At 63.4% G+C, this 56321-nt stretch carries 48 protein-coding genes (1 of these 48 running past the window's edge); 23 read left to right on the top strand and 25 right to left on the bottom strand.

What is annotated here, in order from left to right; genetic code table 11:
• On the top strand, positions 1-385 hold the 3' portion of the coding sequence (locus tag ACIP02_RS06060) for an acetyl-CoA C-acetyltransferase (protein WP_400614254.1). The gene continues 794 nt to the left of window position 1, outside the view; the window shows 385 of its 1179 coding nt (coding positions 795-1179); its start codon lies off the left edge, out of view; the stop codon is at positions 383-385.
• 135 nt (positions 386-520) lie between these two features.
• On the opposite strand, the gene ACIP02_RS06055 is transcribed toward ACIP02_RS06060, so the two are convergent.
• Complete coding sequence (locus ACIP02_RS06055) at positions 521-1240, bottom strand: SDR family NAD(P)-dependent oxidoreductase (RefSeq protein ID WP_400614251.1); 720 nt, start codon at positions 1238-1240, stop codon at positions 521-523.
• Between the two features lie 177 nt (positions 1241-1417).
• On the bottom strand, positions 1418-2242 hold the full coding sequence (locus ACIP02_RS06050) for a 5-methyltetrahydropteroyltriglutamate--homocysteine methyltransferase (protein ID WP_400614249.1): 825 nt from the start codon (positions 2240-2242) through the stop codon (positions 1418-1420).
• Positions 2243-2467: 225 nt separating this feature from the next.
• Here ACIP02_RS06050 and ACIP02_RS06045 point away from each other — a divergent pair, with 225 nt between their 5' ends.
• Positions 2468-3955: a methylenetetrahydrofolate reductase C-terminal domain-containing protein gene (locus ACIP02_RS06045; protein ID WP_400614247.1), complete on the top strand. Its 1488-nt coding sequence runs from the start codon at positions 2468-2470 to the stop codon at positions 3953-3955.
• On the opposite strand, the gene yjiA is transcribed toward ACIP02_RS06045, so the two are convergent.
• The 3 genes from yjiA to ACIP02_RS06030 form a co-directional block, all read right to left on the bottom strand.
• Entirely contained in the window at positions 3915-4892 is a 978-nt protein-coding gene (gene yjiA, locus ACIP02_RS06040; RefSeq protein ID WP_400614245.1) for a GTPase, read from the bottom strand. The genes ACIP02_RS06045 and yjiA overlap by 41 nt on opposite strands.
• A gap of 182 nt (positions 4893-5074) precedes the next feature.
• The gene (locus ACIP02_RS06035; protein ID WP_085626863.1) at positions 5075-5272 is read right to left on the bottom strand and encodes a YbdD/YjiX family protein; all 198 of its coding nucleotides are present in this window, start codon (positions 5270-5272) and stop codon (positions 5075-5077) included.
• Positions 5273-5285: 13 nt separating this feature from the next.
• Positions 5286-7352, bottom strand: coding sequence for a carbon starvation CstA family protein (locus ACIP02_RS06030; protein WP_400614243.1), 2067 nt, complete (start codon positions 7350-7352; stop codon positions 5286-5288).
• Between the two features lie 164 nt (positions 7353-7516).
• Here ACIP02_RS06030 and ACIP02_RS06025 point away from each other — a divergent pair, with 164 nt between their 5' ends.
• Positions 7517-7882 carry a PilZ domain-containing protein gene (locus ACIP02_RS06025; protein ID WP_400614240.1) on the top strand — a complete coding sequence of 122 codons (366 nt, stop codon included), beginning with the start codon at positions 7517-7519 and terminating at the stop codon, positions 7880-7882.
• Positions 7883-8142: 260 nt separating this feature from the next.
• Positions 8143-9660, top strand: coding sequence for a nucleobase:cation symporter-2 family protein (locus tag ACIP02_RS06020; RefSeq protein ID WP_400614238.1), 1518 nt, complete (start codon positions 8143-8145; stop codon positions 9658-9660).
• 139 nt (positions 9661-9799) lie between these two features.
• Here the strand turns inward: ACIP02_RS06020 and radA are convergent, their stop codons facing one another.
• Entirely contained in the window at positions 9800-11170 is a 1371-nt protein-coding gene (gene radA / locus ACIP02_RS06015) for a DNA repair protein RadA (protein ID WP_019472669.1), read from the bottom strand.
• Between the two features lie 176 nt (positions 11171-11346).
• Between radA and mscL the strand changes: the two genes are divergently transcribed.
• Positions 11347-11766: a large-conductance mechanosensitive channel protein MscL gene (mscL, locus tag ACIP02_RS06010; protein ID WP_400614235.1), complete on the top strand. Its 420-nt coding sequence runs from the start codon at positions 11347-11349 to the stop codon at positions 11764-11766.
• A 97-nt stretch (positions 11767-11863) separates the two neighbouring features.
• Here the strand turns inward: mscL and ACIP02_RS06005 are convergent, their stop codons facing one another.
• Complete coding sequence (locus ACIP02_RS06005) at positions 11864-12640, bottom strand: ferredoxin--NADP reductase (protein WP_400614233.1); 777 nt, start codon at positions 12638-12640, stop codon at positions 11864-11866.
• A 214-nt stretch (positions 12641-12854) separates the two neighbouring features.
• Between ACIP02_RS06005 and ACIP02_RS06000 the strand changes: the two genes are divergently transcribed.
• Positions 12855-13562 (top strand): autoinducer binding domain-containing protein, encoded by a 708-nt coding sequence (locus tag ACIP02_RS06000; protein WP_400614231.1) that lies wholly within the window; start codon positions 12855-12857, stop codon positions 13560-13562.
• Positions 13563-13658: 96 nt separating this feature from the next.
• The gene (locus tag ACIP02_RS05995) at positions 13659-14783 is read left to right on the top strand and encodes a methyltransferase (protein WP_400614229.1); all 1125 of its coding nucleotides are present in this window, start codon (positions 13659-13661) and stop codon (positions 14781-14783) included.
• A 133-nt stretch (positions 14784-14916) separates the two neighbouring features.
• Here ACIP02_RS05995 and ACIP02_RS05990 read toward each other — a convergent pair whose 3' ends face one another.
• From ACIP02_RS05990 to ACIP02_RS05980, 3 genes are read right to left on the bottom strand one after another with little or no spacing between them, the layout of a single operon-like run.
• On the bottom strand, positions 14917-15072 hold the full coding sequence (locus ACIP02_RS05990; protein ID WP_400614227.1) for a DUF2474 domain-containing protein: 156 nt from the start codon (positions 15070-15072) through the stop codon (positions 14917-14919).
• Between the two features lie 8 nt (positions 15073-15080).
• Positions 15081-16088, bottom strand: a complete 1008-nt coding sequence (gene cydB / locus ACIP02_RS05985; protein WP_400614225.1) for a cytochrome d ubiquinol oxidase subunit II — start codon at positions 16086-16088, stop codon at positions 15081-15083.
• A 3-nt stretch (positions 16089-16091) separates the two neighbouring features.
• Positions 16092-17528: a cytochrome ubiquinol oxidase subunit I gene (locus ACIP02_RS05980; protein WP_400614223.1), complete on the bottom strand. Its 1437-nt coding sequence runs from the start codon at positions 17526-17528 to the stop codon at positions 16092-16094.
• Between the two features lie 355 nt (positions 17529-17883).
• Here ACIP02_RS05980 and ACIP02_RS05975 point away from each other — a divergent pair, with 355 nt between their 5' ends.
• The 3 genes from ACIP02_RS05975 (at position 17884) to trmA (ending at position 21762) form a co-directional block, all read left to right on the top strand.
• On the top strand, positions 17884-19104 hold the full coding sequence (locus ACIP02_RS05975; RefSeq protein WP_400614221.1) for an MFS transporter: 1221 nt from the start codon (positions 17884-17886) through the stop codon (positions 19102-19104).
• Positions 19105-19384: 280 nt separating this feature from the next.
• Positions 19385-20680, top strand: coding sequence for an NCS2 family permease (locus tag ACIP02_RS05970; RefSeq protein ID WP_400614219.1), 1296 nt, complete (start codon positions 19385-19387; stop codon positions 20678-20680).
• The gene (trmA, locus tag ACIP02_RS05965; RefSeq protein WP_400614217.1) at positions 20677-21762 is read left to right on the top strand and encodes a tRNA (uridine(54)-C5)-methyltransferase TrmA; all 1086 of its coding nucleotides are present in this window, start codon (positions 20677-20679) and stop codon (positions 21760-21762) included. The genes ACIP02_RS05970 and trmA overlap by 4 nt, the downstream gene beginning before the upstream one ends.
• A gap of 97 nt (positions 21763-21859) precedes the next feature.
• Here trmA and pcaG read toward each other — a convergent pair whose 3' ends face one another.
• Positions 21860-22465, bottom strand: a complete 606-nt coding sequence (pcaG, locus tag ACIP02_RS05960) for a protocatechuate 3,4-dioxygenase subunit alpha (protein WP_003251601.1) — start codon at positions 22463-22465, stop codon at positions 21860-21862.
• Between the two features lie 10 nt (positions 22466-22475).
• Positions 22476-23195 (bottom strand): protocatechuate 3,4-dioxygenase subunit beta, encoded by a 720-nt coding sequence (gene pcaH, locus ACIP02_RS05955; protein WP_400614215.1) that lies wholly within the window; start codon positions 23193-23195, stop codon positions 22476-22478.
• A 200-nt stretch (positions 23196-23395) separates the two neighbouring features.
• Between pcaH and ACIP02_RS05950 the strand changes: the two genes are divergently transcribed.
• Positions 23396-24286, top strand: coding sequence for a neutral zinc metallopeptidase (locus tag ACIP02_RS05950; RefSeq protein WP_400614213.1), 891 nt, complete (start codon positions 23396-23398; stop codon positions 24284-24286).
• Positions 24287-24578: 292 nt separating this feature from the next.
• Positions 24579-26498 (top strand): methyl-accepting chemotaxis protein, encoded by a 1920-nt coding sequence (locus ACIP02_RS05945; protein WP_400614210.1) that lies wholly within the window; start codon positions 24579-24581, stop codon positions 26496-26498.
• A 131-nt stretch (positions 26499-26629) separates the two neighbouring features.
• Here ACIP02_RS05945 and ggt read toward each other — a convergent pair whose 3' ends face one another.
• From ggt to ACIP02_RS05930, 3 genes are all read right to left on the bottom strand, one after another.
• A complete protein-coding gene (gene ggt / locus ACIP02_RS05940; protein ID WP_400614207.1) occupies positions 26630-28297 on the bottom strand; it encodes a gamma-glutamyltransferase in 1668 nt (555 codons plus the stop codon).
• Between the two features lie 117 nt (positions 28298-28414).
• Positions 28415-29311, bottom strand: coding sequence for a LysR family transcriptional regulator (locus tag ACIP02_RS05935; RefSeq protein ID WP_400614205.1), 897 nt, complete (start codon positions 29309-29311; stop codon positions 28415-28417).
• 172 nt (positions 29312-29483) lie between these two features.
• A complete protein-coding gene (locus ACIP02_RS05930) occupies positions 29484-30074 on the bottom strand; it encodes an NAD(P)H-dependent oxidoreductase (RefSeq protein ID WP_400614203.1) in 591 nt (196 codons plus the stop codon).
• A 155-nt stretch (positions 30075-30229) separates the two neighbouring features.
• On the opposite strand from ACIP02_RS05930, the gene ACIP02_RS05925 reads away from it, so the two are divergent.
• Positions 30230-30544, top strand: coding sequence for a putative quinol monooxygenase (locus tag ACIP02_RS05925; RefSeq protein ID WP_400614201.1), 315 nt, complete (start codon positions 30230-30232; stop codon positions 30542-30544).
• Here the strand turns inward: ACIP02_RS05925 and ACIP02_RS05920 are convergent.
• Positions 30534-31298, bottom strand: a complete 765-nt coding sequence (locus ACIP02_RS05920; RefSeq protein WP_400614199.1) for a sulfite exporter TauE/SafE family protein — start codon at positions 31296-31298, stop codon at positions 30534-30536. The two genes, ACIP02_RS05925 and ACIP02_RS05920, sit on opposite strands and share 11 nt — an antisense overlap.
• A 77-nt stretch (positions 31299-31375) precedes the next feature.
• Here ACIP02_RS05920 and ACIP02_RS05915 point away from each other — a divergent pair, with 77 nt between their 5' ends.
• From ACIP02_RS05915 to ACIP02_RS05885, 7 genes are all read left to right on the top strand, one after another.
• The gene (locus ACIP02_RS05915; RefSeq protein ID WP_400614196.1) at positions 31376-32260 is read left to right on the top strand and encodes a LysR family transcriptional regulator; all 885 of its coding nucleotides are present in this window, start codon (positions 31376-31378) and stop codon (positions 32258-32260) included.
• A 159-nt stretch (positions 32261-32419) separates the two neighbouring features.
• Entirely contained in the window at positions 32420-33025 is a 606-nt protein-coding gene (locus ACIP02_RS05910; RefSeq protein WP_400614194.1) for a CDP-alcohol phosphatidyltransferase family protein, read from the top strand.
• 30 nt (positions 33026-33055) lie between these two features.
• Positions 33056-34810 (top strand): bifunctional alpha/beta hydrolase/class I SAM-dependent methyltransferase, encoded by a 1755-nt coding sequence (locus ACIP02_RS05905; protein ID WP_400614192.1) that lies wholly within the window; start codon positions 33056-33058, stop codon positions 34808-34810.
• On the top strand, positions 34811-36265 hold the full coding sequence (locus ACIP02_RS05900) for a phosphatase PAP2/dual specificity phosphatase family protein (protein ID WP_400614190.1): 1455 nt from the start codon (positions 34811-34813) through the stop codon (positions 36263-36265).
• Positions 36262-36693 (top strand): hypothetical protein, encoded by a 432-nt coding sequence (locus ACIP02_RS05895; RefSeq protein ID WP_400614188.1) that lies wholly within the window; start codon positions 36262-36264, stop codon positions 36691-36693. The genes ACIP02_RS05900 and ACIP02_RS05895 overlap by 4 nt, the downstream gene beginning before the upstream one ends.
• A gap of 10 nt (positions 36694-36703) precedes the next feature.
• Complete coding sequence (locus ACIP02_RS05890) at positions 36704-37327, top strand: lysophospholipid acyltransferase family protein (RefSeq protein WP_400614186.1); 624 nt, start codon at positions 36704-36706, stop codon at positions 37325-37327.
• Position 37328: 1 nt separating this feature from the next.
• On the top strand, positions 37329-38261 hold the full coding sequence (locus tag ACIP02_RS05885) for a phosphatidate cytidylyltransferase (protein WP_400614185.1): 933 nt from the start codon (positions 37329-37331) through the stop codon (positions 38259-38261).
• Positions 38262-38517: 256 nt separating this feature from the next.
• On the opposite strand, the gene ACIP02_RS05880 is transcribed toward ACIP02_RS05885, so the two are convergent.
• Positions 38518-38793: a metal/formaldehyde-sensitive transcriptional repressor gene (locus ACIP02_RS05880; protein WP_400614182.1), complete on the bottom strand. Its 276-nt coding sequence runs from the start codon at positions 38791-38793 to the stop codon at positions 38518-38520.
• Positions 38794-38863: 70 nt separating this feature from the next.
• Between ACIP02_RS05880 and dmeF the strand changes: the two genes are divergently transcribed.
• Together dmeF and ACIP02_RS05870 are read left to right on the top strand one after the other, a co-directional pair.
• Positions 38864-39772: a CDF family Co(II)/Ni(II) efflux transporter DmeF gene (dmeF, locus tag ACIP02_RS05875; protein WP_400614180.1), complete on the top strand. Its 909-nt coding sequence runs from the start codon at positions 38864-38866 to the stop codon at positions 39770-39772.
• 96 nt (positions 39773-39868) lie between these two features.
• Positions 39869-40213, top strand: coding sequence for a cupin domain-containing protein (locus ACIP02_RS05870; RefSeq protein WP_400614178.1), 345 nt, complete (start codon positions 39869-39871; stop codon positions 40211-40213).
• A 212-nt stretch (positions 40214-40425) separates the two neighbouring features.
• Here the strand turns inward: ACIP02_RS05870 and mmsB are convergent, their stop codons facing one another.
• Positions 40426-41313 (bottom strand): 3-hydroxyisobutyrate dehydrogenase, encoded by an 888-nt coding sequence (gene mmsB / locus ACIP02_RS05865; RefSeq protein WP_400614176.1) that lies wholly within the window; start codon positions 41311-41313, stop codon positions 40426-40428.
• A gap of 10 nt (positions 41314-41323) precedes the next feature.
• Positions 41324-42850, bottom strand: coding sequence for a CoA-acylating methylmalonate-semialdehyde dehydrogenase (locus ACIP02_RS05860; protein WP_400614174.1), 1527 nt, complete (start codon positions 42848-42850; stop codon positions 41324-41326).
• 132 nt (positions 42851-42982) lie between these two features.
• Here ACIP02_RS05860 and ACIP02_RS05855 point away from each other — a divergent pair, with 132 nt between their 5' ends.
• On the top strand, positions 42983-43933 hold the full coding sequence (locus ACIP02_RS05855) for a LysR family transcriptional regulator (protein WP_400614171.1): 951 nt from the start codon (positions 42983-42985) through the stop codon (positions 43931-43933).
• A gap of 244 nt (positions 43934-44177) precedes the next feature.
• Here ACIP02_RS05855 and ACIP02_RS05850 read toward each other — a convergent pair whose 3' ends face one another.
• The 6 genes from ACIP02_RS05850 to recC all read right to left on the bottom strand — a co-directional run bounded on the left by ACIP02_RS05850 (position 44178) and on the right by recC (position 55965).
• Positions 44178-44669: an OmpA family protein gene (locus ACIP02_RS05850; RefSeq protein ID WP_400614170.1), complete on the bottom strand. Its 492-nt coding sequence runs from the start codon at positions 44667-44669 to the stop codon at positions 44178-44180.
• Positions 44670-44673: 4 nt separating this feature from the next.
• A complete protein-coding gene (locus ACIP02_RS05845; protein ID WP_400614168.1) occupies positions 44674-45945 on the bottom strand; it encodes a diguanylate cyclase domain-containing protein in 1272 nt (423 codons plus the stop codon).
• Positions 45942-46508, bottom strand: a complete 567-nt coding sequence (locus ACIP02_RS05840) for a YfiR family protein (protein ID WP_400614167.1) — start codon at positions 46506-46508, stop codon at positions 45942-45944. Before ACIP02_RS05840 ends, ACIP02_RS05845 begins: the two co-directional genes overlap by 4 nt.
• Before the next feature lie 231 nt (positions 46509-46739).
• Positions 46740-48815 carry an exodeoxyribonuclease V subunit alpha gene (gene recD / locus ACIP02_RS05835; RefSeq protein ID WP_400614165.1) on the bottom strand — a complete coding sequence of 692 codons (2076 nt, stop codon included), beginning with the start codon at positions 48813-48815 and terminating at the stop codon, positions 46740-46742.
• Entirely contained in the window at positions 48812-52486 is a 3675-nt protein-coding gene (gene recB, locus ACIP02_RS05830; RefSeq protein WP_400614163.1) for an exodeoxyribonuclease V subunit beta, read from the bottom strand. The genes recD and recB overlap by 4 nt, the downstream gene beginning before the upstream one ends.
• Entirely contained in the window at positions 52483-55965 is a 3483-nt protein-coding gene (gene recC, locus ACIP02_RS05825; RefSeq protein ID WP_400614161.1) for an exodeoxyribonuclease V subunit gamma, read from the bottom strand. The genes recB and recC overlap by 4 nt, the downstream gene beginning before the upstream one ends.
• Between the last annotated feature and the right edge of the window lie 356 nt (positions 55966-56321).

Here is a 56321-nt window from a genome sequence, read left to right as displayed (position 1 = left end):
TAAGGCCCTGGGCCTGCCGGTGCTGGCGAAGATCGCCGCTTATGCCAGTGCCGGGGTAGACCCGGCGATCATGGGTATTGGCCCGGTTTCGGCAACCCAGCGTTGCCTGGACAAGGCCGGCTGGCAATTGAATGATCTGGACCTGATCGAAGCCAATGAAGCCTTTGCCGCACAGGCACTGGCGGTGGGCAAGGCGCTGGAGTGGGATGCTGCGCGGGTCAATGTGAACGGTGGGGCGATTGCCTTGGGGCACCCGATTGGCGCGTCCGGATGCCGGGTGCTGGTGACCTTGTTGCACGAGATGATCAAGCGTGATGCCAAGAAAGGGCTTGCTACCCTGTGCATTGGGGGTGGGCAAGGCGTGGCGCTGGCCATTGAGCGTTGATCGGCGATTGAGTTGAGCAGGCCCGGCCTCTTCGCGGGTAAACCCGCTCCTACAAGTACGGCGCAAACGTTGAATGTGCGCGGTCCCTGTAGGAGCGGGTTCACCCGCGAAAAGGCCGGGCCTGCTTATAAACCTTTAGAACCGCTCATCAGCAATAGCCGGCAAGGTCAGCTCACGCACATAGCTCGCCGCCGACAGTTCCAGCAAGCTACGCACCATCAGCACCACATCATGCAGCGGTATCAGCCCCCCTTCCCCACGCGCCGCCGCCTCGGCCAGCGGCACATCGAGACTGTCCTCGGTATTCAAATACCCCAGATTCAGGCAAGTCACCCCCAGACCCTGTTCTCGATAGCCTTCACGCAACGCCTCGGCAATGCCGCGCAGGGCGAACTTGGATGCGGCGAAGGTCACTTCCGGGCGCCCACTCTGCGGCAGGCCCGAGGTAGAGCCGGTAAGAATGATGCGTGGTTTCTCGCTTTTCAGCAGCAGCGGCAGCAGGCGCTTGATCAGCAGGATGGTCGCGGTGATGTTGCAGTCGACCATGCGCTGCAATTCCACATCGCGGTCTTCGAGAAAGCTGTAGTGCGCTTCGAAGGCGTCGGCCTCCCACAGGCCGAGGTTGTAGATCAGCGTATCCACGCCACCTTCGCCAAGCGCTTGGGCAATGGCCTCGACGGCAGCAGCCGGCTGGCCGAGATCGGCCTCGACCCACTGGGCGTGGATATCCTCGCTGATGTTCACGGCCGCTGGTTTGGCGCGTGACACGCCGATCAATGTATCGTCGGGTTTGCCCAGCCCTTCCATGAATGCCTTGCCTAAGCCCTTGCTGGCGCCGACTACCAGAATGCGCATCGCATCACTTCCCTGTGGATTTCATTGGAATCGGCATTCTAGGGGTTTTGTATGGGCTGTGCGGGCCTATTCGCGGGTGAACCCGCTCCTACAAGGACCGCGCAAATTTCACTGTTTGCGCTGTACCTGTGTAGGAGCGGGTTCACCCGCGAATGGGCCGGTACAGGCAACAGATGATCAGGCAGCGACGCGGTACTGCTCCAGCGAAGCGGCCAGCGTAGCCACTTCGCGGCACTTCTGCACAGCCACTTCCACCGAGCTATGCGCCAACGAACAGGCCGGTGCGAGCCACAGCCGGTCACCCAGACGCTCATGGGCCTCCTGCAGCAGCCCCAGGGCTTTGTCCAGGTCGCAAGGCGCGGCGTCGCCGCCATCAACCAGGCCCAGCGACAGTACCTTGTAGGCCGGCAGGCGGTCGAGGATGGCCTGGTACTGCTCAGGCGCCTGTACCAGATCGATATGCAGGCCATCGACCGGCAGGTTGGCGGCCAGGCCGAGGTTGCCATCGAGGCCACCGGAGTAGGTGGCGATCAGCTTCTTCAGCGGCGCACGCTGAAGGATGTTGTAGACGCGTTCGTAGGCGTTTTTCCAATCCTGCGGCAACGCCTGGGCAAGGATCGGTTCGTCGATTTGCACCCACTCAACGCCCAAGGCGGCCAAGCGGTTAAGAACTTGGTCATACAGGGGCAACAGGCGGTCGAGCAGTTCCAGCTTGTCGAAGTCGACGTTCCGGGCCTGTCCCTGCCACAGGTAGGTCAATGGGCCGACCACCACCGGCTTGACGGGATGGCCCAACGCTTTGGCTTGCTCGACTTCTTCGAACAGGGGTTCCCAGTTGAGTACAAACGGCTGGTCATCGGTGCTCAGGGCGTAGTCATGCTGGGCGAAGTCGCCGACTGGCAGCAGTTCGACTCCGGCGTCCTTCTGCACTTGCCAGTGGCGTGCCCGCAGTTCGCGGTCCCCGCCAATGTGTGGAAAGCCCAGGTTATGTGCCAGTGCCATGTCTTGTCCCTTCAGCATGCTCAAATTGATGAAGGGATTTTCCGGCGGATGGGTGTATTGAGACAAACTCATAAAATTTGAGATGAACCCAAGAAATTCTCATGTTCATGGTTTTGCATGGGCTGACCCATGTCTCATTCAGAGCACCACCCTGCGCATCCGGACATGACCTCGCCCGCCTTCTGCCGCACAATGCCACCCTGACTACACCAGGTGCCCGGCCTCATGAGCCTGTTGAAAACCGCGCTGCGTGAACAGAACTTTGTCTGTGTGATGGAGTTCGTCCCCAAAGCCTCCGCAGAACGCTTCGCTGCCATGCAGGCGATCATGGACCGTGCGCACCTGTGCGGCTGGCCAATGACCGTGGCCATCGGCGACCGCGTTGGCAGCCCGTTGGACATGTCGCCGCTGGACGCCCTTGCCTCGTTCAGCAGCCCGGTACCCGCCCTGCCCCACTTCTCCGGCAAGGACCGAGAACGCCACCACCTGCTTGCCCAATTGCAACGCATGGACGCCGCCGGCCTCGACCAGCTGTTGCTGCTGACCGGTGACCGCTTGCCCGGGCATGAACCTGGCCAGCGTCCGGTGCGCTACCTGGAGTCGGTGGCCGCGCTGCAGATTGCCCGGCAGGCCTGCCCGCACTGGTTGCTGGGCGCGGCGCTGAACCCGTTCAAGTACCACGAGGAAGAAGGCGGCGCGCAGTACTTCAAGGCCGAGAAAAAGCTGGCAGCTGGGGCCGACTTCCTTACCCTGCAACTGGGTTTCGATGCCGCCAAGCACCAGGAAGCCATGCACTGGATGCGTCGCCAGGCCACGCCAAAACCTATGCTGGCCTGCCTGATGAGCCTTACCCACGGCCGTGCAGCAATGCTCGACCACGTGGCCGGCGTTACCGTCACACCGTCCATGCGTGACATGCTCGAAGCAGAAACGGCGCAGTCCAAGGCCTTTGCCCAGGCACGCAGCGTTGACCGCCTGGCCTTGCAGATCGTGGGTACCAAACTGATGGGCTACGCCGGCGTGCACCTGTCGGGGGTTCACGAGCTTAAGCAGTTGCTTGCCCTGGAAGCGCGGTTGGAGCACTGGCAAGCGCAGGTTCACACGCTGGAACAATGGGCGCCTGCCTGGCAGGCCAGCTGGCAAATGCCCGGACTGCCGGCAGTGACGTTCCATCCGCCCCAGGCGGGCTGGCGCCAGGGCGAGTCACGGGTCGATGCCTCGTTCAAGGAAAAAGCCCGCTATCACCTGATGCATGGCATGCATTCGCTGCTATTCAGCCGCCGCAACAGCCTGAGCAAGGCGTTTGGCTGGGCGGTGCGCCAACCCCTGTGGGCAACCCCCGTTGGTGTACACGTGCTGCACAGCCTGGAACGCACTGTGAAGCGCCCGCTGGTGGGTTGCGATACCTGCGGCCGCTGCCGCCTGGAAGACACCTTGTACATCTGCCCGGAAACCTGCCCCAAGGGCCTGGCCAACGGCCCCTGCGGCGGTACTGCGCTGAACCGCTGCGAGTTCGGCGACCGCGAGTGCATCCACAGCATCAAGTACCGCACCGCCAAGGCCGTGGGGCAAACTGCCGTGCTGACCGAACGGCTGATTCCGTGCATCGAGGTAGAAACGCGCCACCGCAGCTCATGGCCGCAGTGGTTCGCCCCGCAAGCCCCACACCGGCTCAGTCCGCAGCCAGCGCCTCGAACCCAGCCCGAATCGTAGCCTCGGGCAGGTCATCGGCAATAAACACCATCACGCTTTCGCGGGTTTCACCTTCGGCCCACTCGGCGTCCCAGTCAAAGCCATACAGCTTGAGCACGCCTTGGAACACCAGTTTGCGCTCCTCGCCGGCAATGTTCAGTACGCCCTTGTAGCGCAGCAATTGCTTGCCGTGGGTTTCCAGCAGCTCGTTCATGAAGCCGCTGAGGCGGTCGATATCCAGCGCGGTTTCCGTGCGCAGCACCATCGTGCCGATGCGGTCTGGTGTGGCGGGTTTGAGTACCGGGCGCAGCGAGGGTTTCAAGTGTGCGCCCAGGTCGGGGTTGAGGTTGAAACCGCGCACATCCAGTAGCGCTGCCAGGTCGATGCGACCGTGCTCAACGACACGGATCGCCGCCCGGCCATTGATGCGGGCCAGGCGTTCGCGCAAGGCTTCGACCGCGGCCGGCTCGACCAGGTCGGTCTTGCTCAGCAGCAGGCGATCGGCAAAGCCGACCTGGGCCTGGGCGATGGTCTGAGTCAGGTGCAAGTCGGCATGCATGGCATCGACCAGGGTGATGATGCCGTCGAGGAGATAGCGCTCGCGCAGTTCCTCGTCGATGAAGAAGGTTTGCGCCACCGGCGCCGGGTCGGCCAGGCCGGTGCATTCGATCACCAGGCGGTCGAAGGCGATTTCACCGGCATCCAGGCGCTCGAGCAACAGGTACAAGGCGCGGGTCAGGTCGCCGTGGATGCTGCAGCACACGCAGCCATTGGCCAGGGTCATCACCTGCACCGGCTGGTCGCCCAGCAGCTGGCTGTCGATGCCGGCTTCGCTGAATTCGTTTTCGATCACAGCCAGCTTCAGGCCGTGCTCGGCCTTGAGCATGTGCTTGAGCAAGGTGGTCTTACCGGCGCCGAGGAAGCCGGTGAGGATGGTTACGGGAATGGGCGTCTGCACGCAGAACATCTCCTGTGCAGTGGGATTCTGGAGGGTAGGCGCAATCCTTGTAGGAGCGGCCTTGTGTCGCGATGGGCCGCAGAGCGGCCCCAGATTTTCAGCTTCGCAACAGATTTTGCCGGGGCCGCTGCGCGGCCCATCGCGACACAAGGCCGCTCCTACAGGATCGCGCTAGCCCCGGTTTAGCAGCACTTCGGCCCGGACTTGCCGCCGTAACGCGCTTCCTGACGTTCGCGGAAGAACTGCTCGTACGTCATGACCGGCTTGTCCGGGTGTGTCTTCTGCATGTGCTCGACATAGTTGTCGTAGTCGGGCATGCCGACCATCAGGCGGGCTGCCTGCCCCAGGTATTTACCCAGTCGACCCAGGTCGTTGAACATGGCTGCAGTCCTCTCAAGCGTCAGGCAGGGCCTGGAACGGGGTTTCCTTGTCGCTGCGCTCCTTGCGGCCGAGGGCGGCGTAGCCGACCTTGAGGGCAAAGAACAGCACGCTGAACACCACCAGCAGGAACAGGATGGTCAGGCCGGCGTTGGTGTAGGCGTTGAAGATCACGTGCTGCATCTGCCCGATGTCCTTGGCCGGGGCCAATACCTGGCCGGCGTCCAGTGCGGTGCTGTACTTCTTGGCCAGTGCCAGGAAACCAACCGCCGGGTTCGGGTCGAACAGCTTGATCAGGCCTGCCGCGGTGGTGCAGATCAGCAGCCAGGTAGCGGGCAGCAGGGTGACCCAGATGTAGCGCTCGCGCTTCATCTTGATCAGCACCACGGTGCCGAGCATCAGGGCAATACCGGCCAGCATCTGGTTGGAGATACCGAACAGCGGCCACAGGGTGTTGATGCCACCCAGCGGGTCGATCACACCCTGGTACAGCAGGTAACCCCACAGCGCCACGCAACCGCCGGTGGCGAGCAGGTTGGCCCCCCACGACTCGGTGCGTTTCAGGGCTGGCACGAAGCTGCCCAGCAGGTCCTGCAGCATGAAGCGCCCGGCACGGGTACCGGCATCTACTGCGGTAAGAATGAACAGCGCCTCGAACAGGATCGCGAAGTGGTACCAGAAGGCCATGGTGTTTTCACCCGGCAGTACATGGTGCAGGATCTGCGCGATACCGACTGCCAGGGTCGGTGCCCCCCCGGCGCGGGCCAGGATGGTGTGCTCGCCGATGTCGCGGGCGACCGCCTCCAGTTGCTCCGGTGTGATCAGGAAGCCCCAGCTGCTGACCGTCTGCGCCACCGATGCAACGTCGGCGCCAACCACGGCGGCCGGGCTGTTCATGGCGAAGTACACGCCTGGCTCAATCACCGACGCAGCCACCATGGCCATGATGGCGACGAACGACTCCATCAGCATGCCGCCGTAGCCGATGTAGCGGGCGTTGGTTTCGTTATCCAGCAGCTTGGGCGTGGTGCCCGAGGAAATCAGCGCGTGGAAGCCCGACACCGCACCACAGGCAATGGTGATGAACAGGAACGGGAACAGGGTGCCCTTCCACACCGGGCCGGTGCCGTCGGTGAACTGGGTCAGCGCTGGCATCTTCAACTCGGGCATGGTGATCAGGATGCCGATGGCCAGGGCGATGATGGTGCCGATCTTGAGGAAGGTCGACAGGTAGTCGCGCGGCGCCAGTACCAGCCACACCGGCAACACGGCCGCGACAAAGCCATAGCCCACCAGCATCCAGGTAATCTGTACCCCAGTGAAGGTAAACGCCGGGCCCCAAACCGGATCAGCCGCAATCTGGCCCCCCAGCCAGATCGAACCCAGCAACAGCACCACGCCGATGATCGAGATTTCACCGATGTGGCCCGGGCGGATGTAGCGCATGTAGATGCCCATGAACATCGCGATCGGGATGGTCGCCATCACCGTGAACATGCCCCATGGGCTTTCAGCCAGGGCCTTGACCACGATCAGCGCCAGCACGGCGAGGATGATGATCATGATCAGGAAGCAGCCGAACAAGGCAATGGTGCCCGGAATGCGGCCCATCTCCTCGCGCACCATGTCGCCCAGCGAGCGGCCATTGCGGCGGGTAGACAGGAACAGGACCATGAAGTCCTGCACCGCACCGGCCAGCACCACGCCGGCGATCAGCCACAGCGTGCCGGGCAGGTAGCCCATTTGCGCGGCGAGAACCGGACCCACCAGTGGACCTGCACCGGCGATGGCGGCGAAGTGGTGACCGAAAAGAATGTGTTTGTTGGTTGGGACGTAGTCCAGGCCGTCGTTGTTGAGCACCGCCGGTGTGGCACGGCGCGGGTCGAGTTGCATCACCTTGGTGGCGATGAACAGGCTGTAGTAGCGATAGGCAACCAGGTAGATGGCCACTGACGCGACCACGATCCACAAGGCGTTGATTGCCTCGCCGCGACGCAGGGCTACCACACCCAGCGCGCAGGCCCCTATGACTGCCAGCGCCAGCCACGGAATGTGGCGTAGCAGGCTATTATTGTTGTTCATGGTTAGCTTCCAGCTGGTGGATTGGAAAGACCGCCCACCGAGTCTAGGGCCAGTCATCGCGCATTGCCACACTTGCTTTGGTCTAGAGCCTCTGCGGCCAGATTGCGGTACCTGATGCACATATCCTTCTAACTATAGTCAGGATGTCACCCGAGGGCCTGCCCATGAGCAATCACGACGAACGCCGCCGCTTCCAGCGTATCGATTTCGATGCCCCCACCGAGCTGCGTCAGGGCGACCGCCGCTGGCCGGTAAAACTGTTGGATGTATCGCTCAAGGGCATGCTGGTCAAATGCCCCGAACCCTGGGACGCCGACCTGACCCAGGACTTCGATGCGGTCATCCACCTGAACCCTGATGTGCGGGTACAGATGCAGGTGGAACTGCGCCATGAGGAGCCCACCCGCCTGGGCTTCATCTGCCTGTATATCGACGTCGACTCGATGACCCACTTGCACCGTCTTGTGGAATTAAACCTCGCCGATGGCACCGAAATGATGCGCGAGCTGCGCGAACTCATCGAAGAATAGAATCTGTTAGTCGGCTAACAGCCTTCCCACCTTCTGTTTCTTGTCTACCCAGACAGCTTTAAGCCTGGGCAGCAGCACTTTGTACACACCCCTCTAATACAGCTTCTGATGAGTTGGTACGCCTTCTGCATTGGGTTTACGCGCACCCTGCAGCCGCACCTGTGCGCGCTTCGATCAAAATATTGTATACAATTTTTGTGGCAATCATTTGTAGGAAGTGTCTACAGTAGCGACACAACAATAAACAGAGAGCCTGCTCCATGACTACGTCCCCTAGCACGTCTCCCGCCAAGCGCCCCGAGGATGAAAACCTCGGGCTTGGTGCCAACCTGGCCTATGGTCTGCAGCATGTGCTGACCATGTATGGTGGGATCGTGGCGGTACCCCTGATCCTGGGGCAGGCCGCTGGCCTGAACGGTGCCGAGATCGGCATGCTGATTGCTGCCTCGCTGTTTGCCGGTGGCCTGGCCACCTTGCTGCAAACCCTTGGCTTGCCGTTCTTCGGCTGCCAATTGCCGCTGGTGCAGGGCGTGTCGTTCGCCGGTGTGGCGACCATGGGCGCAATCCTCAGCAGTGAGGGCGGCGGTGGCTTGCCGGGCGTGCTTGGCGCGGTCATGGCAGCATCGCTGATCGGTTTCCTGATCACCCCGGTGTTCTCGCGCATCACCAAGTTCTTCCCGCCGCTGGTGACCGGCATCGTCATCACCACCATTGGCCTGACCCTGATGCCGGTCGCCGCGCGCTGGGTGATGGGCGGCAACAGCGCTTCGCCCGAGTTCGGCAGCGTGGCCAACATCGGCCTGGCCGGGTTGACCTTCGCCATCGTGCTGCTGCTGAGCAAGCTGGGTAACGCGACCATCTCGCGCCTGTCGATCCTGCTGGCCATGGTGGTCGGCACGCTGATCGCCTGGGCACTGGGCATGACCGACTTCAGCAAGGTCAGCGAAGGCCCGATGTTCGCCTTCCCCACGCCGTTCCACTTCGGCATGCCGGAATTCCACATCGCCGCGATCCTGTCGATGTGCATCGTGATCATGGTAACCCTGGTGGAAACCTCGGCCGACATCCTCGCCGTGGGTGAAATCATCGAGACCAAGGTAGACTCCAAGCGCCTGGGTAACGGCCTGCGCGCCGACATGGCATCGAGCATCCTGGCGCCGATCTTTGGTTCGTTCACCCAGAGCGCATTCGCCCAGAACGTCGGCCTGGTGGCCGTGACCGGGGTCAAGAGCCGCTACGTAGTGGCCACCGGTGGCGTGATCCTGGTGGTGCTCGGCCTGCTGCCGGTAATGGGCCGGGTTATCGCCGCGGTGCCTACCCCGGTGCTCGGCGGCGCCGGTATCGTGCTGTTCGGCACCGTGGCTGCCAGTGGTATCCGAACCCTGTCCAAGGTCAGCTACAAGAACAACGTCAACCTGATCATCGTTGCCGCCTCGCTGGGCTTCGGCATGATCCCGATCGCCGCGCCGACCTTCTACCACAACTTCCCGAACTGGTTTGAGACCATCTTCCACTCGGGCATCAGCTCGGCGGCGATAATGGCCATCCTGCTGAACCTGATCTTCAACCACTTCACCACCGGCAACTCGGAAAACCAGTCGGTGTTCGCCGCAGCCTACGAGCGCACTATCCAGTACTCGGACATTTCCGCGCTGCGTGATGGTGACTACTTCAAGGATGGCAAGCTGTTCGATGCCGAGGGTAATGAAGTGCCGCTGCTGGAACTGGACGAGCATGGCAATGAAACGGTCAGGCGCACGCCGGTGGCCGAGCATTGACCGCTGACTGAGCGGTGAGGTGGAGGGGCCTGTGGGAGCGGGCTTGCCCCGCGAACACCGGCGTAGCCGGTGCCAAAGGACAGTGTCGCCCTATTCGCGGGACAAGCCCGCTCCCACAGAGGCCGGTACAGGCTATACATTACTCAAACAACGCATCCAGAGCCTGCTCCAACCGGGTCACAGCAATCACCTGCAACCCCGCCGGCGACTCTTTCGGCGCATTGCCCTTGGGCACGATCGCCCGCTTGAACCCATGCTTGGCCGCTTCCTTCAACCGCTCCTGCCCGCTTGGCACCGGCCGCACCTCGCCCGACAGGCCAATCTCGCCAAACACCAGCAGGCCATGGGCCAAGGGCCGGTTGCGCAAGCTGGACATCACCGCCGCCAGCAGCGCCAGGTCGGAAGCGGTTTCCAGCACCTTGACCCCGCCAACCACGTTGAGGAACACGTCCTGGTCATGGGTCGGGATACCACCATGACGGTGCAGCACCGCCAGCAGCATGGCCAGGCGGTTCTGGTCCAGGCCCAGGGTGACCCGGCGCGGGTTGGCCAGGTGGCTGTCGTCGACCAGTGCCTGAACTTCGACCAGCATCGGTCGGGTACCTTCCCAGGTGGCCATTACCACACTACCGGGTACTTCCTCCTGGGTACGGTTGAGGAAGATCGCCGACGGGTTGGACACTTCTTTCAGGCCGCGGTCGGTCATGCCGAACACGCCCAGTTCGTTGACCGCGCCAAAGCGGTTCTTCACCGCCCGCAACAAACGCAGGCGGCCATCGGACTCGCCCTCGAAATACAGCACGGTATCAACCATGTGTTCCAGCACCCGTGGGCCGGCCAGCGAACCTTCCTTGGTCACGTGGCCGACCAGGAAGATCGCTGTACCGCTCTGCTTGGCGTAGCGCACCAGCAACGCCGTGCTTTCGCGTACCTGGGCCACGCCGCCGGGGGCCGACTGCAGTTGCTCGGTGAAAATGGTCTGGATCGAGTCGATCACCATCACCCGCGGTTTCTCTACACGCGCGGTGGCAATGATGGTCTCGATGCAGGTTTCGGTCATCACCTTGAGCTGGTCCTGGGGCAGGCCCAGGCGCCGCGAACGCATGGCCACCTGCTGCTGCGATTCCTCACCGGTGACATACAGCGCCGGCATGCCCACGGCGATGTTGCACAAGGTCTGCAGCAGGATGGTCGACTTGCCGATGCCGGGGTCGCCACCGATCAGCACCACCGAACCATCCACAAGGCCGCCACCCAACACGCGGTCCAGCTCGGTGCTGCTGGTGGTGAAGCGCGGGATTTCCTCGACGCTGACTTCGGCCAGGGTCTTGATCTGCGCCTGCTGCCCGGTCCAGCCGGCACGGCCACTGCTGGGCGCCGCGGCGCCGCCGCTTTCGATCATGGTTTCGACCAGGGTGTTCCAGGCCCCGCATTCGCCGCACTGTCCGGCCCATTTGGGGAAGGTCGCGCCGCACTCGGTGCAGCCATACAAGCGCTTGGCTTTGGCCATGGGAGGGGTCTCCTGGAAAAAACCGCCATGATAGCCGAGCAAGACGTGTCTCGAACGCTTCCGCGTGCGACAAAACTATTCGTTCTAACTGCAGTCTGTAGCCCTGAACACAACGCATGAAGCGTTCTAGTGGCTTACACTGCGTTAACCTTACCTTTTGTTACAAGGATCTAAACATGGGCATGCTCAATGAGTTCAAGGCCTTCGCGGTCAAAGGCAATGTCGTCGACATGGCGGTTGGTATCATCATCGGCGCGGCCTTCGGCAAGATCGTCTCGTCCTTCGTCGGCGACGTGATCATGCCGCCACTGGGCCTGCTGATCGGTGGCGTGGACTTCAGTGACCTGGCCATTACCCTGAAGGCTGCCGAGGGTGACGTGCCTGCGGTAGTGCTGGCGTACGGCAAGTTCATCCAGACGGTGATCGACTTCGTGATCGTGGCGTTTGCCATTTTCATGGGCGTAAAGGCGATCAACCGCCTGAAGCGTGAAGAGGCCGTGGCGCCTTCTGCGCCGCCAGTGCCTTCGGCTGAAGAGACCTTGCTGACCGAGATTCGCGATTTGCTCAAGACGCAGAACCAGAATCGGTTGCCTTGAGGCTCTAAGCTGCAAGCTGCAAGCTGCAAGAAAAAGCAGGTAGGTGAACTGGGGCTGCCTTTTCTTGAAGCTTGCAGCTTGAGGCTTGCAGCTCGCCTTACCAGTAGTTTTCCACAGCCACCTGCCCCGGCCGCTTGCTCAGGCTCAATTGCAGATCGCGCGCCTTCAGTACCTTGCGCGTCTCGTCGATCATTTCCGGGTTGCCACACAACATCACCCGCGAATGCTCCGGCGACAGCTCCAGCCCCGCCGCCTTCTCCAGCTCGCCATTCTCGATCAACGTGGTAATGCGCTGGTTCAACGCCCCTGGGTGCTGCTCGCGGGTCACCACCGGAATGAACTGCAGCTTGCCGGCAAACTCGGCCAGGTAGTCACGCTGCTCCAGCCCGGCGATTTCATCCACATAGGCCAGCTCCTTCGCTTCGCGCACTGAATACACCAGCTTGATGCTGTCGAACCGCTCCCAGGCCTCGAAGTCCTGCAGGATCGACATAAATGGCGCAATGCCGGTGCCAGTAGCCAGCAGCCACAGGTCGCGACCACCCACAAAGCGGTCCAGGGTCAGGAAGCCGAAGGCCTGGCGGTCGATCAGCAGGGTATCACCCGCCCCTAGCCGGCTCAGTTCACTGGTGAATTCACCGCCCGGCACCACGATGGAGAAGAATTCGAGGTGCTCGTCATGCGGCGCGCTGACCATGGAATAGGCGCGCCACACCACGCTGCCATCGGCCTTGGTCACACCCAGGCGGGCGAACTGGCCGGAACGGAAGCGAAACCCCGCATCGCGCGTAACCCGCAGGCTGAAGAGGTTCGGCGTCAGTGGCTGAACATCGAGCAGGGTCTGGCGAGTGAATTTTTCGGCGCTAGCGGTCATATCGGGCTCCAAGGTTTGCATGCGCACAGTGTCGCCTAAAGTGGCCGGGATAAAAACCACCGCTTTGTAGGGCCTCACCAAGGGCGATCATGCCGAAGTTGCAGAAAAACCTGATCGCTATAACAAAAAAATCCCAACGTCATGGTAGGACTTTTCCTACAATCACCCGGGTACTCAAACGGATTGGATTCTGCGTCCCCGAGGAGCGTTACAGATGCAGCACTGGAAACCCGAACATCTCCAAGCCTTCGTCAGTGAACGCAGCCCACGGAGGCTGTTCGACATCGCGGTGCACCTGGCACAGGACCTGGGCATGGATTACCTCGGGCTGAACATTCGCATCCAGATCGCCACGCAGACGCCCAGGGTCTTCCTCTACAGCAACTACCCGGACGAGTGGATCGAGCGCTACCAGCGTGACGAGTTCTACAAGCAGGACGCCGCCGCCAACGTCAGTCACAGTTCGACCATGCCGGTGCTGTGGACCGACGAGCTGTACCGTGATGCTCCGCATTTTCGTGAAGCCGCCTGCCAGCACGGCCTGCGTCACGGCTGGACGCAATCTTTGCACGACTTGCAGCACAACGAGAGCCAGGTCAGTGTGGCCAGGCCCAACGGCAACATCGCCATCCACGAACTCTACGACAAGGCCGGCAGTGTCCAATGGCTGTGCCACACCCTGCACGCGGTGCTGGGCGAGCACCACCTGAACGCGCTGTGCCCGCCGCCGCCGAAAATGAGCGAGCGGGAACTGGAAGTGCTGAGATGGTCGGCCGCTGGCAAAACAGCCAACGACGTGGCCTGCATCCTGTCACTGTCGCAAAGCACGGTAAACTTTCATATCCGCAGCGTCATCACCAAGACCAACGCTGCCAACAAGGCCGGCGCCATCGCCATCGCAGCCCTGCGCGGCTGGATCTGACCTTCAAGCCTGCGACCTCGGCCAAAGCCCTGTAGAATCGCCCGGCAAAGCCCGGGGCGAACCGCAACGGGCAGTTTCATACCCGAGCCAGACGCCATGCCCCTGTTGACCACCCCCTACGCCGAACTCGACCTGATCCGCCAGCCGGAGCAGGCCTACGACCCGTTGCAGGCTTTCGATGCCGCCGACGAGTACCTGCTTGCGCAGTTGCACGAACAGGCACCTGACGCCAGCTGCCGGGTACTGGTGCTCAATGACAGCTTCGGCGCCCTGGCTGCCAGCCTGGCCGGCCAGCTGCAAGTGGTCAGCAGCGGCGACTCGCACCTGGCGCACCTGGCCCTGGAAAAGAACCTGGTGCGCAATGGCCTGCCGTTCGACAGCGTGCCATTCGTGCCGGCCAGCGAACACTGGCAAGGCCCGTTCGACCGGGTGCTGGTGCGCGTGCCCAAGACCCTGGCCTTGCTCGAAGAGCAGCTGATCCGCCTACAGAGCCAGTTGGCGCCCGGTGCACAGGTGATCGCCGGGGCAATGATCAAGCACCTGCCACGGGCCGCTGGCGAGCTGATGGAGAAATACATCGGCCCGGTGCAGGCTTCGCTGGCACAGAAAAAGGCCCGCTTGCTGACTGCGACGGTAGCCGAACGGCCCGTCGCCCGCTCGCCGTACCCCAGCCGGTATCGCCTCGATGCGCCAGCGCTGGAACTGGTCAACCACGCCAACGTGTTCTGCCGCGAGGGCCTGGACATCGGCACCCGGGCGTTCCTCCCGCACCTGCCCCGCGACCTCGGCCGTGCGCGGGTGGCGGACCTGGGTTGCGGCAACGGCGTGCTGGCGATAGCCAGCGCCCTGGCCAACCCGGATGCCGAGTACACCTTGATTGACGAGTCGTACATGGCGGTGCAATCGGCACGGGAAAACTGGCAGGCTGCGCTGGGCGAGCGAGCGGCGACCTTCGAGGCAGCCGACGGCCTGGCCGGAGTTGAAAAGCAATCGCTGGATGTGGTGCTGTGCAACCCGCCGTTCCACCAGCAGCAAGTGGTGGGCGATTTTCTCGCCTGGCGCATGTTCCAGCAGGCGCGCGAAGCGCTGGTGGTGGGTGGGGCGCTGTATATCGTGGGGAACCGCCACCTGGGCTACCACAGCAAGCTGGCGCGGTTGTTCCGTGGGGTTGAGCAGGTGGCAGCTACGTCCAAGTTTGTAATCCTGAAAGCTCGCAAATAGGCCATTGGGGCTGCTTTGCAGCCCATCGCGACACAAGGCCGCTCCTACAGGGAAATGCGACAGTCCGAGTGATCGCGATCCCCTGTAGGAGCGGCCTTGTGTCGCAATGGGGCGCAAAGCGCCCCCGCTTTTCTTAATGGGTAGTCAGGCCAGCAGCCCCCATGAACAGGCGCATCACCCAGGCTGCTACCCCCAGCGCCGCTACACTCATCGCCCAGATCAGCACCAGCCAACCCAGCCGCTGCCACAGCGGTTTCTTTTCTTCAAGACCCTGCTTGCCCGTCATCATTCGGCCTCCTAGTGATAGCCCTGGTCGTGAGTCACCTTGCCGCGGAACACGTAGTAGCTCCAGAACGTGTAGCCAAGGATGAAGGGCAGGATGAACAAGGTACCCACGAGCATGAAGCCTTGGCTTTGGGGTGGCGCCGCAGCCTCCCAGATCGAAATCGACGGCGGAATGATATTGGGCCACAAGCTGATGCCAAGACCGCTGTAACCCAGGAAAATCAGCACCAACGTCAGCAGGAACGGTGTGTAGTGAGCGTTGCGCGCCACCGCCTTGAACAGCCCGTAGAACGTCACCAGCACCAGCAGCGGCACCGGCATGAACCAGATCAGGTTAGGCATGCTGAACCAGCGGTCGGCGATTTGTGGATAAGCCACAGGTGTCCACAAGCTGACGATACCGATCACAGCGAGCAACACCAAGGCCAGCGGCCGCCCGAGCTTGTGCATCTGTTCCTGCAGCGGGCCCTCGGTCTTCATGATCAACCAGGTGCAGCCCAGCAGCGCATACGCCACGATCAGCCCCAGGCCGCTGAAAATGCTGAACGGCGTCAACCAGTCCAGCGAACCGCCGGCGTAGTGCCGGTCGACGACCTTGAAGCCTTCGATGAACGCCCCCAATGCCACACCCTGGAAGAACGTGGCCACCAGCGAACCCCAGATGAACGCCTTGTCCCAAAGGTGACGACGGTGGGCGCTGGCCTTGAAGCGGAACTCGAAGGCTACCCCGCGGAAGATCAAGCCAATCAGCATCAGGATCAGCGGCAGGTACAGCGCTTCGAGTACCACCGCGTAGGCCATCGGGAACGCCCCAAACAGGCCAGCCCCCCCCAGCACCAGCCAGGTTTCGTTACCGTCCCATACGGGCGCCACCGTGTTCATCATCACGTCCCGGTCACGCTCGCCCTTGACGAAGGGGAAGAGCATGCCGATGCCGAGGTCAAAGCCATCCATCACCACATACATCATGACGCCGAAAATGATGATCACGGCCCAGATCAACGGAAGGTCGATACCCATGGCTCAGTTCCCCTTGCTCAGGTCTGCAGTTGAGGCTTCGCTGCCGTCCTCGGCAGCGGACAGCGGCCGCGCAGGTGTGCGCTTCTGGCCTGGCCCGCCAGGGCGTGGTTCGTCGCCTTCGCCGGTGTGTGGGCCTTTGCGCACCAGGCGCATCATGTAGGCGAAACCGGTGCCGAACAGGGCGAAGTACACCACCACGAACGCCACCAAGGTAAAGCCCAGCTGGGCATAACTGTGGTTGGACACGCCATCGGCCGTGCGCATCACGCCGTAGACCACCCAAGGCTGTCGCCCGATTTCGGTGGTGAACCAGCCGGCCAGGATCGCAATCAGCCCAGACGGCCCCATCCACATCACAAAGTGCAGGAACGGACGCGAGCTGTAGAGCTTGCCGCCTTTGCGCAATAACAGGCTCCACAGCCCCGCAGCGATCATCAGCAAGCCAAGCGCAACCATCACCCGGAACGACCAGAAGATGATCGTCGAATTGGGCCGGTCCTCGGCGGGAAACTCCTTCATCGCTGGCACTTGCTGGTCCAGGCTGTGGGTCAGGATGAGGCTGCCCAGCGCTGGGATCTCGACTTTGAATCGCGTGGTTTCGGCTTGCATGTCGGGGATGCCGAACAGGATCAGCGGGGTCGGTTCGCCTGGGGTGTTTTCCCAATGCCCTTCGATGGCGGCAATCTTCACCGGCTGGTGCTTGAGGGTATTGAGGCCATGGAAGTCACCGATCACTGCCTGGATCGGCGCCACGATCAATGCCATCCACATGGCCATCGACAACATCTTGCGCACCGACGGGTTGTCACGCCCGCGCAGCAGGTGCCAGGCCGCCGAGGCACCGACGAAAAACGCCGTGGCGACAAAGGCGGCGGTGGCCATGTGCATGAGTCGGAACGGGAATGACGGGTTGAAGATGATCGCCAGCCAATCAACCGGGATTACCCTGCCATCGACAATGGCATGCCCCTGTGGGGTCTGCATCCAGCTGTTGGAAGCCAGAATCCAGAATGTCGATACCAGCGTGCCGAGCGCCACCATGCAGGTGGAGAAAAAGTGCAGCCCGCGACCAACACGGTTCCAGCCGAACAGCATCACACCGAGGAAGCCGGCTTCAAGAAAGAACGCCGTCAGCACCTCATAGGTCAGCAGCGGCCCGGTCACCGAACCTGCGAATTCGGAAAAACGGCTCCAGTTGGTGCCAAACTGATACGCCATCACCAGCCCGGAAACCACGCCCATGCCGAAGTTGACAGCGAAGATCTTCGACCAGAAGTGGTAAAGGTCGCGGTAGACCTGCTTGTCGGTCTTCAGCCAAAGGCCTTCAAGCACTGCGAGGTAGCTCGCCAGGCCAATGGTGATGGCCGGGAACAGGATATGAAAAGACACGGTAAACGCGAACTGGATTCGGGCGAGATCTAGGGCCTCTAAACCGAACATAGTGCTTCCTCTTCAGATAATCCGGCGTTCGGGCTCGTGGCCCTGTCGCCCACTGCCCCCACATAGTCGAGTACGGCGAGTTGGAATTGTTCTGTTCGATTTGCAGGGATTAGGGCCGATGGCCCGATCACGACCGGATCGTTTCATTTGCAATGATTGACCCAGATCAATGACTGCCAGAAAGCATAGTCCCGAATGGCCCGGCGAGCCGTGTGGTTGATTGCCGCGTGACCGGTTGCCCCACCCTCTTACATAAACACTGAAAAAGTGCCGATCCGGGCAAACAGTAACCGCTTGTTACAAACAGGTGATACGCTGCGCACCCCGTCTACTGCGCCGAGGCCCCTGGTTTCCGATGTCCGATTCCGCACCGCAGTTGTTGCGTCATCACCGCCCTTTCCTGGCGTTCTGGCTGGCCCGCGTGTTTACCGCCAGCGGCTTCCAGATGCTCACCGTGGCCATTGGCTGGCACCTCTACCAGTTGACCGGCAATGTGCTGGACCTGGGCCTGGTCGGCCTGGTCGAATTCGCCCCACGGGTGCTGTTCATGCTGCATACCGGGCATGTCGCCGACCGCTACGACCGGCGCAAGGTCGCCGCCCTGTGCCAGAGCCTGCAGGGGCTGATTGCCCTGGCGCTGGCCGTGGGCAGCGCCACCGACAACGTTACCCGCGAGCTGATCTTCGCCCTGGCCTTCCTGCTCGGCGCCACCCGCTCGTTCGAAATGCCGGCGACCCAGGCGCTGCTGCCCAACGTGGTACCGCCCGGGCTGTTCCCGCGGGCTGTGGCAGCGTCAGCCTCGGCCACGCAGTCGGCGACCATTGTCGCGCCGGCGGTTGGCGGCTTCCTGTATGCCTTCGGCAGCATCTGGGTGTACGGCCCAACCGTGGCCCTGTACGCCATCGCCTGCGTACTGACCCTGAGCCTGCAGGCGCGCGGCCAGGTGGTGCAGCGCGGGCGCGCCAGCATCGAGTCGCTGCTGGCGGGCATCCGCTTCATCCGCAGCCGCCCCGACATCCTCGGCGCCATCTCGCTGGACCTGTTCGCCGTGCTGCTGGGCGGCGCCACCGCGCTGCTGCCGGTCTTCGCCAAGGACATCCTGCTGACCGGCCCACTGGGCCTCGGCCTGCTGCGCTCGGCGCCAGCGGTAGGGGCGCTGCTGATGTCGCTGTGGCTGGCGCGCTTCCCGTTCGAGCGTAATGTCGGCCGCACCATGTTCACGGCAGTGGGCATTTTCGGCGTGGCGACCATTGCCTTTGGCCTGTCCACCTCGTTCTGGTTCTCGCTGGCGGTGCTGGTGGTGCTGGGCGCGGCGGACATGATCAGCATGGTCATTCGCAGTTCGTTCGTGCAGCTGGAGACGCCAGATGAAATGCGCGGACGGGTGAGTGCGGTGAACGGGCTGTTCATTGGTGCCTCGAACCAGCTCGGCGAGTTTGAATCGGGGGTGACGGCGCACTGGTTTGGCACAGTGCCGGCTGTGGTGATGGGTGGGGTGGGCACTTTGGTGGTGACTGGGGTGTGGATAAAACTGTTCCCGACATTGGCCAAGCGGGATCGGTTGCATAATGGTTGAGCGATAACCTGTACTGGCCCTTTCGCGGGTAAACCCGCTCCTACAGGGATTCGCAGAGCCTGAGGGCGGCGCGTTACTTCCAGGAGCGGGTTTACCCGCGAAGAGGCCGGCACAGACTACAGAGCACCCATTCCCCAACGGCCATAGGCCCCCGTCCAGCATGCTGGTATGATGCGCGGCTTTTTTCCTCCCCACACAAAACCACGGCAACCGGTACGGTCTGTGCTTTGCTGATGGGGTCGATATATTCATGGCGCCGGGGGCGCCTTGGGGAGCGGGCATGCTGGAAAGGCTGTTTCAACTAAAAGCACATAACACCAACGTTCGCACCGAGATTCTCGCGGGCGTCACTACCTTCCTGGCCATGGCCTACATCCTGTTCGTCAACCCGAGCATCCTCGGCGAGACCGGCATGGACAAGGGCGCGATCTTCGTCGCCACCTGCCTGGCAGCGGCCATCGGCTCTACCACCATGGGCCTGATCGCCAACTACCCGATCGCCCTGGCGCCGGGCATGGGCCTGAACGCGTTCTTCACCTACACCGTGGTGCTGCACATGGGCCACACCTGGCAGGTGGCACTGGGCGCGGTGTTCCTGTCGGCGGTGATGTTCTTCCTGCTGTCGATCTTCCGCATCCGCGAATGGATCGTGAACAGCATCCCGTTGCCGCTGCGCTCGGCGATTGCCGCCGGTATCGGTCTGTTCCTGGCGCTGATCGCCCTGCATAACGCGGGCATCGTCGTCGATAACCCGGCTACCTTGGTAGGCTTGGGCGACCTCAAGCAGCCGGCACCGATCCTCGCCACCCTGGGCTTCTTCCTGATCGTAGGCCTGGAGTCGCTGAAAGTGCGCGGCGCCGTGCTGATCGGCATCCTGGTGGTGACCATCGCCTCGATCGTGATGGGCGTGACGCCATTTGGCGGGATCGTTTCCATGCCGCCGTCGCTTGCACCGACCTTCCTGCAACTGGACATCGCCGGCGCGTTGGACGTGGGCCTGGTCAGCGTGATCTTCGCCTTCCTGTTCGTCGACCTGTTCGACAACTCCGGCACCCTGATCGGCGTGGCCAAGCGCGCCGGGCTGATGGGCAAGGACGGCCACATGCCGAAGATGGGCCGTGCGCTGATCGCCGACAGCACTGCCGCCATGGCCGGTTCGCTGCTGGGCACCTCGACCACCACCAGCTACATCGAGTCTGCCGCAGGCGTGAGCGCCGGTGGCCGTACCGGCCTGACCGCCATCGTGGTCGCCGTGCTGTTCCTGCTGGCGCTGTTCTTCGCGCCGCTGGCCGGTAGCGTGCCAGCCTTCGCCACCGCCCCGGCACTGCTGTTCGTCGCGGTGCTCATGGCTTCGGGCCTGGCAGAAATAAACTGGGACGATGTCACCGAAGCCGCACCGGTCGTGGTAACTGCCCTGGCCATGCCGCTGACTTACTCGATCGCCAACGGCATCGCCTTCGGCTTCATTTCCTGGACCGCCGTCAAGCTGATCTCCGGCCGCCACCGCGACCTGAACCCGGCCCTGGTGATCCTTTCCATCCTGTTCGTCATCAAGCTGGGCTGGTTCAACGCATGAGTGCTGCTTTCGACCCCTCCTCCTACGCCACCCAGCTGGATGCCAAGGTGGCCCGGCTGCGCGAGCTGCTGGCGCCGTTCGGCGCGCCGGAGCCGGCTGTTTTCGAATCGCCGCGTGAGCACTACCGCCTGCGCGCCGAGTTCCGTCTGTGGCGCGAGGATGGCCAGCGTCACTACGCCATGTTTGCCCCTGGCGAGAAGCACAAGGCGATCCTGATCGACGACTTCCCGATTGCCAGCCAGCGCATCAACGAACTGATGCCGCGCCTGAAAGCAGCCTGGCAGGCCAGCGAAGCACTGGGCAACCGCCTGTTCCAGGTGGAGTTCCTCACCACCCTGGCGGGCGACGCCATGATCACCCTGTGCTACCACCGCCCGCTGGACGAGGCCTGGGAAGTGGCTGCACGGCAGCTGTCCGAGACATTGGGCGTTAGCGTGATTGGCCGCTCCAAAGGCAAGCGCCTGGTAATCGGCCGCGACTACGCGGTGGAAAAACTCGACGTGGCTGGCCGTGTGTTCAGCTATCGCCAGCCGGAAGGTGCCTTCACCCAGCCTAACGGTGCAGTAAACCAGAAGATGCTGAGCTGGGCTTTCGAGGCAATTGGCGAGCGTGAGGACGACCTGCTGGAGCTGTACTGCGGCAACGGCAACTTCACCCTGCCACTGGCCACCCGCGTGCGCCAGGTGCTGGCCACCGAGATCAGCAAGACGTCGGTCAATGCCGCGTTGAGCAACCTCGACGAGAACGCTGTGGATAACGTGCGGTTGGTGCGCCTGTCTGCAGAAGAGCTGACCCAGGCGCTGAACGAGGTGCGGCCGTTCCGCCGGCTGGAAGGCATCGACCTGAAAAGCTATGACTTCGGTACGGTGTTCGTCGACCCGCCGCGCGCGGGGATGGACCCGGATACCTGCGAGCTGACCCGGCGTTTCGAGCGGATCCTGTACATCTCGTGCAACCCGGAGACGCTGGCGGCAAACATTGCCCAGTTGCAGGACACCCACCGCATCGAGCGGTGTGCGTTGTTTGACCAGTTCCCGTATACCCACCATATGGAAAGTGGGGTGTTGCTGGTTCGGCGTTAAAGCATTCGCGGGACAAGCCCGCTCACACAGGTACTACAGCACTCTGTGGGAGCGGGCTTGCCCCGCGAATGGGCCGCAACGCGGCCCCAGGCCTCATTCAGAAGTCGAAGAACACCGTCTCCCCTTCCCCCTGAATACGGATATCAAAGCGATACGCCGTCTTCCCGTCCACTTCGCAACGCTTGGCAATCAGCGTCTCACGGCGTTGCGGCTGCTCGATCAGGTTGAGCACCGGGCACTTGGCGTTGGCCTGGGCCTCATCATCGAAATACAACCGCGTGTGCAGGTGAATGTTGATGCCACGGGCAAACAGGCTGATGTTGATGTGCGGCGCCATCGGCACGCCAGCGGCGTTGTTCACCACACCCGGCTTGACCGTGTGCAGGGTCCACTCACCGGCATCGAACGTGGTCGCAGTGCGGCCAAAGCTGTTGAAAGCGTTTTCCAGGTTGTAGGCATCCTGGTACTCGCCATTGGCGTCGGCTTGCCACACTTCCAGGAACGAGTCGCGCACCAGGTGGCCGTTACCGTCGTACACCTGGCCAAGCAGCAGAATGTGCTCGCCCGGTGCGTCCGGTTTGGCCAGGCGGTTCCAGATTTCCTGGTCGCGGGTCGGGTTGCCGGCCGCTTCCAGGGCCAGGCCGATGTGCACGTAGGGGCCGGCGGTCTGCGAAGGGGTTTCCGGCAGCAGTTCGATTGGCATGGCGGGGTCCTCAGCAGTTTTCGAAGTGGGTCTTGCGCTGGCCGCGCAGCACGATGTCGAAGCGGTAGGCCAGGCAGTCCATCGGGTTGGCGCTGCTCATGTCGAGCTTGGCGATCAACTGCTGCACGGCTTCAGGGTTGGCGATCGACTTGACGATCGGGCACATCGGGATCAGCGGGTCACCTTCGAAGTACAGCTGGGTGATCAGCTTGGTGGCGATCGACGGGCCGCTGATGGCGAAGTGGATGTGCGCCGGGCGCCAGTCGTTCGGGCCGTTGCGCCATGGGTACGGGCCCGGCTTGATGGTGCGGAAGCTGTAGTAGCCGTCACGGTCGGTCAGGCAGCGACCGACGCCACCGAAGTTAGGGTCCAGCGGTGCCAGGTAGCGGTCGTTCTTGTGGCGATAGCGGCCGCCGGCGTTGGCTTGCCACATCTCCACCAGGGTGTTCGGCACAGGCTTGCCGTACTGGTCGACGACGCGGCCAGCAACGATGATGCGTTCGCCGATCGGCAGGCCACCGTTGTTGAAGTTCAGCAGCAGGTCATGGTCGTGGGTACCGAAACCCAGGTGGGAAAAGTCGGGGCCGGTGGTTTCGCTGATCGATTGCGGGATGCTGACCAGTGCCTGACGCGGTGAGCGGGCGATGGACGTTTTGTAGTCAGGCGTAAGGGCTTTCGGGTGCCAGTTGCGATCACGGATCACGAAGCGGCTATTGTCCTGTGCGGGCATGCCGGTTTCCTCTCTTGGAATTATGTAAAAGCCTGGGCGTGGCAGGCGGACTTGCAGTTTCCGGCATGTCGTGCGCGAAGAATATTGAAATGAAGCCATGCAAACATAACCATATGGTTATGCTTGAACACCTATGTCTGTCGCCATCGATTGACCTGAACTAATATTTGTCTTCTTGTTTCACGCTCTGGAGCGCATTCATGGAATGGCGAAAAGGCCGACGCAGCGACAATGTGGTTGATGCCCGAGGCGCAGGTGGCGGTGGCGGCATGCGATTCGGCGGCGGTAAAGGCTTGGGGCTCGGCGCGATTCTGCTGATCGTCGGTATTGGCTGGCTTACCGGGCAGGACCCGTTGCAGATCCTGGGCCAGCTCACTGGCCAGATGGAACAGCAGCAACAGCAAACAGCCCCCCGTGGCGCTGGCGGCAAGGCGCCGCCGGCCAACGACGAGCAAGCCGAGTTCGTCGCCTCGATCCTGGGCGATACCGAGGACACCTGGAAGGCTCTGTTTGCCGAAGCCGGCAAACAATACCGTGACCCCAAGCTTGTGTTGTTCAGCGGCCAGGTCAATTCTGCCTGTGGCTTTGCCTCAGCGGCGGTGGGGCCGTTCTACTGCCCGGCCGACCAGCAGGTGTACCTGGACACCTCGTTCTTCCGCGAGATGGAAACCCGCTTCGCCGCAGCCGGTGATTTCGCCCAGGCCTACGTAATCGCCCACGAAATCGGTCACCATGTGCAAACGCTGCTGGGGGTGTCGGCCAAGGTCGATGCCGCTCGCCGCAGCGGCCAGCGCATGGAAGGCGACAACGGCCTGCTGGTGCGCCAGGAACTGCAAGCCGACTGCCTGGCCGGGGTATGGGCCTACCAGGCGCAGAAGCGCCTGAACTGGCTGGAGCCGGGTGATGTCGAGGAAGCGCTGAACGCAGCCAATGCCATTGGCGATGACCGCCTGCAGCAGCAGGGCCGCGGGCGTGTGGTACCGGACTCGTTCACCCATGGCACCTCGGCGCAGCGGGTGCGCTGGTTCAAGACCGGGTTTGCCGAAGGCGAGGTGAACCGCTGCGACACCTTCAGTGCGCGTAACCTCTGATGCCTTGCCCAACAGGCTGACGCGGTCAGTGTAGGAGCGGCCTTGTGTCGCGAAAGGGCCGCAAAGCGGCCCCAGCAATAGTTGGATCAGCACTGAAACCCAGGGGCCGCTTCGCGGCCCTTTCGCGACACAAGGCCGCTCCTACAAAAATCGCGTAATCGTTATTGCTGAAAAAGCGTTTCAGCTTCCATGATCACTGCCGATAACCCCTGCACGAGTCAGCGGGCATCCAGAACAACAACGCCTGGCGATCGAAGATCAAGAGAGCGAAAACTACTTCTGGAGAGCGTGCATGAACAGCTGGTTCGCCAACATCAGCGTCAACCTCAAACTCGGCCTGGGCTTCGGCCTGGTGCTGATCCTCACCGGCCTGCTGGCCCTGACCGGCTGGACCAGCCTGGGCAGCCTGATCGACCGCAGCAACTGGATGGGTGACATCGGCCAGTTGAACAAAGACCTCACCGACCTGCGCATCGCGCGCCTGCAGTACATGATCGCCAACGGCGACGATGCCGCAGCTGCCAACACCCAGGCCAAGCTGGACGCCTTCAGCAAGCAGCAGGCCTACCTGGCCCGCACGTTCAAGAGCCCGGAGAACATCCAGCTGCTGAGCGAACTGGGCGAAACCATCAGCACCTACAAGCTGTCGCTGAACAAGATGCGCCAGGGCTACGACGCCACCCGCACCGCACGAAGCGCCATGGACAGCTCGGCCAGCCGCGCCGACCAGGCCATGGACGTGCTTAGCCAGGAAGTGATGGCTCGCCCGGAGGCCGACAGTATGCGCCTTGCCCAGTACCAACTGATCAGCAAGGCCCGCCAGCAACTGCTGCAAGTGCGCATCGACGTGCGTGGCTACATTGCCGACAACAGTGCCGCCAATGAACAGGCCGCCCTGCGCCAACTGGACGCGGCACTGGCCGACATCGATAACCTCAAGCGCCAGCTGCCTGGCGAAAGCACACGCCTGCAGCCGTTCGAAAGCGCGGTGCTGGCCTACCGCGACGCCGTGCGCCAGTTCCGCGACGCAGTCGCCAACATCACCACCTCGCGCGCCGAAATGACCGTGCAAGGTGCCGATATCGTCAAGCGCAGCGACGCGCTGTACCAGATCCAGCTGGAGCGCCGCGACATCGAAAGCACCCAGGCCCGCAGCCTGCAAGCCATCGCCACGTTGCTGGCGTTGCTGGTGGGTGTGCTGGCAGCGGTGCTGATCACCCGCCAGATCACCCGCCCGTTGCGTGACACCCTCGCAGCGGTGGAAAAGATCGCCAGCGGCGACCTGACCCACGACCTGCGCGTCAACCGCCGGGACGAGCTGGGCGTACTGCAACAAGGCATCGCACGCATGGGCACCACCCTGCGCGACCTGATCAGCGGTATTCGCGATGGCGTCACTCAGATCGCCAGCGCCGCCGAAGAGCTGTCGGCCGTGACCGAGCAGACCAGCGCTGGCGCCAACAGCCAGAAGGTCGAGACCGACCAGGTGGCCACCGCCATGCATGAAATGGCCGCCACTGTTCAGGAAGTGGCGCGTAATGCCGAACAGGCCTCGCACGCCGCCACCGGTGCCGATGACGAAGCCCGCGCCGGTGACCGCGTGGTGGGTGAGGCGATTGGCCAGATCGAGCGCCTGGCCGAAGACATGCATCGCTCCACCGAGGCCATGAACCTGCTGCAACAGGAAAGCCAGAAGATTGGCAGCGTGATGGACGTGATCAAGTCGGTGGCCGAACAGACCAACCTGCTGGCGCTGAACGCGGCGATCGAAGCGGCGCGGGCTGGTGAGGCGGGCCGTGGGTTTGCCGTGGTTGCCGACGAAGTGCGCGGCCTGGCGCAACGCACGCAGAAGTCCACCGAAGAGATCGAGGAGTTGATTGCCAGCCTGCAGCATGGCACCCAGCAAGTGGCCAACGCCATGCAAGGCAGCCGCACCCTGACCGACAGCAGCGTCGAACTGGCGCGCAAGGCCGGGGTATCACTGGAAAATATCACCAGCACGGTGTCGAGCATTCAGTCGATGAACCAGCAGATTGCTGCGGCGGCCGAGCAGCAGAGTGCGGTGGCCGAAGAGATCAGCCGCAGTATCCTGAATGTGCGTGATGTGTCGGAGCAGACGGCGGCGGCCAGTGATGAGACGGCGGCGTCCAGTGTCGAGCTGGCGCGCCTTGGCGGGCAATTGCAGACATTGGTCAGCCAGTTCCGCGTTTGAGTTTAAGACCTTGGGGCCGCTTTGCGGCCCTATCGCGACGCAAGGCCGCTCCTACAGGAGATCGCGTTCCTTGTAGGAGCGGCCTTGTGTCGCGATGGAGGGCAAAGCCCTCCCGGCAATGGAACAGGTTTTTACTTGACGACCATCCCCACCCCACGCCCCCGCGGATCGGAAGCGGTCTCCAGCTTCGCCCCATCCACCCGAATCGCCTGGATATCACCCATCTCCCAACCCTGGTCCTCCAGCACGTAGCCCATCTTCTTCAGCCCGTCAGCCACCGGCCCGGTCAACGGCGCATAGCTGTCGAAGTAAATGGTGTCCTTAGGCAGCAACTGATGGTGCACACGCTGCGCCGCCACCGCCTTGTCCAGCGGCATGCCGTAGTCATACAGGTTGTTCATCACCTGGAAGATCGAGGTAAAGATCCGCGAACCGCCCGGGGTGCCGATCACCAGCTCGACCTTGCCATCACGGGTCATCAGGCTGGGGCTCATCGATGACAGCATGCGCTTGCCCGGTTCGATCGCGTTGGCATCGCCACCGACCACGCCAAAGGCATTCGCCGCCCCCGGCTTGGCACTGAAGTCGTCCATTTCGTCATTCAGCAGGAAACCCGCGCCCTTCACCACCACACCACTGCCGTAGTCGAGGTTGAGGGTGTAGGTGTTGCTGACCGCGTTGCCCTGCTTGTCAACGATCGAGAAGTGCGTGGTCTGGTGCGGCTCCAGGCCCGGCTTGACCTTGTCGGTGTCGGAAATCGCCTTGGGGTTGACCTGCGCGGCGCGCTTGGCCAGGTAGTCCTTGGCCACCAGCTTGTCCACAGGCACTTGGGTGAAGGCCGGGTCGCCAAGGTAGTCGGCGCGGTCGGCGAACACACGCTTTTCGATCTCGGCCAGCAAGTGGATGTACTGCGCCGAGTTGTGCGCTACCCCTTTGAAGTCGGCTGCGCGGTCTTCCTTGATGCCCAGCAACTGGGCCAGCGCCACACCGCCGGAGCTGGGTGGTGGCGCGGTGTACACCACGTTGCCACGCCAGCTGACGGCCATCGGCTCACGCCACACGGCCTTGTAGTCCTTCAGGTCTTCCTTGGTGATCAGGCCCTTGTCGGCGTGCATCTGCGCCACCAGCAAATCGGCAGTCTTGCCCTGGTAGAACTCGCTTACACCCTTGTCGGCGATGCGCTCCAGGGTCTGGGCCATTTCCGGCTGCTTGAACAGCTCGCCAACCTTCATGTTGCCGAAGTAGTCGTTGAAGTTGGTCGCGGTCTTGAACATGCCCTGGGCATCGTTGCGGTACTGGTACTGCTTTTCGGCCACCTTGAAGCCGTTTTTCGCATAGCCGATGGCCGGGGTTAGCAGCTCGCTCCAGGGCAGCTTGCCGAACTTCTGGTGCGCTTCCCACAGGCCCATCACCGTGCCGGGCACGCCAGCGGCGCGCACGCCGACCAGGCTGAGGTTCTCGATCACCTCACCCTTGTCGTCCAGGTACATGTTGCGCGTGGCGGCCTTGGGCGCCACTTCGCGGTAGTCGAGGAAGTACGGCTTGCCGTCGACGAACAGGGTCATGAAACCACCCCCGCCAATGTTGCCGGCCTCGGGATATGTCACCGCCAGGGTGAAGGCCGTGGCCACGGCCGCGTCTACTGCATTGCCGCCCTTATTCAGGATAGCGGCGGCTACCTGTGCACCATATTGATCGGGGGCGGCCACCGCGCCACCCTCCAGATCAGCGGCGTAAACCGAGGAACAGCTCAGGATCGCGGCTGCGAGAGCCAGGTACTGGAACGGGACAATACGCATGACACTTCCTTGGTGTTGTTTTTGTTGAGCAGTCAGTAAGGCCGAAGCGCTTCGACTGTGCAATCAACAGCAGGAAGTTTCGCCGCCTGTGGACAGGATCTGTCGCGTTCAGGCAACTCAGCAGGCGTACATCGCCAGCTTGCGCTGGATGAAATCGAGGAAGCACTGGATGCGCAGCGCCAACTGAGTGTTGCGGTAGTACACCGCGTGGATCGGTTGGCGATAGCCGTTGTTTGCTTCGCTCAACAGCACCTGCAGGCGCCCGGCGCGGATGTCCTCGTGGGTCATGAAGTGCGACAGGCTGACAATACCCTCACCGGCTAGCGCCAACTGACGCAAGGTTTCGCCGCTAGAGGCGATCAGCGCCGGGCGAATGCTCCAGCGGTCGCCCTGGGCATGGCGCAGCGGCCAGTGGTTGAGTGACTCGGGCTGGCTGAAGCCGAGCAGGCAGTGGCTGGCCAGGTCCTCGACGCGCTGTGGCGTGCCGTGCTGCTCCAGGTAGGCAGGGCTGGCCAGCACCTGCACCGGGCTGCAACCCAGGTTACGCGCATGCAAGCTGGAATCGGCCAGCTCACCGATGCGGATCGCCACGTCGGTGCTCTGTTCCAGCAGGTCGATGATCAGGTCGTCAGTGTTCAGTTCCAGCTCGATACCTGGGTACTCGCGGCGGAACTCGCCAATCCACGGCAGGATGGCATGCAGCATGAACGGCGCGGCGGCGTTGATGCGCAGGCGCCCGGTGGGGGTCTGGCGGTTCATCGACAGACGCTCTTCCATCTCGTCCATCTGCTCGAGGATCAGCCGTGAGCGCTCGAGGAAGAACCGGCCCTCTTCGGTGAGGTCCATGCGCCGGGTGGTGCGGTTGACCAGCGTGGTACCCAGCTTGCCTTCCAGGCGCGACAGGGTGCGGCTGACGGCAGAGGGGGTCTGGCCCATCTGCTCGGCGGCGGCGGAGATCGAGCCGCAGTCGATGACGGCGACGAATACCTGGAGTTCTTCGGATCGGGTTTTCACATCTGGGCCTGTGGTTGGACGCTGCTGGGAATAGATAGCTGCTTGTTAAGGCCAAGTCCAGCGGTGCCTATTCTGGCCTATTCGCGGCGGTTCGACGCCTCGATGAACCCGCTCCTACAACGATCTGTGTAGGAGCGGGTTTACCCGCGAAGAGGCCAGAACAGGCAAAACCTTATTGTGCCTTGCCAAACACCTTGTCCAGATGCGCCTCATAGGCCGCCAACGCAGCCGGCACATCCGGCCGCTTCATCACATCCGTCGCCAGGAACGTCGGCAGGCCAGTCATGCCAAGGAACTGATTAGCCTTATGGAACGGGAAATACACCGCATCCACGCCTTTACCCTCGAAGAAGTCGCTCGGGTCATCAAACGCCTGCTGCGGCGCGTTCCAGGTCAGCGACAGCATGTACTGCTTGCCATGCACCAGGCCACCGCTGCCGTACTTCTGCGAATGGTCCGAACGGGTACGGCCGTCGTTGGCATACAGGCTGCCGTGGCCTGCGGTGAAGACATCGTCGATGTACTTCTTTACCGTCCACGGCGCGCCCATCCACCAGCCGGGCATTTGATAGATCACGACATCGGCCCAGAGGAATTTTTCCACTTCTTCCTGGGCGTCGTAACCGCCATCGATAAAGGTCTGGCGCACATCGAAGCCGGCCCGGTCGAGATGGGCGATGGCCGCTTCGTGCAGGGTCGCGTTGAGGCGACCATCGGAGTGAGCGAACTGTTTACCACCGTTGAGCAAAAGGATCTTCGTCATGCGAGCCTCGAGGAAAAATTCAGGTCTGCAGGTTAGAGGCTCGCGGGCACGGGATACAGCAGGGGCGGGGCAAAATACAATTGACCTGAAGTCACAAATACAGACCTAATTATTGCCGTAGAATCGGTTCATCTCCCATCACCGAGTAGCGCCCCATGAGTGAGCAGTTCGCCTTCATCCTCAAAGCCAAGACCCGCCCGGACATGGCTGATGCGTTCGAAACCCTGTTCCGCCCCTATGTCGAGCCAAGCCGCCAGGAACCAGGCTGCATCGAGTACCACATGCTGCGCGACAAGGAAGACCCCAGCCTGTTCGTGTTCTTCGAGGTATGGGCCGACCAGGCCGCGCTGGACGTGCACTCGGCCCTGCCGCACATGACCGCGTTCTTTGAAAAACGCATGGATTACCTGGAGCGCGATTTCGATATCCAGCGGGTCGACATGCTCAGCGCTTCGTCTGCTAACCGTTGATCAGCAGATGGCCGCCGAGGGCGGCCAGGCCGATGAAGAAGCAACGCTTGAACAGCTGCGCGCTGATACGCTGACGCAGCCACTGCCCGGCCAGCATGCCGAGCAGGGCCGGCGCCAGCATCAGCAGCGATGCGCCCAGTGCCTGGCCACCCAGGGCATCCTGCCCGGCCAGGCCCACGGCCAAGGCCAGGGTCGAGACAGTGAATGACAGGCCCAGGGCCTGGATCATCTGCTCCCGGCTCAGGCCCAGGCTCTGCAGGTAGGGCACTGCAGGCATCACGAACACCCCGGTTGCCGCGGTGATCACGCCGGTGACCAGCCCGCAGAGCGGCCCCAGCCAGCGCTCATGCCGCGCCGCCAGGTGCAACCCCGGGCCGATCAGCCCATAAAGCGCATACACCAACAAGGCTGCACCCAGTGCGTGCACGGCCCATGGGCCACTGTTGATCCCCAGCCAGGCGCTACCCAGCAAAGTGCCGACGAAGATCAGCGCCAGCATCGGCCCCAAGCGAATCAGCAAGCCCCGCAGGTGCCCGCCGCTGGCCAGCTGCCACAGATTGGTCAGCGTTGAAGGCACAATCAGCAACGCCGCAGCCTGCGCCGGCGACATAGCCAGGCCCAGCAGGCCCATGGCGATGGTCGGCAGGCCGAGACCGATCACGCCTTTCACCGCGCCAGCCAGCAGAAAGGTGATTACCACCAGCACAGTCAGTGCCGGGCCTATGTTCTGGTAGAAAGAGAGGAAGGTAGTCATAGGCCGATGATGACGGCTGCCGGGTGCGGTGAAAATCTGCCATATACTCAGTCAGACTCTTGCACAGGCAGAGCCACATGCATTTCGACCTGATCGACCTCAAGCTGTTCCAGCACACCCTGGAGTGCGGCAACATCACGGCCGGCGCCAGCCGCAGCCACTTGTCGCTGCCGGCCGCCAGTGCGCGCATCCGGGCGATGGAAGCCTCGCTGGGTATTCCCTTGCTGGAGCGTAACCGCCGTGGCGTACAGCCGACACCGGCCGGGCAGGCGCTGTTGCAGCATGCGCGGCTGATTGCACAGCAGGTCGAGCGCCTGCAGTTCGACCTGGGCCAGTACGCGTACGGGCAACAAGGCCAGGTGCGGCTGCTGTGCAATACCGCAGCGCTTACCGAATACCTGCCCGAACTGCTGGCCAGCTACCTGGCGCAGAACCCAGGGGTAAGCGTGGACGTGCAGGAGCTGCCGAGCTTGCGCATCGTGCAGGCGATCACACAAGGCATGGCCGACCTGGGCATCGTTTCAACCGCCGCCCCCAGCGAGCACCTGCAGACCCGGCCATTTCGCGACGACCCGCTGGTGCTGGTGACGCCGCTGGGCCACCCGCTTGCCAGTGCGGCCGCGCCCAGCTTCATCGACAGCTTGAGCCATGGTCATGTCGGCCTGGGTGCCGGCAGTGCGCTGGCGTTGTATTTGGAAGAACAGGCACTGCGCGAAGGGCGCCGCATGCAAGTACGGGTGCGGGCCGAGGGTTTCGATGGGGTAATCCGTATGGTCGCCGGCGGGGCTGGGGTCGGGGTGGTGCCGCTGGCTGCGGTGCAGCGCTGGCAGGGCGTGCTGCCGTTGCACTGGGTGATGCTTGAAGAGGCGTGGGCCAATCGCAAGTTGCTGCTGTGCGCGCGGGATTTTGCGGCCCTGCCTGGCTATGCCGCAGCATTGGTTGAGCGGTTGATGGAGGCCTGAAATTACGTGGCCGCTTGGGATGGCGCATTCGCGGGTAAACCCGCTCCTACAGAAGAACCCGTGTTTGCCGAGTTACGCTAAACCTGTGGGAGCGGGTTTACCCGCGAAGAAGACTCACACACAATGGCGCCCAATCGCACTACGAAAAAGGATTTTCCGGTGGCATCGATCTACCAGCTGAAACCACGCTTCCAGGCCCTGCTGCGCCCGACCGTACAGCGCCTTTACGACCGTGGCATCACCGCCAACCAGGTTACCGTCGCTGCCGCTGTGGTGTCGCTGCTGCTAGGCATGCTTCTGGTCGCCCTGCCCCACATCCCCTGGCTGTTCATGCTGGTGCCGCTGTGGATGCTGCTGCGCATGGCACTGAACGCCGTCGACGGCATGTTGGCCCGGGAGTTCGACCAGCAGTCCACCCTTGGCGCCTACCTCAACGAACTGTGCGACGTGATCGCCGATGCCGCCCTTTACCTGCCCTTCGCCTTGCTGCCTGGTGTGTCATCGGCACTGGTGGTGCTAGTCGTCCTGTGCGCCACCTTCAGCGAATATGCCGGGGTCATGGGCCCACTGGCCGGCGCCTCACGGCGCTACGACGGGCCCATGGGCAAAAGCGACCGGGCGTTTGCCTTCGGCGTGCTGGGCGCCGGCGTCGCCTTTGGCCTGCTCGATGGCAGCTGGGTCAACGGCCTGTTGCTGGTCATCCTCGTGCTCTCGCTCTATACCCTCTACAACCGGGTTCGCCATGGGCTGGTCGAAACCCGCTGAGCCACCTGCCGCTGCAAAAGGATGTTGACCATGCGTCAAGCGCAAGCGCTGCACTTCTCCACCCATGACGGTGTCGAGTTGCACTACCGTCATTGGCCTGCCACCCGCAATGAACACCAACCACGCCGAGCGGTGGTGATGTTCCACCGCGGCCACGAACACGGCGGGCGCATGGCCCACCTGGCCGACGAGCTGGACATGCCGGGCTACGACTTTTTCGCCTGGGATGCTCGCGGCCATGGCCAGTCACCAGGCGCCCGCGGCGACAGCCCAGGGTTTGCCACCAGCGTGCGCGATGTACAAACCTTCATTGCACACATACAAACCCACCACGGCATTGCAGAGCAGGACCTGGTGGTGCTGGCACAGAGCGTGGGGGCCGTGCTGGTCGCTACCTGGGCCCATGACTACGCACCCAAGGTGCGTTGCCTGGTACTGGCCTCGCCGGCGTTCAAGGTCAAGTTGTACGTACCTTTCGCTCGCCCCGGCCTGAGGCTGCTCAAGGCCTTGCGCGGGAACTTCTTCGTCAACAGTTACGTCAAGCCGCGCCTGCTCACCCACGACCCCGAACGGGTCATGTCCTATGTGGCCGACCCACTGATCAGCCGGCCCATTTCGGTGACCATGCTGCTGGGCCTCTACGAAGCCGCCGACCGGGTGGTGGCGGATGCCCAGGCCATCCAGGTACCCACGCAGTTGCTGGTATCCGGTGCCGACCTGGTGGTCGAGCGCCAGCCACAGGAACGCTTTTTCGAACGCCTGGGCAGTACGCGCAAGGAAATGCACATTCTGCCGGGCTTTTTCCATGACACCCTGGGTGAGCGTGACAGGGCTCATGCTCTGCGGCGCATTGAACGCTTTGTCGAGCACTGCTTCGCCAACCCCGCTGCGGTACCGTCGCTGCTCGATGCCGACAAGACCGGTGCCAGCTGCGCTGAAGCAGAAAGCCTGGCCGCGCCGCTGCCGCGCAACTCACCGCGTGACCTGTACTGGCGCGCCACCCGCGCCAGCCTGCGCCTGGGTAAGGGCCTGTCCGAGGGCGTCAAGCTTGGGTTCGACACCGGTTTCGATTCGGGCAGCACCCTGGACTACGTGTACCGCAACCAACCCACCGGCAAGGGCAGGCTGGGCCGCCTGGTCGACCAGAATTACCTCGGCGCCATTGGCTGGCGCGGTATCCGCCAGCGCAAGCTGCATGTCGAAGAACTGCTGCGCCTGGCGATCGCCCGCCTGCGCGAACAACAGCGCCCGGTCCATATCGTCGACATCGCCGCCGGCCATGGCCGCTACATTCTCGAAGCCCTGCAGGAACTGCAGCAACTGCCGGATTCGATCCTGCTGCGCGACTACAGCGAGCTGAACGTGCAGCAAGGCAGTGCGTTGGTTTCCGAAAAAGGCCTGGCCAACATCGCCCGTTTCATTCAAGGCGATGCCTTCGACCGGCAGAGCCTGGCCACGCTGGATCAGCCACCGACCTTGGCCGTGGTCTCGGGCCTTTACGAGCTGTTCCCGAGCAACCAGCTGGTGGGCAACTCGCTGGCGGGCCTTGCCGATGCCATGGAGGACGGCGGCTATCTGGTCTACACCGGCCAGCCGTGGCACCCGCAACTGGAAATGATCGCCCGCGCCCTTACCAGCCATCGCGGCGGCGAGGCGTGGGTAATGCGCCGCCGCAGCCAGGCCGAAATGGACCAGTTGGTGGAAGCGGCGGGCTTCCGCAAACTGGCCCAGCGCATCGATGAGTGGGGCATCTTCAGCGTTAGCCTGGCACAACGGGTGCGCTGAATGGGCCTGGCACGTGAACCCGGGCTGATCCGCCGCGGTGTGTTCTGGCTGCTATTGCTCGGGCCATTGTTTTTCCTCAGCTACGGGCTGGCCAACAACCATACGGCCGGGCGCACGGATGTCGGCAGCCTGGTGTTCGGCTGGGAGCAGGGCATGCCGCTATGGCCCTGGACGATCATTCCGTATTGGTCGATTGACCTGCTTTACGGGTTGTCCTTCCTGCTGCCGCGCACGCGCCAGGAAATGGACCGGCACGCGCTGGCGCTGCTCAGCGCTCAACTGATCAGCGTAACCTGCTTCCTGCTCTGGCCGCTGCGCTTCACCTTCGAGCGGCCTGAACTGGGTGGGCTGTTCGGCTGGCTGTTCGATGTGCTGATGGGTTTCGACAAACCCTTCAACCAGGCGCCTTCGCTGCATATTGCGCTGCTTGTGATCATTTGGACGATGTTTGCCCGGCATGTACGACACCCAACCTGGCGTTGGCTGACGCATGGCTGGATGGCACTGATCGGGGTGTCTGTGCTGACCACCTGGCAGCACCATTTCATCGATGTGCCGACAGGGGCATTGGCGGGGTTTGCCTGTGTCTGGCTGTGGCCGCACGAGGGGCGGTTACCTTGGCAACAGGCTCGTCTTGCAGGTGATGCCAACCGCTGGCGGGTGGCATTGTGCTATGCCGTGGGCGCCCTGTTGTGCGCAGTGCTTGCCATTGCGTTGGGCGGTGCCTGGCTGTGGCTGGCCTGGCCGGCCGTGTCGCTGGCTTTGGTGGCGCTGAATTATGCCGTGTTTGGCGCAGGCGGGTTTCAGAAAGGCACCGACGGGCGCTTGTCGCCTGCAGCCTGCTGGCTGCTGGCGCCGTACCTGGTGGGAGCGTGGACCAATTCGCGGTTGTGGACCAGGCACCAGCCGCAGGCGAATGAAGTGTGCGATGGCGTTTATCTGGGGCGGCTTCCCGGGTACGGCGACGGCGCGCAATTCGCTGCGGTTGTCGATTTGTGTGCAGAGCTGCCGTGCCATTTTCAGGACAGCACGGACCTTTGTAGGAGCGGCCTTGTGCCGCGAACGGGCTGCACAGCAGCCCCGGCAATGTCTGCAGCGAAGCTGAAAATCTGGGGCCGCTTCGCGCCCCTTTCGCGACACAAGGCCGCTCCTACACCGATTGCGTCAGCGGTTGGATACCAGTGTTTTCCTGCCTTGGACCTGATAGCGCCAGAGACTAACCTGCTGCACCAGGCAGCCAACGCCATCGAACACCTGCGCGCCCAAGGCCCGGTCCTGGTCTGCTGCGCCCTGGGTTATTCGCGCAGCGCCAGCGCCGTGGCTGCCTGGCTAATGCTCACAGGCCGCTGCAGCGATGCCCCACAGGCCGAAGCGCTGATCCGCAAGGCTCGCCCTGGTGTCGTTCTGCACCGCGCACACCGCCTGGCCCTGCAACAGCTTGGAGCACAACCATGAACCTGTTCGTGGTTGCCACATTGCTGGGCCGTGGCAAACAGCTGGAACGCCTTTCAGACGGCCTGACCCTGCTGGCCCTGGCCTATGGCCTGGCGCCTTTGCTGGGCGCACCGCGGCAACCGCTGGCTAGCCTGCTGTGCTGCGTGCTGTTGATGCTTGGCGTGCTGCACAAGTACTGGGCCATCCGCGTGGCTGTGGATGCCGAACTGTTTGCCCGCCTCGCCGATAGCAGCGACCTGGCAGCAGACACCCTGGCCCTGGACCGTGCCCTGTTCGAACTGAAACTCAAGCCACAGGCCGCAGACGCCCGTGCCTGGCCCGCCCGCAGCCAGGCCGCGCTCGGCCTGTTGCGCCGCCAGGCAGTTTGCCTGGGCCTGCAACTGACGCTGGCCTTGGCTACCCTGCTGATGCTGCCTTTGAAGGGATAACTACTAAACCATGCTCGCCACCCTCACGGCCTACCTCATCACCTCCGCCGCCCGCCTGGTCACCGGCGCCCGCGCCCTGTGGCTGGGTTGCACGCCGTTGCCGGTGCAACGCCTGTATTTTGCCAACCACAGCAGCCACGGCGACTTCGTGCTGCTGTGGGCCTCACTGCCACAACCACTGCGCAGGCACACCCGCCCGGTGGCCGGCGCCGACTACTGGGCCAAACCGGGCATCCGCAACTTTCTCATTCGCAAGGTCTTCAATGGCGTACTGATCGACCGGCAACGCAGCGAAGGCCAAGGCAGCCCGCTGCAGCCGATCCTCGACGCGGTCAGCCAGGGCGACTCGCTGATCTTCTTTCCGGAGGGCACGCGCAACCTGGGCGACGAGCCGTTGATGCCGTTCAGGAGCGGGTTGTATCACCTGGCCGCGGCCAACCCGCAAGTCGAACTGGTGCCCGTCTGGATCGCCAACCTCAACCGGGTGATGCCAAAAGGCCGCGCCCTGCCCTTGCCGTTGCTTTGCACGTTGAGCTTTGGTGAGCCCCTGCACCTGCAAGCCGATGAAAGCAAGCAGGCGTTTCTCGAGCGGGCCAGCCAGGCCCTGCTGAACCTGGCCCCGAAGGATGCCTGACATGGACGACAATACCGTTTCCCTTTTTGCCGGCATCGGCGCCTTGCTGCTGCTCGCCAGCGTGATCGGCCGCTTGCTCAAGTGGCGCGCCGGCCCGGCACCGCACGCGGTAATCGACAACCTCAACGCCCGCATCAACGCCTGGTGGGTAATGGTGCTGGTGATCGGTATCGCGTTTGTGTTCGGCAAGTACGGCGTGATCGTGCTGTTCTATGGCGTGTCGTTCTACGCCTTGCGCGAATTCATGACCCTCACGCCGACCCGGCGCAGCGACTACCCGGCGCTGGTGGCTGCGTTCTATGTAGCGCTACCCGTGCAGTACGTGCTGATCGCCATGGACTGGTACGGCCTGTTCAGCATCTTCATTCCGGTGTACCTGTTCCTGCTGTTACCCATTCTGGCCAGCTTCGGCGGTGATACGACACGCTTCCTCGAACGCGCCTCGAAAGTGCAGTGGGGCTTGATGATCGCGGTCTACTGCGTGTCGTCGGTACCGGCCTTGATGACCCTGGATATCCCGGGTTATGAAGGTCGCAACCTGCTGCTGATCGCCTGGCTGATCCTGGTGGTGCAGATCAGCGATGTGTTGCAGTACGTATGCGGCAAGCTGTTTGGCAAACACAAGGTAGCGCCCAACCTTTCCCCCTCCAAGACCGTCGAAGGCCTGGCCGGCGGCGTGGCGCTGGCCACGCTGATCGGCGCCATGCTGTGCTGGATCACCCCGTTCAGCTTCTGGCAGGCTGCGCTGATGGCGCTGGCGGTAAACGCCATGGGCTTCTTCGGCGGGCTGGTGATGTCGGCAATCAAGCGTGACCGTGGGGTAAAGGACTGGGGGCACATGATCGAAGGCCACGGCGGCATGCTCGACCGCATGGATTCGGTGTGCTTTGCCGCGCCGGTGTTCTTCCATTTTGTGCGGTATTGGTGGGCATAGCTATACCCCCAGGGGGTATACGCGACACAAGCCTCATGGAACTGCGCATAACTCATTGAATTGGCGGGGGCACTGTGGGAGCGGCTTTAGCCGCGAACACCGGCGCAGCCGGTGCCATGTACCACGTTGGATTCTTCGCGGCTAAAGCCGCCCCCACAGGGTATGCGGACTGCTTGCGAACTCAGTTACCTGCGCGACAGCGCGGCCCAAAGGGCTGGGCGCGTATTTAGAATGAGAACGCGCCACTGCCGCGCAATCACTTGAGGTAAGAGCGCAACAACGCCGCCACCTTGTCCGCCTCGTCCTGCCGTTCCTCGGCACTCAGCCCGTCCGCCACCAGGTGTTCGCGGATATGCCCTTCCATCACTTCGGCCATCAGCCCGTTCACCGCGCCGCGCACGGCGGCAATCTGCTGCAGGATCGCCAGGCAATCCTTGTCATGCTCCAGCGCCGTCTCCAGGGCGGCGGCCTGGCCTTTGATCTTGCGCACCCGGGTCAGCAGCTGCTTCTTGCTCTTCAGGGTATGTGCCATTGGATTTCACACCATGCTAGGTATACTGGGGTATAGTATATTTCTCGACGTTCCGGGAGCATGATAAACCATGGCGACACAAACCTCAGACCGCTGGCAGCACAGCCATCAGTTCCACACCAGCAACCTGGGCGCCGAGCGCAAGACGCGGCTGGCGGTGTGGTTGACCGCCGTGATGATGGTGGCGGAAATTGCCGGGGGCTGGTTCTTCAACTCCATGGCCTTGCTGGCCGATGGCTGGCACATGAGCTCTCATGCCCTGGCCCTGGGTTTGTCGCTGCTGGCTTACGCTGCCGCAAGGCGCTATGCCGCTGATCGACGCTTTGCCTTCGGCACCTGGAAGATCGAAATTCTCGGCGGCTACTCCAGCGCCCTGCTGTTGCTCGGTGTGGCCGGGCTTATGGTGTTCCAGTCGGTGGAACGGCTGCTGTCACCGGGGCCGATCCACTACGACGAGGCGATCCTCATCGCCGTGGTAGGCCTTGCCGTCAACCTGACCTGCGCCTGGCTGCTACGGGATGATCACCATCATCATGACCACGGCCATCACCACCACGACCTGAACCTGCGCTCGGCCTACCTGCATGTGATGGCCGACGCCGCCACCTCGGTGCTGGCGATCGTCGCCTTGCTGGCCGGCAAGTTCTGGGGCGCCAGCTGGCTCGACCCGGTCATGGGCCTGGTCGGTGCACTGCTGGTGGCGCTGTGGGCCCGCGGCCTGCTGCGCGATACCGGGCGGGTACTGCTGGACGCCGAGATGGACGCCCCGGTGGTGGAAGAGATTCGTGAAGTGGTGGCGCAACTGCCGGTCGCGGCCAGTATCACCGACCTGCATGTGTGGCGCGTGGGCAAGGACCAATACGCCTGCATTCTCGGCCTGGCCAGTCAAGGCGCTCTCAGCCCCGACAGCGTTCGCCAAGCCCTGGGTGTGCACGAAGAGCTGGCGCACATCACTGTCGAGGTAAACCGCCTGGCATAGCGCGGGCAGGCAGCTGGACGTCGAGCCCAGGCAACTGCAGCCCGGCATATGGCCCTATGGTGACGAGTCATTCAGCCAGTCACCAGGAGTTGTGCCATGTCCGATTTCATCACCGTCCTGCGCGAAACCTGCCCGACGCCGGTCGTGGACGCCACCAAGTGGAAGCGCGTCGGCGGCGATCCGCACACCGTCAACCTCAACGCTTACCTGTCGGCCGACGGCAGCAAGATCATGGGCACCTGGATCTGCACCCCGGGCAAGTTCGAGGTCAACTATGACAAGTGGGAGTTCTGCCACTTCCTCGATGGCTACTGCATCATCACCCCGGAAGGCGAAGAGCCTAAGCACCTGAAAGCGGGTGATGTGTTCGTGATCGAGCCGGGGATGAAAGGTACCTGGGAAGTGGTCGAGACGGTGCGCAAGTATTTCGTCTTTGCCTGATCCCACTGCTCACATAGCTTTTTGTAGGAGCGGGTTTACCCGCGAATGCGGCGGTGAGGCCACTGCAGCATTCGCGGGTAAACCCGCTCCTACAACGACCGCGTAATACCTGTAGGCGTGGACGAAAAAAATCGCGGTTCAAGCGCCCTGCCCTCTGGTGCGCAGTTACAGAGGGAAGGCCGCCTGGCCCGCGATGAAGCCCACCTCTTGCATCAGTCTTTCTTGCGATAACCCTCGACGATGGCCGAGAAGTCCTTGCCGCCCTCGCCGCGCAGGCTCATGGCCTGGTACAGCTGCTGGGCCACGGCACCGAGGATCACCGGTTGGTGGGCCTGGCGTGCCGCTTCGGTCGCCAGCCCCAGGTCCTTCAACATCAGCTCGGCGCCAAAGCCACCGGTGTAGCCGCGTGATGCCGGCGCGGTCTCGATAATGCCCGGCCACGGGTTGTAGGTGTCCGAGCTCCAGCAACGCCCGGTCGAGCTGTTGATGATGCCGGCCAGCACCTTGGTATCGATGCCCAGCGCGTTACCCAGGGCCATGGCCTCGGACACGCCGATCATCGAGATACCCAGCAGCAGGTTGTTGCAGATCTTGGCGATCTGACCGGTACCGACCTCACCGCAGTGCACGATGTTGCGACCCATCTGCTCCAGGACCGGCTTGAGGCTGGCGAACAGCTCGGCGCTGGCCCCGACCATGAACGTCAGGGTGCCGGCCGCCGCGCCACCCGTGCCACCGGACACCGGCGCGTCGCCCATGTCCACGCCCTTGGCCGCTGCGGCCTTGGACACATCACGCGCGGTCTGCGGGTCGATGGTGCTGCAGTCCACAGTGGGGGTGCCGGGGCGAATGCCGGCCAGCACACCGTCTTCGTTCAGGTACACGCTGCGCACATGGGCTGCAGCCGGCAGCATGGTGATCACCAGTTCGCTGTTGGCTGCCGCGTCCTTGGGCGACAGGCTGATCTGCCCACCCAGTTCGGCCAGTTCGGCGAGCACTGCCTTGTTCAGGTCGAACAGGTTCAACGGGTGCCCGGCCTTGATCAGGTTGCGGGCCATGGGCGCGCCCATGTTGCCCAGGCCGATGAATGCAATACGCATGAGGTGCTCCTTAGCGCAGGCTGATGGTGGTGTTCACACCGTCGTTGACGCTGTCGTCATCGAACCAGCGGGCAGTAACGGTCTTGGTCTGAGTGTAGAACTGCACCACTTGCTTGCCGTACGGGCCGAGGTCGCCGAGCTTGGAGCCACGGGAGCCTGTGAAGCTGAAGAACGGTACCGGTACCGGGATCGGGATGTTGATACCGACCTGGCCGATGTCGATTTCGCTCTGGAACTTGCGCGCTGCCGCGCCGCTTTGGGTGAACAGGCCGGTGCCGTTGCCGAACGGGTTGGCGTTGACCAAGGCGATCGCCTCGTCGAGGGTATCGACCTCCAGGGTCACCAGCACCGGGCCGAAAATTTCCTGGGTGTACACCTGCATGTCGGTCGTCACCCCGGAGAACAGGGTCGGGCCGACGAAATTGCCTTGCTCGTAGCCCGGCACTTTGACGTCACGGCCGTCGAGTTCCAGCTTGGCGCCTTCCTTGATGCCGCTTTCGATCAGGCCCAGCACACGTTCCTTGGCGCGCTTGGAAACCACCGGGCCCACGTCGGTGCCTGGCTCGCAGCCGGCATTGACCTTGAGCTTGCTGGCGGCGTCCTTGATATCCGGCAGCCATTCGCGGGCCTTGCCCACCAGTACCGCCACCGAAGTGGCCATGCAGCGTTGGCCCGCCGCACCGAAGGCGGCACCGACCAGGGCGTTGATGGTTTGCGTGCGGTTGGCATCGGGCAGCACCACTGCGTGGTTCTTGGCGCCCATCATCGACTGCACGCGCTTGCCGTGCTGGCTGCCCAGGTTGTACACGTGGGTGCCCACCTCGGTAGAACCCACGAAGGAAATCGCCTTGATGTCCTGGTGGGTGCAAATGGCATCCACCACCTGCTTGCCACCGTGCACCACGTTCAGCACACCGGCCGGTACACCGGCTTCCAGCGCCAGCTCGACCAGCAGCAGGGTCGACAGCGGGTCTTGCTCGGACGGTTTGAGCACGAAGGTGTTGCCGCAGACAATGGCCATGGGGAACATCCACAGCGGGATCATTGCCGGGAAGTTGAACGGGGTGATGCCGGCGCAGACGCCGATTGGCTGGCGCAGGGTGTAGGTATCGACACCGCCAGCGACGTTCTCGGCAAACTCGCCCATCTGCAGGGTACCGATGGACGCGGCATGCTCCACCACTTCCAGGCCGCGGAAGATATCGCCCTCGGCGTCAGCAAGGGTTTTGCCCTGCTCGGCGCTGAGCACCTGGGCAATGCGTTTGGTGTGTTCGCGGATCAGCGCCTGCAGCTTGAGCATGATGCGCATGCGCGCGCCGATCGGGGTGTTGCGCCAGGTCTGGAAGGCGCGATGGGCAGCGGCCACGGCAGCGTCGACTTCTTCGACGGTAGCAAACGGTACGCGCGCCAGCACCTCTTGGGTGGCCGGGTTGACGATGTCGCGCCATTCGCTGGTTTTCGACTCGACCCACTGGCCGTCGATCAGCAGCTTGACCTGCTCGACTTTGGTGCTGCTGGGGGATTGCGGTGCGTTCATCTGCGTTCTCCTTGGAATTATTGTCGGGACGAGATCGCCAGCGCCGGGCAAACGCGAGGTGGCGTCCTGAGGCTTGTTTCGAGTATAGATGTGCAAACATCCAACAAGAACGCACAAAAAAACCGGATCATCATGCAAAAAGACCTCACATCCCTGAGCGCGCTCAACTGGGACGATTTGAAGTTTTTCCTTGAAGTGGCCCGCACCCGCAAGGCCAGCAGCGCCGCCAAACGGCTGAGCGTGGACTACACCACGGTGTCTCGGCGCATCAGTTCGCTGGAAGGCGCGCTGGGTACCCTGCTGTTCGAAAAATCGCGGACCAATGGCTTTGTCCTCACCGCTGAGGGCCAGCGCCTGCTGGGCTATGCCGAGTCGATCGAAAGCACGCTGCACATGGCGTGCGAGCAGGTGTCCGGGTCGGGCGTGGCCTTGTCGGGGCATGTGCGCATGGGCTGCACCGAAGGTTTTGGCAGTTTCTTCATCACCCCGCAGCTCAGCCACTTCGTCGATGCCTACCCGGCAATCTCGGTGGATATCCTGCCGCTGCCGCACTTCATCAGCCTGTCCAAGCGCGAAGCCGACATCGTTATTGCCCTGGAACGGCCGGAGCATGGACCTTATGTGTGCTGCAAGCTGTGCGACTACCGCTTGCGGCTGTACGCGACCCAGGATTACCTGGACAACCACGCGCCGATTCGCCAGGTGGCGGATTTGGCCAGGCACCCGTTCATCAGCTATGTGGATGATTTGGCGTTCAGCTCGGAGCTGCTGTACCTGGCCAACCTGATCCCCAACGCCAACGCGCATTTGCGCAGTACCAGCGTGATTGCCCAGTACACGGCGGCGTTACAGGGGCGTGGGTTGGCGATTCTGCCGTGCTTCCTGGCGGCGCAGGACCCGCGGTTGGTGACGGTGTTGCCGGAGGAAATCGAGGTGACGCGGCAGTTCTGGATGTATTGCCGGGAGGATTTGAGGAAGTTGAAGCGGATTACCCTGTTGTGGGATTACATACGTGGGGTGACCGAGGCGAATGCGCCGTTGTTGATGGGGGAAACGCGGGAGATGCGGTTTGCTCAGGAATGAAGGGGTTGCTGCGCAGCCCATCGCCGGCAAGCCAGCTCCCACAATTTCCAGGTATGCACAGTACGCGTAGGAGCGGGTTCACCCGCGAACACCGGCGAAGCCGGTGCCATGTACCGACTCGCCTGCTTCGCGGGTGAACCCGCTCCTACATCGACCGCGCTAGCCCAGGGGTAATACAAATCCTGTGGGAGCGGGTTTACCCGCGAACACCGGCGCAGCCGGTGCCAGGCCTGTGGGGCAATGGTCAGTAGGACGCGACCACGATGGATACCCTGCGGTTTTCGGTACGCCCGGCGCTGGTGCGGTTATCCGCCACCGGCTGGCTGCTGCCCAGGCCACGGTTCTGGATGTTCTGCGCCGGCATGCCAACCCCGACCAGCGCCTTGGTCACGCTCTGCGCGCGGCGCTCGGACAGCTGCTGGTTATAGGCTGCCTTGCCGGATGAGTCAGCATGCCCGTCCACTCGCACGCCTTGGATACCAACGCCAAGCAGCGCCTTGCCGATGCGCTCGACAATCGCCTGGCTTTGCCCGTTGAGGCTGTCCAGGTCGCTGCCGAACAGCACCTTGCCAGACAGGTCGTATGCCCAGCCTTCATCGGTCGGGGTGAAGCCTTCGCGCTTGAGCACGGCAATCTGTTCGGGGGTAAGGCCCTTGGGCGTTGTACTCTGGCAGCCGGTCAGCGCCAGCACGGCGAGCAACAAGGCCCACAGGGGGAAACGTATAGCCTGTATCACGGGTTCAACTCCTGTTCTTGATATCGGTGGCGGACCGTTCCGTCTGCGCCACTTGCCAATGGCCACGGCGTTTGCGCTTGGCCTGGTACATCGCAGCATCGGCGGCATTGAGAAGACTGGCGGGGTCAGCGCCGTCATCCGGGTAATAGGCAATACCGACACTCAGTGAAGTGGCGATACTGCGGCCGCTGTCCACCTGCACCGGCAGCTTCATGCTGGCCACGATCTTTTCGGCAATGTGCTCGGCGTCGCGGCGCGTATGCAAAGGCGTCAGCAACACGGCGAACTCGTCGCCGCCCAGGCGCGCCACCAGGTCGTGCTCGCGCAGCTGGGCGCGCACGCGGTCGGCCACGCTGATCAGCACCTCGTCCCCCACGGCATGGCCAAGGGTGTCGTTGATTTGCTTGAAGTGGTCGCTGTCGAGGAACAGCAGCGCCAGGTGCTCCTGCTGGCGCGCCGCATTGCGCAGGCTGCGGCTCAGGCGCCCTTCGAAGAAGGCACGGTTGGGCAGGCCGGTGAGGCTGTCATGACTGGCCTGGTGGGCCAGGGTCTGGTTTTCGTTCTGCAGGTGGCTCTGCCACACCTCCAGTTCGTCCAGCAGCGCGTTGAAGTCGTTGCCCAGCTCGTTGAGCTCGGCAATCGCCGCTTCCGGCACGCGTCGGTCGAAACTGCGCTCGCGGCGTGCAGCGTGCGCGACACTGGCCAGGCCGCGCAGCGGGCGGGTGATGTCACTGAGCATGCGCCGCGACAGGTACTGGGCGGCCAAGGCACTGAGGATCGTGCAGAACAGGATGCCGGCCACGCCGCTCAGCAGGAACAGCAACAAGCTACGCCCCTGGCCGACCAGCTCGATGTGCCCGACCTGTTGCTGCTGGTGCATGATCGGCAGGTTGACCGGCTCATCCAGCAAGGCGGTGGCGACCTGCACTTCCAGCTGGGCGAGCATGCCGGTATCGCCGCGCTGCCAGTGCGCCAGCTGCTCGCCTTCGTTGTTGAACACCTTGGCCTCGGCCACTTCCTCACGGCTGGCGATCAGCGCCAGCGACTCATTGGCCGCAGCGCTGTCATCGAACACCACCGCAGCTTCGACGGTGTAGTTGATCGAGCGGGCAATCAGCTGCAGGTTGTGGTTGGCGTACACACGCAAGGCCAGCACACCGAGCAGGGTCAGGGAGATACCGGCCAGGCCCACGGCGAGCAAAGCGACACTGAGGTGGCCACGGCCGAGGACTGAGCGCAGGGTCGGGCGCACGCTGCGTTTACGGGTCGGCTTCATGGCTGCACCGCCCGGCGCCGCGACAGTTGCAGCACGCTGGGGTGAATGCGCACGCCGGAGCGCGCCACTGAATCGAGGTTGACCTCGAAGGCCACCTGCTGGTCGCTGACCCGCAGGCAGAACAGGCTGCCGACCGTGCACGGGTCGTTCGCCTCGCTGATGCTCAGCACTGGGTGGCCGCTGACGCGTTCGAACAGTTTGTCGCGCTGGCCTTGGTCGAGCTTGCCGATATAGATGGCGTCGCAGGCCTGGGCGACCTGGCTATCGTCTGCCAGCAGGCGCTTGACCTGCAACGGGCGGCCGGATTCCTGCACATGGCCCTTGATCAGGTCGTCGGCGTATTCGGTGGGGCCGACCAGGCACAGGCGCAACGGTAAAGGTTCGACGGGCCAGCGGGCGTAGCTGAAGATGCCCAGAACCACCTGGGTGACGGCCTTGGCGCGTTGCTGCGCCTGGGCGGCGGTTGTGGCGGTTTCTGCCCGGGCGGGGCCTGCAGAAAGGAACAGGACGGCCAGCAATAGCGAAAGCGCACAGCTTGTCACTCGCCTTGCGGCCACGTGCATGTGGGGGTCTCTCAGGTCCTTTGCGGTATCGGCGCAACGATAGCACATGGCCGCACCCGTGTAGGAGAGACACTGGTCTCTGAGGTGTACGCAATCCCTGTAGGAGCGGCCTTGTGTCGCGAAAGGGCTGCACAGCAGCCCCTCGATATCTGCTGCCCTGCTGACATCCGGGGGCCGCTATGCGGCCCGATCGCGACACAAGGCCGCTCCTACAGGGGACCGCGTCCGCTATCAGACCTGCTCCAGCATCAACCCGGAAATTCGCCGAACCTTGCGCGCCACGGCCTCTTCGAAAATGCCCTGGCGTGGCTCAACCAGGCTGAAGCAGTGCTTGGCGCGGGTGATGCCGGTGTATACCAGTTCCTTGGTCAGCACCGGGTTAAGCGCATCCGGTAGCACCAGTGCGGTGTGGCCGAATTCCGAGCCCTGGGACTTGTGCACAGTCATGGCAAACACCGTCTCCACTTCGTTGAGCCGACTGGGCAGAACGAAACGCACCCCGCCGCTGCCGTCGTTACGCGGGAAGGCCACGCGCAGCAGCGGCTCGCCACGCTCGTCGGGCAGGCGCAGGGCAATGCCGATGTCGCCGTTCATCAGGCCCAGGCCGTAGTCGTTGCGGGTTACCAGCACCGGGCGACCTTCGTACCACGGCTGCTGGCTGTCGATCAGCCCAGCATTGTGCAGCACCCGCGCCACCCGCTCGTTGAGGCCTTCGACACCCCAGGCGCCGCGGCGTACCGCGCAGAGCAACTGGAAGTCTTCAAAGCTGAGCAACACCTTGCCCGCCCATTGCTCCCAAGCGGGGTCGTCAAAAGCGGTATCGAGCGACGGGCGGTAGCGGCCAAGGGTGCGCAGGTAGCTACGGTAACCTTGCGGGCCTTCACTGCCGCGGTTGAGGCCGTCGAGCAGCAGGCGGTCGAAGGCGCGGTCCTGCTCGTGCTTGAGGGCCAGGCTGTGCACGTCAGCTGGCGGGGCAGCCAGCAGGTTGCGCGCCGCGTGGGAGTCCTGGCGGTTGACCCATCGGGCCAGTTGGCCAATGCCGCTGCCTTCGCCAAAACGCCGTGAAAACCGCAGCATCACCACTTGCTGGGCCAGCGGATGGCGCTGTTCATCCCCCGTCTTGAGGCCGCTGCCGGCCATGGACTCGCCACTGATCTGTTCAAGCCACGCGCCAGTCGCCGGTGAGTAATAACCTTCCTCGGCGTCCCGACACAGGTCGCCCAGCACCGCACCCGCCTCGACCGAGGCCAGTTGGTCCTTGTCACCCAGCAGGACAAGACGTGCCCGTGGCGGCAGGGCATCGAGCAGGTTGGCCATCATTTCCAGGTCGATCATCGACGCTTCATCGACCACCAGTACATCCAACGGCAGCGGGTTGCCGGCGTGGTGGCGGAAGTGCCGCGAGCCCGGGCGGCTACCGAGCAGGCGGTGCACGGTGCTGACTTCGGTCGGGATCTGCCCGCGCACGTCGGCGCTGACTTGCAGGCGTTCGACCTGCTGGCCAATCGATTCGGTCAGGCGCGCAGCGGCCTTGCCGGTCGGGGCCGCCAGGCGGATGCGCAGCGGCCTGCCCTGCTCCACTGCCGGTGCTTGCAGCAACGCCAGCAGGCGCACCACGGTGGTGGTCTTACCGGTGCCGGGGCCGCCGGTGATGATGCTGAAGCCAGCCCGTGTGGCCAGCGCACAGGCAAGCTTCTGCCAGTCTACCTGCCCGGCGGGTGCCCCCCCCTCGAACAGTTGGGCCAGGCGTTCTGGCAGGTCCGCTGGCGGCGCTTCGGCCTGCGTCAAGCGCTGGCGCAGGGTATGGTCGATGCGCCGCTCGTAACTCCAGTAACGGCGCAGGTACAGGCGCTCGCCACTGAGTACCAGCGGCCGCGCTTGCTGGCCCGGGGTATCGCCAGCGGCCACCAGTGGGCTGGCAGCGATACGCTGGCGCCAGGCATTCAAATCGAGGTTGGCCAGCAGCTGCGATGGCAGCAGCAGCGGGCCGGTCAAGGCATCACCTTCCGGCGGCAACGACAGGGCAAAGTCGGGCTCGGCCAGGGTTTGCTGCAGGTCGAGGCAGACGTGACCATGGCCCAGTTGGTGGCTGGCCAATGCCGCCGCCAGCAACAGTAGAGGGTCGCTGCCGGGCGCACGCTCTTCGAGGAACGACACGAATGCACGGTCCAGCGCACGCAGCCAGCCGCGCTCTACCCAGCGATCGAGCAACTGCAGCAGGTCACCGCTGTCATGCTGTGGCGCCAGCGCCAGCAGGTGCTCGGCGTGCAACGGGGTGGGCAACAGGTCGACAAGGCTGCGGCTCATGGCTCGGCTCCGGCAAACAGGTCCTGCTGTACCGGCGGGTGCTCGCCACGGAACAGCGCATCGAGGCTTTCGATCAGCTCGCGCGGTGGCTTGACGTGGTACACGCCATGGCCACTGCTGCTGGCGCCGCGCAGGAAGATGAACAGGGCACCGCCAACATGACGGTCGTAATCGTAATCCGGCAGGCGCGCGCGCAGCTGGCGATGCAGTGCAAGCAGGTACAGCACGTACTGCAGGTCGTAACGGTGTTCAAGAATGGCCTTTTCCATGGCCAAGGCGTCGTAGGCCTGGATGTCCGGGCCCAGCCAGTTGGACTTGTAGTCGGTCACGTAGTAACGCCCGTCCAGCTCGAACGCCAGGTCGATGAAGCCCTTGAACATGCCGTTGAGCACGGTGGGCTGCGCCGCCGGGCGCGCCAGCCCCTTATGGGTATGGCGTGCCACCAGGCGGTCGAGTTGCTCGGCGTCGACCCGGTGGCTGGCGAACCAGAATTCCATTTCGATCTGGTAATGACGCAGTTGCCCCAGTGTCACGCGCAGTTCGCTGCCCGGCAGTGGCAGCGCCTCACCCAGCAAGCGCTGCATCCATTGGCTGAGGGTGGGAATCCAGCCGGTCCAGTCGCGACGGTTGCAACGCTGGCCAACGGTTCGTTCGATCAGTTGCGGATTACCGCTGACCTGGCTGAAACCTTCGCGGCCTGCCCATTCCAGCAAACCATGCAGGAAGGTGCCGGGGTTCGGCCCACGCGGGAAGCGGTGGATATCACCGCTGTCGGCCGGGACTTCGCGCAGCAGCTGCGCATCGACCACCTCGTCATCCAGCAGTTGCTGGGCCTGAGAGCTGTCGGCCCCGAGGGTCTGGTCACCCACGCGCAGGGCACTGTAAGACGCAATCCACCAGTGTTCGGCGGCAGCCCGGCGTGGCTTGCGTGCCGGCAGCAGCTCGCGTTCAGCGTGCGGCATGCGATACACCTGCTCATCCGCCTGCGGCAGGCCCGGGCAGGTGATGTGCGGGCACGTTGCCGCCAAGGCCTGCAACCAGTCGTTCAACTGCGTCGAAGCGGCCAGGGGAAGGCCACCACCCAGCAGGTAGCCGAAGGCCGAGCGGTGCAGCTGCGAGCTCTTCTGGTTGCCACGCTTGAGGTCGGCGACACCCAGCCAGCAGGCATGCTGGGCGCGGGTCAGGGCCACGTAGAGCAGGCGCAGGTCTTCAGCCAGGCGCTCGTCGTCGGCGCGCTCGATCTGTTCCGGGTTGGGCGTCAGGGTAAGGTGCGCATTGCCCTCGCTATCGTGCCAGGCCAACGGCAGGCGGCTGCCGTCGACAGGCTTGCTGGTGCAGATGAATGGCAGGTAGACCAAGGGATATTCCAGGCCCTTGGATTTGTGGATGGTTACCACCTTGACCAGCTGTTCATCGCTTTCCAGCCGTAGAATCTGTTCTTCACCTGCCTGGCCGGAACTGGCCAGGTGCTCGGCCAGGTGCCGAATCAGCGCCTGTTCGCCGTCCAGTTCGCCGGCGGCCTGCTGCAGGAGTTCGGCGAGGTGCAGCAGGTTGGTCAGCACCCGTTCGCCATCGGTGCGGCGAATCAGTGTGCGCGGTAGCTGAAAGTCATGCAGCAGGTGGCGCAGCATGGGCAGCACACCCTGGCGCTGCCAGGTGTCGCGGTAGTGGCGAAAACGCATGACCCAGCCTTCCCACACCCGTTCGTCCTGGTTCAGCCGGTCCAGCGCAGCCAGCGACAGGCCAAGGGTAAGGCTGGCCAAGGCGGCCTTGAGCAGGCGCTCCGAGTCGGGCTCGGCGCAGGCCTTGAGCCAGGCCAGCAGGTCGTGGGCTTCTTGCGCGGCGAACACCGAGTCCTTGTCGGACAGGTACACACTGCGCACATCACGCGCGGCCAACTCGGCGCGGACCATTTGCGCTTCATGGCCATCACGCACAAGGATGGCGATGTCCGAAGGCAGGCACGGGCGCAGTTCGCCGTCGGCATTCCGGAAGCCAGCCGTGCCTTGCTGGCCGCCATTGAGCAAGGCGACGATATGGCTGGCGCAACTGGCTGCCAGCTGTTGGCGGTAGACCGTGCTGGAGACCGGCTCTTCGCTTTCCAGCTGCCAGCATTGCAGGGCTGCGCTGGTTTCACCGTCAATCATCAACTGCTCGCTACGGCCTTTGGCGCGCACTTCGATGAACGGCAGCGGGTTGTCATGGGCCTCGCGAAACAGGAATGCTCCGCGCCCCGTTTCCCGCGCCTCGGCCTGCAGGAACACCTGGTTGACCGCCGCGACCATGGCTTTGCTGGAGCGGTAGTTGGTGTCCAGGCTGTGCAGCCGACCACGGGTGGCACGCCGTGCGGCGAGGTAGGTGTAGATGTCGGCGCCACGGAAGGCGTAGATCGCCTGCTTGGGGTCGCCGATCATGAACAGGCCGGTTTCCGGGCGGTTTTCGCTAATCTGGTAGATGCGTTCGAAAATGCCGTACTGCACCGGGTCGGTGTCCTGGAATTCGTCGATCAGCGCCACCGGGAACTGCTCGCGGATCAGCCCGGCCAGGCGCTCGCCGGCCTCGCTGGCCAAAGCGTGCTGCAGGCGCACGAGCATGTCGTCAAAGCCCATTTCCGCACGTCGGCGTTTCTCCACTTCGAAGCGTGCCGACACCCAGTTGGCTGCGTGCTCAAGCAAGGGCGCATCCGGGCTGTCCAACGCTTGCAGTTGTTGCTGCAAGGTCTGCATGGCATTCAGGGCCGGGTGCTCGGGTGGCTCGCCCTTCCAGGCCTCGGCCATGCCGCCAGGTGTCAGCCGGGTGAAGCCGGTTCCCAGGTCCAGCTCCACCTGTTGTTCATCACCCGCCCAGGCGCAAAGCTTGTCGAACCAGGGTTCAAAATACCGCGCCTGCATCTTGCGGCCGTCGGCCTGCTTGGCCGCCAGCGCATCGCGACAGATCTGTCGCAACTCTTCAGCCCACTGCGCCCATGGCGCCTTGAGCCGGGCCAGCTGTTCGCCACGTTGCTGCAACGATGCCTGGATCAGTGCCGCCGGTTCTGGCCCGTCCTGCTGGGCACGCACGCGTCCGAACAGCGGGCGAATACGCGGTAGCAAGGCGTCGGGGCTGGCCCAGTGGCCGCGCACCCAGGCCAGCGCGTCACCCTGCATGCTGTAGCAGAAGCGCCGCCAGTAATCGCGCATGACCTGGCCCAGCAACTCGCTATGGTCGGTTTCCAGGGTCTGGGTAAACAGGCTGCCGCTGTCGAAAGCGTGCTCGCGCAGCATGCGCTGGCACCAGCCGTGAATGGTCGAAACCGCCGCTTCGTCCATCCACTGCACGGCAATTTCCAGGCGCCCGGCACAACGCGGCCAGGCCTCTTCAGGGTAATCGTCACGCAATTGGTGCAGCAGCGGGTCGGCGCCTTCCAGTTCGCCACGGAAAAACCGTGCGGCTTCCGCCAGGCGGGCGCGGATACGTTCGCGCAGCTCCTTGGTGGCGGCGTCGGTGAAGGTCACCACGAGAATCTGCGGTGGCAGCAACTCGCGCTCGAAACCCTGCTCGCCACCGTGACCGAGGATCAGGCGCAGGTACAGCGCCGAAATGGTGAAAGTCTTGCCGGTGCCGGCACTGGCCTCGATCAACTGGCTGCCATGCAGGGGGAAACTCAGTGCCAGGGGACGGACCTGGGTCATGCGCCTTTCTCCGGGTTGCCCAGGGTTTGCCAGGGGGCGGTGAACAATGGGCGATACAAGGTTTCGCACCAGCCTTCAAAGGTTTCGTCAGCGCTTAGCGCGGCGAAATCGCGGAACTGCCGGGCCAGGGCAATGCTTTCGCTGCGCTCGCCGAAGCGGGTGCGTTCATCGCCCTCATAGGCACGGGCGGCGGCGGCCAGGGCCTTGTCGGCATCGTCCTGGGCCAGCCAGGCAAATGCGGTCTTGGCAGCGACCGACAGTGGCGCGTTCATTGCGGCCTGACGGGCCACCAGCAGGTCTCCCAGCAGCTGCGCAGCCGTTTCTTGCGGCAGCGGCGCAAGCAATAGGGTCAGGTCGCTGGCTACCAGCGCACTGTTGTAGGGGTAACCCGCCGCGCAGGCCGCCAGGTGCGTGACCCAAGGCGCGATCAACCGGTGCCATTTGAGGTTGTTGCGCCCGGCACTAATGGTGTTGGGTACCGTGGTGATGCTGAGCAGGCTCTGGTCATCGGCCTGGAATACCCGGCCCAGCCAGCCTTCCAGACGGTGCCGGCCGTGTACGAAATGAATCGGCAAGGCGCCCTCGACCAGCTGTGGCCAGCGCTGCAACAGTTGCTGATGGCGCTGTAGCAGGTCGGGGAGCGGTTCGATCAACTCGCTTTGCAGCAGCTCGCCGAACCCGGCCAGTGGCAGCAAGCCGCAGGCTTGCAGGCGCCGGGCCTGGGCCCGCAGCGCCAGTTCGGCTTTGTCTGGCTCGGCCAGGGCGGCGCCAAGCAGGCTTTCGCTGGCGCCGTAGCGTTGCAGGGTGTCGAGGACGAAGGGTTCTTCGTCCGGGGTCGGCGCTTCCAGTGCTTCGAAGTACACCTTCAGGCGCTGGCTGAAGAAGTGCCGCACCGGGTGGCGCAGGAAGTCATTCAGCTGCGTCAGGCTCAGGGCTTCATCGTCGTCATAAGGTGGCAGGCCGGGGTCTTTCTGCTCCTCGTCCGCGCCTTGCTGGTGCAACAGCTGCCATTCGTGGGCATAGCTGAACAGCGGGCTGCCCTTCTGAAAGTAGCGTGGGCTGAACGGTTGCAGCGGATGCTCCTGGGTCAGGGCGTGCAACAGTTGCTCGCCCGGTTGCTCTGGCTGGCCCTGCACCGCGCCATCCAACTGCCAGCCTGCGGCGATGTGATCGCGCAACTGGCCAATCAACACCGAGGCCGGGCGTTCGCTGTTATCGCGAATACTGCGCCCGACCCAACTGACATACAGCTGGTCACGTGCCGACAGCAGCGCTTCGAGCAACAGGTAGCGGTCGTCTTCGCGACGTGAGCGGTCCCCGGGGCGGTAGTCGCTGGCCATCAGGTCGAAGTCCAGCGGCTGCTGCGCACGCGGGTAGTCGCCATCGTTCATGCCCAGCAGGCAGACCACCCGGAACGGGATGGCGCGCATGGGCATGAGGGTGCAGAAATTAACCGAGCCAGCGAGGAAGCGTTGCGACAGCTTGCCCTGGTCCAGGCCTGACAGCCAGGCTTCGCGTACCACGGTCAGCGGCAACGGATCTTGCAGGCCCACGGCCTCGCACACCTCAAGCCAGCTGTCGCGCAGGTCCTGCAACTGCATCACCAGGAACTCGTCATGCTCGCCCTCGGCGAGGAAGAACACTTGCAACAGGGCATGCAGGCGCTCGCCCCACTGGCCGACGGTGGCAGGCTCGGACAAGGCCTGGCAGGCGACGTCGAGCGCATCGAGCAGGGCGACCAGTGGGCCGATCAGGGCGGCATCGAGACCCCCGATTTCATCGTAGGGTTCGATGCCATCACAAGCCTCACCAACACCCACTGCATAGCCGAGCAGCATGCGCCGCAGGCCGAAGCGCCAACTGTTCTGCTCGAGCCCGGCAGGCAAGCCCAGGCTGGCCCGCTGCTCGGCGTTGAGGCCCCAGCGAATGCCTGCGCCCTCGATCCAGCGGTGCAGGGTGGGCAAGTCGTTTTCACGAATGCCGAAGCGGGCGCGCACTGCCGGTACGTCCAGCAGGTCGAGCACTTCACTGACCGCGAAACGGCTGTCTGGCAGTTTGAGCAGGTGTTCGAGGGCGATCAGCAAAGGCTCGCGGCCACGCTGGCCCTGATCGGTCAGGGTGAACGGGATGTAGCGCGGGTCGTTGCGTTGCAATTGGCCAAACACAGCCCGGATATGTGGCGCGTAGGTGTCGATGGCCGGCAGCATGACGATCACGTCACGCGGGCGCAAAGTGGGGTCGGCGCTGAAGCGGGCCAACAGCTGGTCGTGGAGGATTTCCACTTCGCGTTGCGGGCTGTGGGCTACGTGGAATCGGATCGAACGGTCCTTTGCCGTGTCGACTGGCGACCAAAGCTCGCGGGTTTCGGCGAGCGGTCGCAGCTCCAGGATATCGTCCTGCAGTTGGTTGAGTAGCGTGGTGGGGGAGCCGTCACTGAACAGGTCGATGCGGCCATCGCTGAACACGCCTTGATAGCTGCCCGGGTCGTCATAGCTGTCGAGCAGGTTGATGTAGTCGCGGCCTTGCTTGCCCCAGGCGGCCAGCAACGGGTGAGCATGCTGGTGCAGCGACTGGTCGTCCAGTTGCAGGGGCATGCCTTGCTTGCGTTGCTGGCGCTTGTACTGATGGCGCAGCAGGTCCTTGTCGGCAACGATGTCTGCCCAGTGGTGACGGCAGGGGTTGTGCACGCACAGCAGCACCTGGCTGAACCGCGCCAGGCCTGCCAGCGCTTCCAGGGCCTGGGCGGGTAGCGAGGAAATACCGAACACGATGACGCGCGGTGGCAGCCCGGGGGGGGCCTGTTCAAGGCTGTTTATCCGTTCGATGAAACGTTGATGCACACCGGCTCGGCTCTGGGCCATACCCTGTTCACCGACATCTTCCAGCAGGGCCCGCCATAGCTCCGCCTGCCAGCGGTTACCCGGCGGCAGCGCTTTACGCTCACCACGGGCAGTGTTGAGGATGTGCTCGCCGGCAGCCCAGTCCTTGAGCCAATCGGCGCGGTAGACCTGATATTGGTCGAACAGGTCGGCCAGGCGCTCGGAGAGCTGGTAGCGCTTGCGCAGGTCGCTGTCGTCAATGAGGAAGCGGCGCAGCGGCTCGAAATGCGGGCGCTCGATCAGGGCTGGCAGCAGGCGCATCAGGCGCCAGGTCAGTGGGGCCTTGTCGAGCAAGGACACCTCGGGAATTTCGTCGCGGCCCAGCACACTGCGGTACAGCTGCCACATGAAGCTGCCGGGCAGCTGCACGTCGATTGCAGCGGCGATGCCACAGCCGCCCAGGTCATCTTCCAGCGGGTCTTCGGCCAGAGCCAGTTTCAGCCATTGGGCGATACCGTTGCTTTGCACCAAAGCGATTTCGTTTTCCAGCGGCGCCAAGGGGTAGCGACGCATCCAGCTCACTACCAGGCTGCGCAGGTCGTCGAGGCGGTTGCCGTGAACGATCATGAAGCCGGGGTGGAGATGGGTGGTGGTGAGCATCGGGAGGTCTCTGGCAGGCGCGGGGGCTGAGGGGGAACGATATCACGCGGGCGTTAAAGGGCCGAATGGCGGCAGGCTCCTCACCTGTTTACTCGGTCCCTGTGGGAGCGGCTTTAGCCGCGAACACCGGCGAAGCCGGTGCCATGCACCGCGCTGCCTGCTTCGCGGGTGAACCCGCTCCCACAGGTAATCGGGCATGGCCGGGGATCTGCGTACGGCTTGAGATTTTTGCACCACAAAGACAAAACCCCTACCTGCATACGCAGATAGGGGTTTTGCGAAATGAATCTTGACGATGACCTACTCTCACATGGGGAAACCCCACACTACCATCGGCGATGCATCGTTTCACTGCT

This window comes from Pseudomonas sp. NPDC089408, assembly GCF_044749445.1.
Lineage (GTDB): Bacteria > Pseudomonadota > Gammaproteobacteria > Pseudomonadales > Pseudomonadaceae > Aquipseudomonas.
The sequence above is the reverse complement of the archived record's forward strand: the minus strand, read 5'-3'. Positions and strand labels throughout refer to the sequence as shown.

What these genes read in the sequence shown, in the direction of transcription:
- ACIP02_RS06055 (WP_400614251.1), bottom strand. Translation starts at nt 1,240, where the DNA reads ATGCGCATTCTGGTAGTCGGCGCCAGCAAGGGCTTAGGCAAGGCATTC.
- ACIP02_RS06050 (WP_400614249.1), bottom strand. Translation starts at nt 2,242, where the DNA reads ATGGCACTGGCACATAACCTGGGCTTTCCACACATTGGCGGGGACCGC.
- ACIP02_RS06045 (WP_400614247.1), top strand. Translation starts at nt 2,468, where the DNA reads ATGAGCCTGTTGAAAACCGCGCTGCGTGAACAGAACTTTGTCTGTGTG.
- ACIP02_RS06035 (WP_085626863.1), bottom strand. Translation starts at nt 5,272, where the DNA reads ATGTTCAACGACCTGGGTCGACTGGGTAAATACCTGGGGCAGGCAGCC.
- ACIP02_RS06030 (WP_400614243.1), bottom strand. Translation starts at nt 7,352, where the DNA reads ATGAACAACAATAATAGCCTGCTACGCCACATTCCGTGGCTGGCGCTG.
- ACIP02_RS06025 (WP_400614240.1), top strand. Translation starts at nt 7,517, where the DNA reads ATGAGCAATCACGACGAACGCCGCCGCTTCCAGCGTATCGATTTCGAT.
- ACIP02_RS06020 (WP_400614238.1), top strand. Translation starts at nt 8,143, where the DNA reads ATGACTACGTCCCCTAGCACGTCTCCCGCCAAGCGCCCCGAGGATGAA.
- radA (WP_019472669.1), bottom strand. Translation starts at nt 11,170, where the DNA reads ATGGCCAAAGCCAAGCGCTTGTATGGCTGCACCGAGTGCGGCGCGACC.
- mscL (WP_400614235.1), top strand. Translation starts at nt 11,347, where the DNA reads ATGGGCATGCTCAATGAGTTCAAGGCCTTCGCGGTCAAAGGCAATGTC.
- ACIP02_RS06005 (WP_400614233.1), bottom strand. Translation starts at nt 12,640, where the DNA reads ATGACCGCTAGCGCCGAAAAATTCACTCGCCAGACCCTGCTCGATGTT.
- ACIP02_RS06000 (WP_400614231.1), top strand. Translation starts at nt 12,855, where the DNA reads ATGCAGCACTGGAAACCCGAACATCTCCAAGCCTTCGTCAGTGAACGC.
- ACIP02_RS05995 (WP_400614229.1), top strand. Translation starts at nt 13,659, where the DNA reads ATGCCCCTGTTGACCACCCCCTACGCCGAACTCGACCTGATCCGCCAG.
- ACIP02_RS05990 (WP_400614227.1), bottom strand. Translation starts at nt 15,072, where the DNA reads ATGATGACGGGCAAGCAGGGTCTTGAAGAAAAGAAACCGCTGTGGCAG.
- cydB (WP_400614225.1), bottom strand. Translation starts at nt 16,088, where the DNA reads ATGGGTATCGACCTTCCGTTGATCTGGGCCGTGATCATCATTTTCGGC.
- ACIP02_RS05980 (WP_400614223.1), bottom strand. Translation starts at nt 17,528, where the DNA reads ATGTTCGGTTTAGAGGCCCTAGATCTCGCCCGAATCCAGTTCGCGTTT.
- ACIP02_RS05975 (WP_400614221.1), top strand. Translation starts at nt 17,884, where the DNA reads ATGTCCGATTCCGCACCGCAGTTGTTGCGTCATCACCGCCCTTTCCTG.
- ACIP02_RS05970 (WP_400614219.1), top strand. Translation starts at nt 19,385, where the DNA reads ATGCTGGAAAGGCTGTTTCAACTAAAAGCACATAACACCAACGTTCGC.
- trmA (WP_400614217.1), top strand. Translation starts at nt 20,677, where the DNA reads ATGAGTGCTGCTTTCGACCCCTCCTCCTACGCCACCCAGCTGGATGCC.
- pcaG (WP_003251601.1), bottom strand. Translation starts at nt 22,465, where the DNA reads ATGCCAATCGAACTGCTGCCGGAAACCCCTTCGCAGACCGCCGGCCCC.
- pcaH (WP_400614215.1), bottom strand. Translation starts at nt 23,195, where the DNA reads ATGCCCGCACAGGACAATAGCCGCTTCGTGATCCGTGATCGCAACTGG.
- ACIP02_RS05950 (WP_400614213.1), top strand. Translation starts at nt 23,396, where the DNA reads ATGGAATGGCGAAAAGGCCGACGCAGCGACAATGTGGTTGATGCCCGA.
- ACIP02_RS05945 (WP_400614210.1), top strand. Translation starts at nt 24,579, where the DNA reads ATGAACAGCTGGTTCGCCAACATCAGCGTCAACCTCAAACTCGGCCTG.
- ggt (WP_400614207.1), bottom strand. Translation starts at nt 28,297, where the DNA reads ATGCGTATTGTCCCGTTCCAGTACCTGGCTCTCGCAGCCGCGATCCTG.
- ACIP02_RS05930 (WP_400614203.1), bottom strand. Translation starts at nt 30,074, where the DNA reads ATGACGAAGATCCTTTTGCTCAACGGTGGTAAACAGTTCGCTCACTCC.
- ACIP02_RS05925 (WP_400614201.1), top strand. Translation starts at nt 30,230, where the DNA reads ATGAGTGAGCAGTTCGCCTTCATCCTCAAAGCCAAGACCCGCCCGGAC.
- ACIP02_RS05920 (WP_400614199.1), bottom strand. Translation starts at nt 31,298, where the DNA reads ATGACTACCTTCCTCTCTTTCTACCAGAACATAGGCCCGGCACTGACT.
- ACIP02_RS05915 (WP_400614196.1), top strand. Translation starts at nt 31,376, where the DNA reads ATGCATTTCGACCTGATCGACCTCAAGCTGTTCCAGCACACCCTGGAG.
- ACIP02_RS05905 (WP_400614192.1), top strand. Translation starts at nt 33,056, where the DNA reads ATGCGTCAAGCGCAAGCGCTGCACTTCTCCACCCATGACGGTGTCGAG.
- ACIP02_RS05900 (WP_400614190.1), top strand. Translation starts at nt 34,811, where the DNA reads ATGGGCCTGGCACGTGAACCCGGGCTGATCCGCCGCGGTGTGTTCTGG.
- ACIP02_RS05895 (WP_400614188.1), top strand. Translation starts at nt 36,262, where the DNA reads ATGAACCTGTTCGTGGTTGCCACATTGCTGGGCCGTGGCAAACAGCTG.
- ACIP02_RS05890 (WP_400614186.1), top strand. Translation starts at nt 36,704, where the DNA reads ATGCTCGCCACCCTCACGGCCTACCTCATCACCTCCGCCGCCCGCCTG.
- ACIP02_RS05885 (WP_400614185.1), top strand. Translation starts at nt 37,329, where the DNA reads ATGGACGACAATACCGTTTCCCTTTTTGCCGGCATCGGCGCCTTGCTG.
- ACIP02_RS05880 (WP_400614182.1), bottom strand. Translation starts at nt 38,793, where the DNA reads ATGGCACATACCCTGAAGAGCAAGAAGCAGCTGCTGACCCGGGTGCGC.
- dmeF (WP_400614180.1), top strand. Translation starts at nt 38,864, where the DNA reads ATGGCGACACAAACCTCAGACCGCTGGCAGCACAGCCATCAGTTCCAC.
- ACIP02_RS05870 (WP_400614178.1), top strand. Translation starts at nt 39,869, where the DNA reads ATGTCCGATTTCATCACCGTCCTGCGCGAAACCTGCCCGACGCCGGTC.
- mmsB (WP_400614176.1), bottom strand. Translation starts at nt 41,313, where the DNA reads ATGCGTATTGCATTCATCGGCCTGGGCAACATGGGCGCGCCCATGGCC.
- ACIP02_RS05860 (WP_400614174.1), bottom strand. Translation starts at nt 42,850, where the DNA reads ATGAACGCACCGCAATCCCCCAGCAGCACCAAAGTCGAGCAGGTCAAG.
- ACIP02_RS05855 (WP_400614171.1), top strand. Translation starts at nt 42,983, where the DNA reads ATGCAAAAAGACCTCACATCCCTGAGCGCGCTCAACTGGGACGATTTG.
- ACIP02_RS05845 (WP_400614168.1), bottom strand. Translation starts at nt 45,945, where the DNA reads ATGAAGCCGACCCGTAAACGCAGCGTGCGCCCGACCCTGCGCTCAGTC.
- ACIP02_RS05840 (WP_400614167.1), bottom strand. Translation starts at nt 46,508, where the DNA reads ATGCACGTGGCCGCAAGGCGAGTGACAAGCTGTGCGCTTTCGCTATTG.
- recD (WP_400614165.1), bottom strand. Translation starts at nt 48,815, where the DNA reads ATGAGCCGCAGCCTTGTCGACCTGTTGCCCACCCCGTTGCACGCCGAG.
- recB (WP_400614163.1), bottom strand. Translation starts at nt 52,486, where the DNA reads ATGACCCAGGTCCGTCCCCTGGCACTGAGTTTCCCCCTGCATGGCAGC.
- recC (WP_400614161.1), bottom strand. Translation starts at nt 55,965, where the DNA reads ATGCTCACCACCACCCATCTCCACCCCGGCTTCATGATCGTTCACGGC.